Below are 54,668 nucleotides of genomic sequence, written 5' to 3' on the forward strand. Positions count from 1 at the left end.
TGCTCGAGCTGAGCGGAGCGGTGAGGTCGACGATCTCGACCGTGCCGCCCGCGATCGCCTTGCCGAGCTCGTCCAACAACGACATGCCTGCCTCCCGGTGCCGTGTGCGTCCGTCGACCGGAACCCTATGCCTTGACAGGTCCTCGCCGTGAGGTGTTGTCTTAATGTCGTAAGACAATAGGAGGGTGGGCAGGTGATCGAGTTCGTCCTCGACGGCCGTTCCCGGGTGGCCACGTACATGCAGCTCGTCGTCCAGGTGAAGCAGGCGCTGCGCGTCGGCCTGCTGCGGCCCGGCGACCAGCTGCCGAAGGTGCGGGACGTGGCCGAGGCGCTGGCGATCAACCCGAACACCGTGCTGAAGGCCTACCGCGAGCTGGTGCTGGAGGGGCTGGCCGAAGGCCGCCCGGGGGTGGGCACGTTCGTCACCGGCAGCCTGGCCGGGCCCTCGCTGGGCCACCAGGCGCAGCTGCGCGACGAACTGGTGGCCTGGCTGGCGCGCGCCGAATCCGCGGGGATGTCGCCCGACGACATCGCCGCCCTGATCGAGACCACGATCCGCGGCACCCGGGTGCCGCACGACCTGTCGTAGGGAGTCCGGAATGGAACTGGCGGTGGAAGCCCGGGCGCTCGGCAAGCGCTACGGGCGCACCTGGGCGTTGCGCGGCTGCGCGCTGGAGGTGCCTGCCGGGCGGATCGCCGCGCTGGTCGGCCCGAACGGCGCGGGCAAGACGACGCTGCTGCACCTCGCCGTCGGCCTGCTGAAACCCGACGAGGGACAGGTGCGCGTCTTCGGGCGGGAGCCGCGGTCGGCGCTCGCGGACATCGGGTTCGTCGCCCAGGACACCCCGCTCTACCGCGACTTCACCGCGGCCGAGCTGGTCACCATGGGCGCCAAGCTGAACCGCCGCCGCTGGGACACCGCGCTGGCCCGCGAGCGGCTCGCCGCGCTCGGCGTCCCGCCGGACAAGCCGGTCGGCGAGCTGTCCGGCGGCCAGCGCGCCCAGGTCGCCCTGGCGCTCGCGCTGGCCAAGCGGCCACGGCTGCTGCTGCTCGACGAGCCCATCGCCAGCCTCGACCCGCTCGCCCGCCGCGAGTTCATGCAGACGCTGATGGGTGCCGTCGCCGAGAGCGGGACGACCGTCCTGCTGTCCTCGCACCTGCTCGCCGACCTCGAACGCAGCTGCGACCACGTGATCGTCCTGCAGCGGTCCCGCGTCCGGCTGGCCGGCGCGGTCGACGAGCTGATCGAGGGCCACCGCACGCTCGTCGGGCCGCGCGCCGGGAGCGAGTCCATCGCCGGGGTCGACGAGGTGGTCCGGGTCAGCCACACCGAACGCCAGTCGACGCTGCTGGTCCGCCGCGGCGGCGGCCCGATCGATCCACTGTGGACCGAGCACGGAGTGACCCTGGAAGACGTGGTGCTGGGCCACCTCGCCGAAGCCGGAGCGCGCGTCCCGGCGTCCGCCTGGGAGGTGCCCGCATGATCTGGCTGGTCTGGCGGCAGCACCGCAAGCAGGCGCTGTTCACCCTCGCCGCGCTGGCCGCGCTCGCCGCGATCATGGTGCCGACGGGCCTGGCGATGCACACGAAATACGACGACGTCGGCCTCGGCCCGTGCCGGGCCGCGCTCGGCAGCGCGTCGCTGGTCACGCAGACCGAGGCGGTTTCGCGCTGCGAGAACCTCGGCCAGCAGTTCCAGCAGGAGTTCGGCGGCCTGGTGTTCGTCGCCGTCCTGTTCGTCGTCCTGCCGCTGCTGGTCGGCGTGTTCTTCGGCGCGCCGCTCGTCGCCCGCGAGGTCGAGCAGGGCACCCACCGTCTGGTGTGGACGCAGGGGGTGACCCGCCTGCAGTGGGCGCTGGCCAAGTTCGGCCTGACCGGGGCGCTGACCGCGGTGCTGGCGGTCGGGTACGCGCTGGGCGTGTCGTGGTGGTTCGAGCCGCTGGTCGGCGCGAGCGCCGGCCGGCTGAACTACCTGTCGTTCGACGTCCAGGGGATCGTCCCGGTCGCGTACACGCTCTTCGCGCTCGCGCTGGGCGTCTTCGCCGGGACGTACTGGCCGAAAGTGCTGCCCGCCATGGGGCTCGCCCTGCTCGGGTTCGCTGCGGTCCGCGTCGCGATCGAGGTGCTGGCCCGGCCGCGGTACCTGCCCGCGCAGAGCCTCACGTTCACCCCGGGCGGAGGGCAGACGCCGAACCCGGCGGCGGGCAACTGGGTGCTGGACCTCGGCGTCCGCAACGCCGCCGGCGAGCTGGTGCTGCCGAACGCCCAGCTCGGCCCGTGCCCCTCCGGCGGTTGCTTCGACGCCGTGGCCGGCCCCGGGGCCCGCAACTGGGTCCAGTACCAGCCAGGGGACCGGTTCTGGCTCTTCCAGGGCATCGAAAGCGGGATCTTCGTGCTCCTGGCGGCGGCGCTGGTGTTCTTCGCCCTCCGCCGGCTGCGCTCGATCGCCTGACACGGCTTACCGGGCGCCGGCGCGGGTTCGTGAGTTTTCCACGGCGGCGGCGGGTCCGGCGGCCGATCGGGTGATCTGCCGGGTCAAGCGGGCGAACCCGGCCCGGAGTGCCGGTGCCGGGTCGTAAGGTCGCACCCGGTGAGGGAGCACAACGGTTCTGCCGAGGGGCACGCGGGGGATCCGGAGCCGTGGCGAGTGTGCTTGGTGGACTCGTCGGGCCGGGCACTGGGCGCCGGGATGCTGCTGGGCGAATCCACGGTCCTCACCTGCGCGCACGTGGTGCAGGCCGCGGGGGAGGAAGCGCTTTCGGGCGCGCACCTGCACGTGCGGTTCGTCGGCTTGGACGGCATGCCGGAGACCCTCGCCTCCGTGCGGCCCGGCTGCTGGGTGCCGCCGTCGGACGACGGCCGGGGCGACATCGCCCTGCTCGACCTCGCCGAAGCGTTCGCCCACGTGCCCGGTGCGCCGCTGGTGCGCCTCGGTGCCGTCCGCGACCGGGTGGTCCACACCTACGGCTTCCCGGCTCCGCACCGCTACGGCGTTTGGGTCAACAACGCCGAATTGGCCGGCCCGGCGGGCGCGGGCGGGGAGTGGATCCAGCTCAATTCGCCGCTGCCCGGCGAGCGGGTGCGGCGCGGGTTCAGCGGCGCCGGCGTGATCGACAAGGCGACCGGCGCGGTGCTCGGCATGGTCGTCACCGAATACACCGACGAACGGGCCGGGCTCGCCTACCTCATCCCGGTCGAGGTGATCGTCCGGCACGTGCCGGACGTCGGCCGGTGGGTGGGCGAGCCGCCGCGGCCGTCGGCCGGCCCGCTGATCGTCGTGATCGGCGACCGCGACTCGGCCGTCCGGGAGGGTTTCCTGGCGCAGGTGCGGCGCGAGCGCCGGGGGTCACGGCGCACCGCCGAGCGGCTCGCCGCGATCGTCGACGCGACCGGCAAGACCGCCGGCGAAGTGGCCGAGCACGTCAGCGCCGGCATCAGCAGCGGGGAGGTCGTCACCGTGCTGGAGACCAATCCGGAGGACGTCGCCGTGGCGGTGACCGGCGTCGAAGACGCGCGGGCGCCGGAGGAAGTGCTCACCGACGTGGTGCGGCCGCTGGTGGACAAGGGCGCCACCGTCCTGGTCCAGTTCAGCGGCCCCGACTCGCCGGGCGTGCGGCTGGCCCGGCGCTGGGAGGCCGAGCGGAACGCGCGGCGCCTCGACCGGCTCGCGCTGCTGGTCGACATGGTGGAGCACGAGGAGGACCGCACGCGGGAGCGGGCCGCCCGGCTCGGTTCGCGCACGGCGGTGCCCGCCGGCTCCGCCGACCTGCGGCTGCGGCTGGGCGCGCTGCGCTCGGCGGGCGAGCGGATCGAACCGGGCCGCGTGCGACGGGCACTGGCGGCGACCGAACGGGACGCCGAAGCGGCCCGGTGGGCGCTGGTGCGGCGGTACGCCGAGCTCGACGCGCTGGCCGCCCGGCACGACGAGCTGCTCGGACGGCTGCGCGGCTACAACGCCAAAGCGACCGACGCGGGCCTGATGGAGGACGAAGAGCTGGCCGGGCTGTACCGCCCGGCGATGGCGGCGCTGACCCACCGGCCGGATGAGCCGGAGGTGGCGGCGGGGTTGGTTGAGCGGTACGTGCGTGGGGTTCGTCGCCGGTTGGAGGGTGTGTGACGACGGGAGTGGTGTGCGGCCGTCTGGCGATGGCGGTGTTGATCGACCGGCGGGATGAGCCGGAGGTGGCGGCGGGATTGGTTGAGCGGTACGTGCGTGGGGTTCGTCGCCGGTTGGAGGGTGTGTGACGACGGGGGCGGTGTGGTGCCACGGGCGGCCGGTCGGGCCGATCGGGTTCTGCGAGGTGTGCGGCCGCCGCCGGGTGGCCGCCGCGGCGCCGGTCGCACCCCCCGAAAGCACCCGGCGCAGTGTCGAGCTCTGGAGCGGCGAGGCGGACTTCCAGTCGCTGCCCGCCATCGAGGTGCCGGACCCGGAGAAGCTCGTCCTGGCCGACCCGGACTACCCCGAGCAGCACCGGTTCTGCGGCCACTGCGGGGAACCCGTCGGCCGGGCCTACGCCGGCGAACCGGCGTTCGCCGAAGGGTACTGCGAGAACTGCGGCGAGCGCTTTTCCTTCCTGCCCAAGCTGCACCGCGGTGAGCGGGTCGGCGACCGCTACGACGTCCTCGGCTGCTTCGCCCGCGGCGGGCTCGGCTGGGTGTACCTCGCCGCCGACACCGCGCTCGCCGGCCAGCACGTCGCCCTCAAGGGCGTGATCAACAGCGGCAACGCCGTGCTGCGGGCGATGGCGCGGGTCGAGCGCGATGTGCTCGTCCGGCTCGACCACCCGAACATCGTGCGCGTCAGCGACTTCGTCGAGCACGTGCCGCCCGGTGGCGGCGAACCGGACACCTACCTGGTGATGGAGTACGTCGGCGGGCGGTCGCTGCGTGACCTGCTCAAGGAAGGGCCGCCGCCGCGGGTCGAGCACGTGATCGTCTACGGGCGGGCGATCCTCGGCGCGCTCGACTACCTGCACGGCGAAGGCCTGCTCTACTGCGACATGAAGCCGGAAAACGTGATCCACGGCGACAAGCGCGTCAAGGTGATCGACCTCGGGGCGGCGCGCCCGATCGAGGGCGCGACCGGGCCGAGCGTCGGCACCGAAGGGTTCCAGGCCCCGGCGCACGAGCTGGCCCGGTACGGCCTGACCGTGCGCTCGGACCTGCACACGGTCGGCCGGACGCTGCAGGTGCTGCTCGAAGCCGCGGGCGAAGACGCCGACCCGGACCGCGTCGCCGGCGGCCTGGACTCGCTGCACCGCGTGCTCGAACGCGCGGTCGACCCGTTCGAGCGGCGGTTCGCCACGGCGGCCGAAATGGCCGAGCAGCTCGACGGGGTGCGCCGGGAAATCCTTTCGCTGCGCGACGAACGGCCGCGGCCGGCACCGTCGGCGCTGTTCGAGGACACCGCGGAACTGCTCGACGACGGCCTCGGCGCGGTACCCGGCCTCGACCACTGGGTCACCGGCGACCGCACGGCCGGGCTGGACCTCGGCCTGCCCGGGGCCGCCGACGGTGCCGGACGGCTGCCGATCCCGCGGGTGGCTCCCGACGACGCCGCGGCCGGGTTCATCGCCGCCGCGGGTGCGCCCGGGCCGCACCGCTGGCTGGACAAGCTGGCGATGTTCGGCGAGCGCTCGGTCGAGATCGCCTTCGCCCGCACGCGGGCGCTGGTCGCGCTCGGCGACGCCGGCGCCGCGGCCGCCGCCTTGGCGGACGCCGAAGAGCAGCTCGGCGCCGAGGCCGCGCGCGACTGGCGGGCGGCCTGGCACCACGGGCTGCTGGCGCTGGCCCGCGACGACGCCGAGCAGGCCACGACCGCCTTCGACCGCGTGCACCGCAGCTGGCCCGGCGAGCTCGCGCCGAAGCTGGCCCTGGGGTTCTGCGCCGAGCTGCGCGGGAAGACCGAGCAGGCGCAGCGCTGCTACCGCTCGGTCTGGCACCGCGACCACGCCCAGGTCAGCGCCGCCTTCGGCCTGGCCCGCGGCCACCTGCGGACCCACCACCGGGACGCCGCCGTCGCGCTGCTCGACGCGGTCCCGCCGATCTCGCGCCACTACGACGCCGCGCGGATCGCCGCCGTCCGCATCCGGGCCGGGCGCCTGCCGTCCGGCGCGCCGAGCCGCGACGACTTCGCCGACGCGGCCCGGCGGCTGCCCGAGCTCTACCTCGACCGGGAGGCCCAGGACCGGCTGGAGGCGCTGGTCCGCGAGGCCGCGCTGGCCGCGCTCGGCCGTGCCGATGGCCGGGACGACGGCGGGCCCGACGGCTGGGACGGCGGCGCGCTGCTCGGCGGGCGCGTCACCGAACGCGGCCTGCGGGCCCTGCTGGAGCAGTCCCTGCGGCGGCTCGCCGAGCGGGCTCGCGACCGCACCTCCCACGGCGTGCTGGTCGATCTCGCGAACTCCGTCCGGCCGAAGACGAGAAGGTGATCGGATGCCCGAACCGTCGTTCGCCCTCCAGCTGAGCCAGCGGAAGTACCTGGCCCCGGACGACGACCGGATGGACGTCGTCCTCACCGTGCGGGTGGGCGACGCCGTCGCACCCGCGGCCGGGCCGCCGCCGACCGCCGAACTGCTCCTGGTGGACTGCTCCAGCTCGATGGACTGGCCGCCGACGAAGATCGAGGCCGCGCGGCACGCCTGCCGGGCCGCCATCGGCTCGCTGCGGGACGGCGTGCTGTTCGGGGTGGTCGAGTGCACCGAGCACGCCCGGCTGGTCTACCCGGCCGAGCCGCCGCTGGCCGTGGCCGGCGAGCGGACCCGCCACGACGCCAAGGCCGCGGCGTCCGGGCTGATCGCCGGCGGTGGCACGGCGATGAGCACGTGGCTGGACCTGGCCCGTGACCTGTTCGAGCGGACCCCGGCCGCGATCCGGCACGCCGTGCTGCTCACCGACGGCAAGAACGAAACCGACCGCGCGGGCGCGCTGGAGGCCGCGCTCGACCGCTGCCGGGGGCAGTTCGCCTGTGACGCGCGGGGCATCGGCGACGACTGGGAACCGCGGGACCTGCAGCGCATCGCGTCGGTCCTGCGCGGCAGCGCCGACGCCGTCCTGGAGGACGCCGAGCTCGCCGGCGACTTCCGGCACCTGGTCGAGCGGGCGATGGGCCGGACCGTGCCGGACGTCCGGCTGCGGCTGACCACCCTGCCCTACAGCCGCTTGCGGTTCGTCAAGCAGGTCTTCCCGACCGAGGTCGAGCTGACCCCGCAGTGCCACGTCGAGGGCCACGCGATCGAGCTGCCCACCGGGGCGTGGGGCGAGGAGCAGCGCGAGTACCACCTCTGCCTCGACGTCGAGACCGCGCAGCTGACGCGCTACGAGGACCGGTTGCTGGGCACCGCCACCCTCTTCGCCGGCGCAAGCGAAGCCGTCACCGGACAGCTCGCGATCGTCGGGTACCTGACCGACGACCTGGCGCTCTCCAGCGTGCCGGACGACGACGTCGCCCGCGTCACCGGGCAGGCCGAGCTGGGCCGCGCGGTGCGGGCGGGCTGGGACGCCTTCGAGCGCGACGACCGCGCGGAGGCGGCGCGCGAATGGGGTACCGCCGTCCGGCTGGCGACCGAGCTGGGCAACGCGGAGATCCTCAAGCGCCTGGGCCGGTTGATCGACGTGCGCGAGGACGGCACGGTCGCGATCAAGGACGGCGTGCGCCCGCGCGACGGCTTCTCCCTGGTGCTCGGCTCGACGATCTCCACCTACACCGGTGCGGGAGAACCCGCCGCCGTCGCCCCGCCCGCCGCCGGTGCCCCGCGCGAGTGTGTCCGATGTGGACACAAGGCGCGGCCGACGGCGAAGCGGTGCGGGCACTGTGGTGAACCGTTCGAGACCGGAGCGCCCTCGTGACCGCGAAGAGCACCACCCGGCAGACCCTGTGGTGGCTGCGGCTCGGGCTGGTGGCCGCCAGCGTCGTGGTGCTGGGCACGGCACTGGCGACCTTCCTCGGCGTGCGGGCCAGCATCGCCGAGGTGCGCGAGCGGACCGCGCCCGCGGTGCTCGAGGTGTCGCTGGCCAAGGAGGCGATCGTCGCCGCGCACGGCGCCGCGGTGGCCGCTTTCGAGCACGAGCAAGCGAAACTGACCGGCCCGAGCGAACAGTACGAAGACGAGATCGCCCGGGCCGGCCAGCAGCTCGCGCAGGTCGCCGAGCACAACGCGGCCGGGGCGGCGGGCAGCCGGACGCTGCGGCTGATCGAAGGGCTGCTGCCGGCGTACAACGGCTTCATCGGCCACGCCGACGCCCACTTCCGGGAGGACGGCGGCGGCCCGCTCGCCGCGAGCGACCTGCTGTCGGCGTCGGACCTGCTCACCGCGCCGGAGAACGGCATCCTCGCGCGGCTCGACGCGCTCGAAGCCGCCCAGCGCGCCGCGCTCGACGACCAGCTCGACGCCGACTGGCTGGACCCCGCGATCACGCTGCTCTGGGCGCTGCCGCTGGTCGTCCTGCTCGGCACGCTGGCGTGGACCCAGCGGTTCCTCACCCGTCGGTTCCGGCGCACGGTCAACACCGCGCTGCTGGCGGCCACGGCGGCGGGCGTGCTGCTGGGCGCGGGAACGGCGCTGCTGCTGGGCGTCCAGGCCGACGCGCGGGCCGGCGGGACCGCGCTGGAACGGACCGTGGCCACGCGGTCCGCCGCCACCACGGCCGCCGCCGGCCGGGCCCAGTGGACGCTCGCCCGCGTCCTGGCCGCCCAGTGCGGGCCGGGCGGAGCGGCCGCCTGCGGCGACACGGTGGCCGCGTTCGCCGCCGCGACGGCCACCCCGCCCGCCGCACCGGCCGGGCCGCCGGGTGCGGTCGACGAGGTGGCGCTGCTGGGGCCGGGGCTCACCGAACCGGGCTGGACCGGGGTGCTCGGGTACGGGATCCCGGTGCTGGCCGCCGGGATCGGCGTCCTGGTGGTGGGCGGCCTGCAACCCCGCCTCGACGAATACCGGTTCCGCGCGGGGAGGCAGCCGTCGTGAAGCGCTGTGCGGGCTGGGTGCTGGCGGTCGTCCTCCTGCTGTCCGGGTGTTCGGCCGGCAGCGGCGCGGAGGAGGTGACCGTGCTGGGGCCGTGGACCGGCGACGAGCAGGCGGCGTTCCAGCGGGTGCTCGACGGCTTCGTCCGGGCGACCGGGATCCCCGTGCGCTACCAGGGCACCCGCGCCCAGAACCAGGTGCTGCGCGGGGACCTCCAGCAGGGCACCCCGCCCGACATCGCGGTGCTGTCGAACCCGGCCGAACTCGCCGGGTACGCGCGCTCCGGCGAGGTCAAACCGCTCGACGCCGTCCTCGGGACGGAGGCCACCGCGGCCTACAGCACGCAGTGGCGCAGGCTGCAGCAACTCGGCGGCGACGCCGTCCTCGCGGTCGTGGTGAAGGCCGACCTGAAGAGCGTCGTCTGGTACACGCCCAAGACGTTCGCCGGGCCGATACCGTCCACTTGGGACGAACTCGTGGCGGCGTCGCAACGGCTTTCCGCGGCCGGGCAACGGCCGTGGTGCCTCGGCATGGGTGCCCCGCCGAACTCGGGGTTCCCCGGCACCGACTGGCTGGAGGACATCCTGCTGCACCGCGCCGGGCCACGGGTGTACAGCAGCTGGGCCGCGGGCCGGCTGGCCTGGACCGACGCGGCGGTGGTGGACGCGTGGACCAGCTGGGGCACGCTGGTGCTGGCCCCCGGCGCGGTCCGCGGCGGCAGCACGGCGGCGCTGCTCACGTCGTTCTCCGACGCCGGCCGGGCCATGTTCACCGACCCGCCCGGCTGCGCGCTGGAGCACCTCGGCTCGTTCGCGATCGGCGGGTACACCGCGATCCGCCGGGCGGCCGGTCCGCCGGTCCCCGACCGGGACTTCCGGTTCTTCCCGTTCCCCGGTTCGGGTGGCGCCGGCCCGGCCGAGGTGTCGGCGGACCTCGCCGGGATGTTCCGCGACACCCCGGCCGCGCGGCGGCTGATGGCCTACCTGGCCGGGGCGGAGGGCCAGCGCATCTGGCCCTCCGGCGGGACGACGTTCTCGGTGCACCAGCGCCTCGTCGGCCAGGACGTCTACCGCAGCGACGTGACCCGGCGGATCGCCGCGACCCTGGCCGGCCGCGGTGACCTGTGCTTCGACGCCTCGGACCTGATGCCGTCGGCGATGACCAGCGCCTTCTACCAGGCGGTGCTGGAGTACCTCGCCCGTCCCGACCGGCTGCCCGCCCTGCTCCGGCAGCTGGAGCAGGTCCGCCTGGGCATCGCGCGGGAGCAGTGGCTCGACCTGCCGTGCTGACGGCGGGCCCCTACCAGTGAAGGAGATCCGGTGCAGGAGTTCGTGCGGTTCCCGCTGGCCGGCGGCGGTTCGGTGGTCGTCGAGGTCGAAGGCGAACCGGGCCTGGAACAGGCCTCGGCGCCATCGGGCGTGCTGCGCAAGGCGACCACGACCTTCGAGCACGCGCTGCGCGAGGTCCGCGAAGCCGCGGCCGCCGCGCTGACGCAGTTCCGCGACCTGGGGCCGGACGAGGTCGAGCTCAAGTTCGGCGTCAAGCTCGACGCCCAGGCCGGGGCGGTGATCGCACGCACCGGGCTGCAGGGCCAGTTCGAGGTCAAGCTCAAGTGGGTGCGGGACGGGGCCGTGCCCACCGAAGCGGCGCCGTCGGAGGAACCGGAGGAGTGAGGGCTACGGCTTGCGGCCGACGACCCCGGCGACGCACCGGGCCGAATCGCTGAGCGGCGTGAGCCGGGGGCCGTCCGGCCACCACTCGTCGCAGACCGCCAGGCCCGGCTGCGACGTCGCGTTCGGCTGGACGAGTTCGAGGCCGTCCAGCATCGCTTCGATCTCCGCGCGGGTGCGGAAGCGGCCGGCACCGAGCGGGCCGGAGACCAGGATCTGCTCGATGCGCTTGGCGATCGCGGTCAATTCCGGCACCTCGGGGTCGAAGAAGTGCGACAGCACCACGTACGAGCCCGACGGCAGCGCATCGATGTACGCGCGCATGATGTCGTAGACGCCGTCGCCCTCGCAGTGGTGCATCGTGCCCACCTGCAGCAGCGCGACCGGCTCGGAGAAGTCGATGTGCGCGAGGACTTCCTTGTCGCCCAGCACTTCCTGCGGTTTGAAGATGTCCGCCTCGACCATGTGCGTGAAGTCGTTCTCGACGAGCAGGGCCCGGCCGTGGGCGAGGACGACCGGGTCGTTGTCGACGTAGACGACCGTGTGGTCCTTGTCGATGCGCTGCACGATCTGGTGGGTGTTCTCGGCCGTCGGCAGCCCGGACCCGCAGTCGAGGTACTGGCGGATCCCGGTCTGGTTGGCCAGCATCCGCAAGGCGCGGTTGTGGAAGCCGCGGTTGCCGCGCGCGATGTCCACCGCTTCCGGGACCGCCGTGCGGATCTTGTCCATCACCACGCGGTCGACTTCGTAGAAGTTGCTGCCGCCGAGGAAACCGTCGTAGATCCGCGCGATGCTCGGCCGGTCGGGGTCGACCCCCACCGGCGTCTGGCTCGGGGACAGCACGGACGGCGCGTCGGACATGGCGACCTCGCAGGACCTTCGGCGGGCGGCGTTGGGCCACCCAGAGTAGTAGGTCGCGTCCGCGCGGTGAAGACGAGGTCGTCTCCCGCTACCCCGAGCCCCGAAGCCGCTGGCCGGGGATGTCGGCGGCACGCTCGGCGCGTTCCCGGCGCAGCCGCTCGAGGTGCTGGTCGATCCGCCGGTCGAGGTCGCGGGCGGCCTCGGACAGGTCCGTCAGGTCGCCACGGGACCCGGGGTGCCCGACGGCGGTCCACGTGTCCCGTTCGTCTCCTGCCCCGTCCACTCCCGCCACCTCCCGGATCGGCTCTGGCTGCCTGCTCTTGGCGTTACTGCCCCATCGGGCGGTGGGCAAAACACCGTCCGGCGCGAGTCGACGCACGCCGGACGGCGGACCCGCGGCAAAACCCCTGGTCACAATTTTGACCAGGTGGTAGAAATTGAGGAGCCGCGGCGGACGGCCGCCACGGGGAAGTGGAGCAGCCGGTGATGAGCGTGCCTTCCGTCCAGCTGTATTCGGTCCGCGACGGTTTCGCGGCCGATCCCGCCGACACCCTGCGGCGGCTCGCCGCGATCGGCTTCACCCAGGTCGAGCCGTACGGCGTGCTCGAGAACGTCGAGGCGCTGCGGGCCGGGCTGCCCGCCAACGGCCTGACCGCCCCGACCGCGCACGCGCAGCTGATCGGTGCCGATCAGCAGGCCGTCTTCGCCGCCGCGGCCGAGCTGGGCATCGGCCTGGTGATCGACCCGTACGTCCCGGCCGAACGGTGGCAGGAGGCGGCCGACGTCGCGGCGACGGCGGAGGCGCTCAACGCCGCCGCGAAGCTCGCGGCCGAGCACGGCGTCCGCGTCGGCTACCACAACCACTGGTGGGAACTGCAGTCCCGGCTCGACGGCCGCAGCGCCTTGGAGGTGTTCGCCGACCGGCTCGACCCGGCGGTCGAGCTGGAGGTCGACACGTACTGGGCCACCGCGGGCGGTGAGGACGCCCCCGCCCTGCTGCGGCGGCTGGGCGACCGGGTGCGGGCCATCCACGTCAAGGACGGCGGGCTCGCCACCGACGCCACCGGCCAGGTCCCGGCCGGGCAGGGCCGGGTGCCGGTCGCCGAGGTGCTGGCCGCCGCGCCGGACGCGCTGCGCGTGGTGGAGTTCGACGCTTTCGCCGGTGACCTCTTCGAGGCCATCGCCGCCAGCTTCGCCTTCCTGACCGGCGCGGACCGGTGACCGGCGGCCCGGTCGGTGTCGGGATCATCGGCACCGGCGTCATCAGCGGCACCTACCTCGAGAACCTCACCGCCTTCCCGGACGTCCGCGTGGTGCGGGTCGCCGACCTCGACACCGCCCGCGCGGCGGCCCGCGCGGCCGAGTACGGCGTACCGCGCTCGGGCACCGTCGCCGAGCTGCTGGACGACCCGGACGTCGAGCTCGTCGTCAACCTGACAGTCCCGGTCGCGCACGTCGAGGTCGGGCTGGCCGCGCTCGACGCGGGCAAGCACGTCTGGACGGAGAAGCCCCTGGCGCTGGACCGCCAGACCGGCCGCAAGCTCCTCGATCGCGCCCGGGAGAAGAACCTGCGCGTGGCGAGCGCACCCGACACCGTCCTCGGCGCCGCGCTCCAGACCGCGCGCCACGTCGTCGACGCGGGCCGGATCGGCCGTCCGCTCACCGCGCTGGCGCTGTTCCAGGTGCCGGGCCCGGAGCTGTGGCACCCCGCGCCGGAGTTCTACTTCCAGCCCGGCGGCGGCCCGCTGCTCGACATGGGCCCGTACTACCTGACGGCGCTGGTGCACCTGCTCGGCCCGGTCCGGCGCGTCACGGGCGCCGGCGGCCGGGCGCGCGACACGCGGGTCGTCGGGTCCGGGCCGCGGGCGGGGACGGAGTTCCCCGTGTCGGTGCCGACGACGGTCACCGCGCTCGTCGAGTTCGAAAGCGCTTCCGCCCAGCTGGTGCTGAGCTTCGACTCGGCGCTCAAGCGGGCCGGCGTGGTCGAGCTGACCGGCACGCTCGGGACGGCCGTGCTGCCGGACCCCAACCGGTTCGACGAGCCGACCCGGTTGCACCTGCTCGACCGGGACGAGCCGGAAGAACTGGCGCCGCAGGGGCACGCTGCTTCGCGCGGCACCGGCGCGCTGGAGCTGGCGCGGGCGATCCGGGCGGGTGTGCCCGAACGCGCGTCCGGCGAGCTGGCCTTCCACGTGCTCGACGCGATGCTGGCCATCGAGGAATCCATGACCCGCGGGCACAGCGTCGAAGTCGCGAGCACGGTCGAGGTGCCGCCGCTGCTGCCGCCGGGGTGGGACCCGTACGCGAAGACCCTCTAGAGCGGGACGGTGAGCAGGTTCTGCACGTAGAAGCGCAGCGAGCCGACCAGGTCGACGTCGCCGGGCACGGTCAGCCACTGCACCTGCAGGCCGTCCATCAGCGCGATGAACGTCAGGGCCGCCATCGCGGGGTCGACGCCGTCCCGGAGTTCGCCGCGGGCCGCGAGCGCGGTGAAGGACTCGTGCACGCCGTCGCGCGCGGCGCGGTAGTGGCGCAGGAAGTACTCGTGCGCCGGGTGGTCCGGGGCGACCGCTTCGGCGGCGAGCCGGGAGTAGAGGTCGACGATCCCGGGGTGGCGGACGTTGTGCTCGGCGAGCGCGACGAAGTGGCGAAGGAACTCGAGCCCGGGCGGCACGGTGAGCTGCTCGCGCTCGGAGTCCTCGGCGTCCCGGCGTTCGAGGACGGCGGCGAGCAGCGCTTCCTTCGTCGGGAAGTAGTAGAGGAGGCCGGCGTGCGAAATCCCGACGCGCTTGGCGATCTCCCGCAGCGACGAGCTGTGGTAACCGAGTTCGCCGTACGCCGCGGCCGCCGCCGTGATGATGTCTTCGCGGCGGATCCGGCCCTTCAGGTAGCCCCCGGTCACGGGGTCGCGGTGGTGTCGGCGGCGTGCACGGCCCCATCATGCCGCAGCGGTGGTTCGCACATGTGGCGTGAGCGAACGAACAAATCGGTTGTGCGAACGCGCCCGGATTGCGAACATCGCGGGGTGAAGAGCGCCGACCGGCAACGGGTCATCGTGGAGCGGTTGCGCGACGCCGACCTGGTGGGCGTCGCCGAGCTCGCCGAAGCGACCGGTGCGTCCGAGATGACCGTCCGCCGCGATCTCGACCAGCTGGCGTCCCGCGGCCTGCTGCGGCGGGTGCACGGCGGCGCGGTCCCGGCGTCGCCGTCGGGGGTCGAACCGCCGTTCGCGGCCCGCGCGACGACCGCGGTCGCGGCCAAGCGGGCCATCGCCGCGGCGGCGGCCGAGCTGATCCGCGACGGCGAGACGATCGTGCTCGACAGCGGCACGACGGCGCTCGAGCTGGCCCGGCTGCTGCGCGGGCGCCCGATCACCGTGATGCCGCTGTCGCTGCACGCGGCCCGCGAACTGGCGGAGGTCCCCGGCGTCCGGCTGCTGCTGCCCGGCGGCGAAGCCCGGCCGGGGGAGCAGGCCCTGGTCGGCCCGCTGACCCTGGCGTCACTGCGGGCGCTGCGGTTCGACGTCGCCGTGCTGAGCCCCTGCGCGTTCGGTCTCGATTCCGGGTTCACCGCCTTCGACCTGGGCGACGCCGAGGTCAAGCGGGCCGCGCTCGACGTCGCGGCCCGGGCGGTCGTGCTCGCCGACGGCGCCAAGTGGGGCCGCGCCGCGCTCGCCTGCATCTGCCCCGCCGACCGCGTCGACGTGGTCGTCACCGACCCCGGCGCACCCGAAGACCAGCGTGCCGCGCTGACCGAGCGCGGCGTGCTCGTGCACGTCGCCGTCCCCGTGGAGAACCGATGACCGTCCTGCCCCGCCCGCGCGCCGCCCGGTTCGCGACCTTCATGTTCTTCGGCCTCAACGGGTTCGCGATGGGCATGTGGGTGGTGCACATCCCGAACGTCGAGCGGGCGACGGGCATCTCGCACAGCACCCTGGGCGCGCTGCTGCTGGTGCTCGGCGGCGCCGCGTTCGCCGGCATGCAGGTGGCGGGCCCGCTCGTCGACCGGCTCGGGCACCGGCGGCTGGTGCCCGCCGCCGGCGTGCTGCTCGGCCTCGCCGTGTGCGCGCCCGGGTTCGCGACCTCGTGGTGGACGCTGGGCCTGGCGCTGATCCTCTTCGGCTTCGGCAACGGCGCCATCGACGTCGGGATGAACTCCCACGCGGTCGTGGTCGAACGGGCCTACCCGCGCCCGATCATGGCGGCGTTCCACGCGATGTGGTCGATCGGCGGCGCCATCGCCGCGGTCATCGGCGCGGCGACGCTCGGGGCGGGGGTGCCCACCGGTGTCACGCTCACCGGCACCGGCCTGGTGTGCGTGCTGCTGTCCGCGGTGGCCGCGCGGTTCCTGATGGAGCCGGCCGCGGCGCCGTCCGCCGAGGTGCCGGCCACCGCTTCTCCGGCCGGGCCGGAACCGGCGGTGCGCCGCCGGAGCCCGGGCCGCGCGGTCTGGCTGCTCGGCCTGCTGGCGCTGGCGCTGATGCTTTCGGAGGGCGTCGCGAACGACTGGGCCGCGCTGCACATGGAAAAGGTGCTCGGCACCTCGGCTTCGACGGCGGCGCTCGCGTACGGCGCGTTCGCGGTGGCGATGACGACCGGCCGGTTCCTCACCGACCGCGTCGCGGCCTGGGCGGGCCCGGCGGCGATCGTCCGGTACGGCGCGACGCTGGCCGCGGTGGGCCTGACCACGGCCGCGGCGGCCCCCTGGGTGCCGGTGTCGCTGGCGGGCTGGGCGTTGTTCGGGCTGGGCCTCTCCGGCGGCGTTCCGCAGCTGTTCACGGCGGCGGGCAACCTGGACACGCGGGCGTCGGGCGCGTTGATGGCCCGGGTGGTCGGCCTCGGGTACGTCGGTCTGCTGGCCGGACCGGCGCTCATCGGCGGGCTGACGCGGTGGCTGCCGCTGAACGTGACGTTCGCGGTGCCCGTGGTGCTGTGCGTGCTCGCGGCCGTGTTCGCCGGGGTGCTGAACCGGGAACCGGAGCCGGTGGAGCAGCCGGTCGGCTGATCAGTGGTGGTGGGCCACGGTTTCGTGCGCCCGGTCCGCCCCGGTGGCGGGTTCGGTGTGGACCACCACCGCGGTCAGCCGCGGGATCGTGTGCTGCAGCCGGTGTTCCACCTCGTGGGCCAGGGTGTGGGCGGCTTCGACGGTGAGGTCCGCCGCCACCGTCACGGCCAGCTCGGCCCGCAGGTGGTGGCCGATCCAGCGCATCCGCAGGTCCCGGGTGCCCAGCACGCCTCCGACGGCCCGTGCCGTCCGCTCGGCCAGCTCGACCGACGCCGGGTCGACCGCGTCGAGCAGCCGCCGGAAGACCTCCTTCGCCGTGTCGCGCAGGACGAACAGGATCGCGACCGTGATCCCGAGCCCGACGAGCGGATCCGCCGCGGGGAAGCCGAAGAAGACACCCGTGGCGCCCGCGACGACCGCCAGTGACGTGAAGCCGTCGGTGCGGGCGTGCAGCCCGTCGGCGACCAGCGCGGCCGAGCCGATCTCGCGGCCGACGCGGATCCGGTAGCGCGCAACGAGTTCGTTGCCGGCGAAGCCGATCACCCCGGCCGCGGCGACCACCCACGGGTGCGCGACGGGCTGCGGGTCGACCAGCCGCACCACCGATTCCCAGCCGGCGACCGCCGCCGAAGCCGCGACGACGAGCACGACGACCACCCCGGCGAGGTCTTCGGCCCGGCCGAGCCCGTAGGTGTAGCGGCGGGTCGCGGCGCGGCGGCCGAGCAGGAAGGCGATGCCGAGCGGGACGGCGGTGAGCGCGTCGGCGAAGTTGTGGATGGTGTCACCCAGCAGCGCGACCGACCCGGTGACCAGCACGAGCCCCAGCTGCGCGACGGCGGTCACCGACAGCGCGGCGAAGGACCCCACGAGCGCGCGCACGCCACGCCTGCTGGTCTCGAGGGCGTGGTCGACGCGGTCGGCGCTGTCGTGGCTGTGCGGCCGCCACCGCGAGTGGCGGTGTCCGTGTCCGTGTCCGGTCATGGGGTGAGTCTATCTGCGCAAGCATGCAGATACGCAAGTAGTAAGGTCATGACCATGCACACGTCGCTGCCGGAGTTCGACATGCCCACGGAAGAGCAGGTCCACCTGGCCGCGGAGTCGTTCCGCCTGCTGGCCGACCCGACCCGCATCAAGGTGCTCTGGGCGCTGCTGCAGGGCGAGTCCTCGGTGGCCTGCCTGGCCGAACTGGCCGGCGCGGCTCCGACGGCGGTCAGCCAGCACCTGGCGAAGCTGCGCCTGGCGGGCCTGGTGAAGGGCCGCCGCGAAGGCACGTTCGTGTACTACTCGGCGGCCGACAGCCACGTCCACGGGCTGCTGGCCCAGGCGCTGCACCACGCGGACCACGTGGACCGCGACATCCCGTCGGGCGACCACGCCCACGTTCCACGGTCAAGCTGATCACCGCCGGAACGCGACGGTGAGCCGGGCGGCCAGTTCCTCGGCGACATCCTGTCGCGAGCGGCGGAGCTCGTCGACGAGGAAGGCCTCTTCGGGGGCGACCCTGAGCCGCTCAGGAGGGTTGAGGGGCAGCGACGCGCTGTTCGCGGTGACTTCGGAGAGGTTGCCGAGCCGCGTCAGGCTCACCGGTTCCAACGCGATCGCCGGCGCGAAGCTGTCCGGGGCGGGAAGGCTGATCCGCAGGAGCAGGTCCAGCCGCTCGGTGAGCTTCGAGGTCAGGTCGGCGCGGTCGAGGATCCAGCCGATGTTCGCGCTGGGCAGCGCGAACCAGCACGTACGCTGGCCGCCGCGGAGCACCGCGAGCCCGCACTCGCCGGTACGCCAGTCCGTCGACACCGCCCACGCAGCATCGGCCGAAGAGCCCACGGAGATGGCCTGGGACTGCGAGAAGAGCCCGTCGGCCCGGGCCGACGCTGCCAGTTCGTCGCCGATCCGTTCCAGCTGGAGCATCCGGTAGCGCGTGAACGGTGAGGCGGGGATGAGGTGCACTTCGACCACCGGCCCCTGCGGCCGGAAGCCCGGTGGCAGCAATTCCGAGCGCCAGCTGACCGGAATACCGTCCGGGACGGCGATCCGGGCAGGCGCAGCACCGGACCGCGGCGGCAGGACCACACGGGGCCCGAGCGGCGGCGGGACGTCCCGCGGCTGCCGGGTCAGCACCCGCAGCAGCGACTCCGCCGCCTCCGGGGTGTTGGCCCGGACCTCGTACCGGTCCGCCGCGTTGGGCTGGAGGAACTTCGGGATCTCCTCCTTCCCGTGGCCGGCCAGGAGAACGGGCAGGATCTTCGCCGTCCACGTTGCGCGGTCGCCCTGGAGCAGGTCGCGCAGCAGGGCCGCTTCCGACTGGCCGCCCAGGTTCAGGTCGTCGGGACCGTTCCCGTCGCCCATCCGCCGGTAGCCTTCGGACGCGATCACCAGGACGTAGTCGGACTCGGTGATGCGTGCGGTCATCCAGGCCTGCCAGTCCCGCCGCCGGTCGGTCGCCCAGCGGTCGAGCACCACGTCGATACCGTGGCGCACCAGGAAATCGGCGAAGGTCAGCACGGCTTCGCGGTGCTGCTCGCTGTCGTGCGTGTAGGACACGAAGACCTTCGGGTGGTCCCCGGGCTCGTGGCTGTCGTACCGGTTCTCTTGCGCCATCGGAAAAGCCCTCGTCGTCGGCGGGAAACAGGACAATTCTTGGACAGTTGCCGCATTCGGTGCTGCCCCGTTCGCGATCATGAGAGGGTACTGGCCGCGGTGATCTTGCCGGGTACGGGTGGGGAAAGGGCAGGCGGTGGTGACGGAAGCGGGGACAGCCGTCCGCTCGCCGCGCATCTTCGTGTCCTACGCCGGCGATTCGCCGGAACACGAACGCGCGGTGCGCGAGTTCGCGACCTTCCTGCGCACGCAGGCGGGCGTCGACGCGCAGCTGGACGTCTGGTACGCGGATCGGCGGCGGGACTGGACTTCCTGGGCGATCGAGCAGCTCCGGCAGGCCGAGTTCGTGCTGGCCATCGCGTCTCCGCAGTACAAGCGCATCCTGGACGGCCACACGCATTCGGCGGCCGTCCCCGCGAAAGTGCTCGAGGCCGCGATGATCCGCGACAACCTCGTCCGCGCTCTGCCCGGGGAAACGCGCCGGATATTGCCGGTCGTGCTCCCCGGGCACGACGCCGGTGAAATCCCGGACTGCCTGTGCGGGCATTCGACGACCCATTACCCGGTCGCGGAATTCACCCTCGACGGCGTCCGCGAACTGCTGGCGGCGCTGGCGGGCACACCGCTCTACGAACTTCCGCCGCTGGCGGTCTTCGTCCCACCGGAACCGGCCGTCGCCCCGGTGATCGCGGGCGAGCCGCGCGCCGGAAGCCCGACGGCGTCCACCCTGACCGGGGGAGCCGAGGTCGAAATCGGGCGGCACCGGTACCTCGTCCACGCCGACACGCTCGAAGTCCGGCCGGACCAGGGCGGCGCCGCACCGGTGCGCCAGGCGCGGGCGTTGCGGTTGGGTGAGCCGCGCGAATACGTCTGGCTGCGGCAGGTCGAGCTGCGGCCGGGCCCGCCGGCCGCGGAAGCGGAGTTCCTGGCCCGTGAACACCACCTGCTCGGCGAGCTCCGCGGCACGGCTCCCGGCTTCCCGCCGCCCCGCGAGTTGGTCCGCGAAGGAGCCGTGGTGACGGCCGTGAGCGGCTGGCCCGCCTCGCGTTCGCCCGGTGGCCCGTGCGGCACCTTGGCCGAGTTCGTCCCGCACATCGGCGAGCCGATCGACGCCTGGCGAGCCCGCACGACGTTGTCGGAGCTGGCCGGGTTGTGCCGCACCTTGGCCGCCCTGCACGCGCGAGGCTTCACCCACCGCGCGCTGTCCCCGGCCGGGCTCATCCGCCGGGACGACGGCCGGGTCGTGCTGCGGGACCTCGGCCTGGCCGGGACGCCGTACCGGCCCGGCGAGGGGCCGTCGCCCTACCAAGCCGCCGAGCAGCGGCTGCGCAGCCGGGGCCGGCCCGGCCCGTGGACCGACGTCCACCAGCTCGCGGCCGTGGCCTACCACCTCGTCACCGGATTTCCGCCGGACCCGGCGATCCCGCTGCCGGTCCGCAGCGCCGCCGTCGGGCTTCCGCAGCGCGCCGCCGACGCCATCGACGCCGCGCTCGCCGCCGACCCGGCCCGGCGCCCCGGACTGCGTGCGCTCGGCGAGGCGTTCCGGACCACCGGCGATCGTCACCAGTGAGAGAAGGAGAAGCCGGTTTGCTCCAGGTCGTCCCCTTGCCGCACGGGCTCGTCCTCGTCCCGGGGAAGCCGGTCGACGCGCGGCTGCAGCGGCAGCGCCGGGACCACCCCGGGCTGCCCGCCGGCGTCGGCCAGGTGGCGGCCGACCTGGCCGCGCGGCACGAGGGCGTGCCGGCCACGCTGGGCGCGCCGCGGCGGCCGGGCGACGACTGGAGCCTGCTGCTGCACTCCCACACCTACGTGGTGCGGCTCTTCGCGACGAAGTACGGCGACGCCTACACGATCGCCGCGATCGACCCGATCCGGCTCGAAGACCACGACCGGCTCGCCCGTGGCTGCCTGCTCCTGCGCACGACCTGGCTCGTCGTGCCCCAGCACCGGGACATCCCGAAGGGTGCGTCCGCGCACTGGGACCGCATCCGCCGGGAATGGGCCGCCGTGGGCGGAAACCGGGACGGCGGTCATCCGGCGCCTCCCGAAGTCCCCGCGCACACCGAGTTCCTCGACCGGCTGGACCAGCTGATCGACACCGACCAGCGGCTGGCCGCGACCCGGTCGCAGGCGGCGCCGGCCTACCCCTACCGGGCCGTGGAACCGGTGGGGGAACGGCGGTACACCGGTTCGCCGGTCTACGACTTCCGCGTCGTCGGCGGGCGGCTGCCGGAGCGGGACAAGTTCGTGCAGCTGCGGGGCGAACCGGAGCAACGCGGTCAGGTGATCCGGACCCGCGGCGATGCGGTGACGGTCCGCTTCGACCAGCCGATCAGCTGGGAACGGCTCGCCCAGCAGGGCGAACTGGAGCTCACCGCCAGTGACGTCGTCTTCGCGAAGCAACGCGAGGCCGTCGCGCTCCTGCGGGCCGGCCGGACGCGCAACCGGTCCGTGCTGCGCGTGCTGGCCGAGCACCGGGTGCGCGCGTACCGGCCGGTTCCGGAGACGCCGGGGGAGGACCTCGACGAGGACCAGGCGGCCGCGTTCCGCAGCGCGCTCGGCGTGCCCGATCTGCTGGTGGTCCTCGGGCCGCCGGGCACGGGCAAGACCCGGACCATCAGCCAGATCGCGCGGGCGTGCGCACTGGCCCCGGAGCGGGGGCCGGTGCTCGTCGCGTCGCACACGAACCGGGCCGTGGACAACGTCCTGGCCAAGCTGACGGCGGACGTCGTGGCCATCCGGGTGGGCAACGAAGGCCGGATCGATGCGTCGGGCCGGCCGTTCCTGCTGGAACGCCGGGCCGCCGACCTGCGCGGCGAGGTGCTGGGGACCACCGCGGCGGCGCGCGCGAAGTACGAGCGGTTGCCGGCGGCCGAGCGGTGGGCGGGGGAACTGGGCCGCCGGATCGGTGCCCTCGGCACCGCGCTGGGCGCGGCACAAGCCGCCCGGGGCGGTCTGGCGGACGCACGACGGCATTTCGGCGGCCCGGCTCAGGAGCAGTTCGATGCCGCCGTCGCCGCGTTGTCCGGTCAAGAGGCGAAGATCGGCAAGCGGCGGGCCAAGGTGGACCGGCTCGCGCAGCGCGACCGGCAGGCGCGCCCGTGGCCGTGGTTCGCCGGGCTCGGAAGGGCACTGGCTCGACGGCGGGCGCGCCTGCTGGCCGCCCGCGGTGCCGAACTGGCGGAGCTCGGGAAGGGCGCCGACTGGCTTCGCGAAGCCGTGCGTGCGGCCGACCACGCGCTCGATCTGGCCACCGGACACGTGCCCGCCGTGCACGCCGCCCGGCACTCCCTGCACGAGGCCACTCGCCGGACAGAAGAGCGCCGGGCGGAAGCGATGGCCGCCGCGCACGCGGTCCGGGTCACGCTCGGCCCGGTGGACGTCCTGCCGGAACTGCGCGACGAGAGTGCCGAAGCGACCGTGCTGACGCTGGGCCGCCTGTACACGTGGCTCGGCCCGCGCCTGGCGCTGCTGCGCGCCCGGGCGAAGCTGCTCGACGAGTGGCACGAAGAGGCCTCGGGTGCGGTCGAGCAGCTCTACCCCGAGCTGATCCGCTACGCCGACGTGATCGGGGCGACCTGCATCGGCTCGGCGTCGCGCTCGGAGATCGCCGAAGTGGAATTCGACCTGGCCATCGTCGACGAAGCCGGGCAGATCGGCGTCGGCAACCTGCTGGTGCCCCTCGTCCGCGCCGAGCGGACGGTGCTGGTCGGCGACCACCAGCAGCTGCCGCCGTTCGTCGACGACGAGCTCGAAGCCTGGGCCGCCGGAAGCGGTGACCCCGCGCTCCGGGACCTGCTCACGAAGAGCGCGCTCGAGGTGCTCGTGGGCCGCCTGCCGGACAGCCACGTCGTGCGGCTGCGCCGGCAGCGCCGGATGCCGAAGGTCATCGCCGACTTCATTTCGGAAACGTTCTACGACGGGACGCTCACGACGATGGTGGAGCGAGACCATCACGACCCGATCTTCGCCGGCCCGCTGGCCTTCGTCGACACCTCCGGCCTCGCCGAAGCGCAGCGCGCCGAAACCCCGGCCCGTGACTGGGATCCGCGGTTGCCGGGCGGGTCGGTCAACCACGCGGAGGCCCGCCTGCTGGCCGAGCTCGCCGCGTTCTACCACCGCCGTCACGAGGAGTGGGCGCTGATCGTGCCGTACGCCGCGCAGGTGAAACTGGTCAAGGAGCTGCTGCGCGCGGAAATAGCGGACCAGGACACGATCGACACGAACGTGGGGACCGTGGACTCGTTCCAGGGCGGCGAACGGGACGTGATCCTCTACGGGTTCACCCGCAGCAACCGGGCGAACAACGTCGGTTTCCTGCGTGAGCTGCGCCGGGCGAACGTCGCGTTCACCCGCGCGAAGCAGCAGCTGGTGCTGACCGGCGACCTCGCCATGCTCCGGCTGGCCCGTGACGCGGACTTCCGCGAGCTGGCCCGGGCGCTGGGCCGGCACGTCGCCGCGGCCGGGGACGTGCGGCCCTACGCGGAGATCCGCCGCGTGCTCGACGACCTGCGGGACGTTTCGTGAGCGGGCGCAGGAAACTCATGCGCTACCCGGAGGAACGGGCACTCGAGGACGCCGCCTTCGGCCAGGGCCTGACGCCGTTGCACGTGTTCGCCGTCCTGCTGCCGGTCTGGCAGGTCGAAGTGCGGGCGACGACGACCGACGGCCGGCCGTACGAGCTGATCGACCGATACCTCGAGCGCGGGATCGCCGAGGCCGGCCTGGGCACCACGGCCGAACTGGCCGCGTTCTTCGCGCTGGACCACGCCCTCGTCGACCGGGCGCTGCGCGTGCTGCACCGGATCGGCCACCTCGAGGTGCGCGACGGGCGGCTCGCGCTGACCGAGCTCGGCCTGCGGTCGCAGCGGGACCGGGTGTGTTACGTCGTCCGGCGCGAGGACCGGCGGAAGCTGTACTTCGACGGGTTCCGGTCGGCTCCGCTCAGCCGTCCGTACTACGACGCCGACGTGGTCACCTTCCTGACCGTCGGCGAAATCCCGGCCGCCACGGCGAACGAGAAGTACCGCACCTACCGGATGCTCCACACCAGCCACGGTTTCCGGACCGGCGCGCCGGCGGAACTGGCCGGGCGCGCGGACCGCGACCACTACAACCTGCCCGTGCGGATCGACCGGCCCGAGATCCTCGACCGGCCGGAGTGCGTCTACCTGCCGGTGTTCGTCGTGCGCGCGGCGGAGACGAGCGGCCGGCTCCGGCACCTGGTCTACAGCCAGGCCGCCGACGTCGCGGACCCGGAGCTCGGCACCCTGTGCGAAACGACCCCGGAGATCGCCGGGGTGCTCGAGTCGGACGCGCACACCGCGGACGCGGAGGCCCGGATCACCGGGTGGCTGCGCAACCAGGGCCTCGAAGACTGCGCCCCGGTCCGCACCGCGCAGGGTGGCTGGCGGGTGGTGCTGCCGGCCGGGAGCTTCCGGCCCGACGGGCCGGTACCGCTCGCCAAGCTGGGGTCGTTCGCCGTCCTGAAGACCGATCTGGTGCACGTCTGGTGCGTGGACCGGGGCACGCGGGAACGAGCTTTCCTGGACCGGCTCGACGCTCTCCTCGGCCGCGGCCCGAACGGGCGTGAAGCCGAGCTCGAGGCCCGGGTGGCGCGGATCGTCCGGCAGTTCGGCCTGGGCGACCTCGGTCTGCCGGAAATCCGCGACCGGGCCGGGAAAGCCGGGCGCGGCAGGCTGGCCGACCGCCTCGGTCAGCTCTTGGAGGGCGGCGGAGCCGCGGGCTGAGCCGAGCTGATCGGTTCCTGCAGTTCCGTCACCCAGCCCGCGGGGTCCTCCGGACAGTCCAGGTAGGCCTCCCGCTGCGGCCCGGCCGAGCGGCAGCCGTGGTCGTCGATCCAGCGCACCACCGCCTGCCAGCTCGGCAGGACGCCGTCCAGCGCGCCGCGGTGCACGAGCGTGGCCGCGCGGGTGGGTGGCAGGTCCGCCACCGCCAAGCCGTTGAGGTCGCCGCCGCCGACCGAAGCCGGGATCGCTGCGTGCACGACGACTTCGTCCTCCGCGCGCTGCTCGTAGTAGCAGGTCAGGCGTCCGGCCGGCGTGACGTCCGCCTGCGGGAGGCGGCGGCCGAGTTCCGCGCACAGCGGGTGGACGACCGGCCCGATGGCCTCCGGCGCGAACCCCGCCGCGATCCCGGTCAGTTCCACCACGCGCATCGCGGGCAGTTCCTTGACGACGACGTCGTGGGCGGGCGGGCGGCCGTCCGCTTCGATCGTCCGCAGCCGCGCCTCGACCCGCGCCAGCCGGGCCGCGCCTTCGGCCAGTGCGGCTTCCAGTTCGGCGCGCCGCAGCGCCAGCATGCCGCGCACCTGCTCGACGCTGACCTCGTCCGCCAGCAGCGTGGCCACCTGCTCCAGCGTGAACCCGAGGTCCTTCAGCGCGACGATCCGGTTGAGCCGGGCCAGCTGGCCCGCGGTGTAGCTGCGGTAGCCGGTCGCGGGGTCGACGCGGGCCGGGCGCAGCAGCCCGAGCGCGTCGTAGTGGCGCAGCATCCGGACCGAAACCCGGCCGTGGCGGGCGAAGTCACCGATCGAGAACACGAGCCGATCCTTCCCCAGGCGGGACGAACCCGCCGACGACGTCCGCGGCGAGTTCCGCGAACGTGATCGCGGTGTCGTCCTCGTGGGCGGGCCCGGCGACCTGCAGCCCGGCCGGCAGCCCTTCGCCGGCCGGGGCGCTGACCGCCGGCAGCCCGGGCAGCGACGTCTGCGCGATCCAGAACACCTGGTCGTCGTAGCGGTGCCGGTCGTCGTGGGTGCGCGCGGTGGTGAACACCGTCGGGCCGAGGAAGACGTCGACGTCGGCGAAGTACCGGCCCCACGCGGCGGTCGCGACCGCGCGCCGCCGCTCCTGCTCGGCGGTCCCGGGCGGTGTCCGCCCCTCCTGGCTCGCGAAGAACAGTTCCACCTGGAAGCCGAACGCCGCCGCCTGGGCGACCGGGTCGACGTCCGGCGGCCAGCCCTCGCGCACCCGCACTCCGGCGCGGGCCAGCGCGTCGACGGCGTCCGACAGGGCGGCGCCGACCTCGCCGGTGACCGGGCAGGCCGGATCGTCGAGCACCACGCCGACGCGGAAGTCCTCGAGCCGGGACCGCCGTGACGGCCGCAGCGGCCCGCCGGTGACGGCCAGTGCGAGGCGCAGGTCGGCCGCCGACCGGGCCAGCGGACCGGCCGCCGAAGGGAATTCCCGGGCGAGCGCCACGGGCGGTCCGGGCGGCTGGAACCCGCGCAGCGGCACGGTGCCCGGCGTCGGCTTGAGGCCGTAGACCCCGCAGTAGGCGGCCGGGATCCGGATCGACCCGGCCAGGTCGGAGCCGTACTCGAGGTAGGTCAAGCCGGCGGCGAGCGCGGCCGCGGCACCACCGCTCGAGCCGCCGGGCGTCCGGGTGTGCTCCCTCGGGTTGAGCGTCCGCCCGTGGAGCGGGTTCTCGGTCCGGCCGAAGTCGGCGAGCAGGTGGTGCACGTTCGACTTGCCCACGATGATCGCCCCGGCGGCCCGCAGCCGGGCGACGACGTCCGCGTCCTCGTCCGCGACGCAGTCGGCGAACGCCGGTTCGCCCCAGGTCGTGGGCAGGCCTTGCACGGCGAAGGCGTCCTTGACCGTCATCGGGACGCCGTGCAGCGGCCCGACGTCGTCGCCGCGCGCCACGGCCCGGTCGGCATCCGAAGCGGCCTGCAGCGCGGAGCCGCGGCAGGTCGCGACGACGGCGTTGACGGTGGAGGCGTCGATGCGGGCGAAGAGCTGTTCGGTCAGGTCGCGGGACGCGAGTGTGCCGCGGCGGATCCCGGCGGCCACCTCGGTCGCGGTGCGGAACGGTGTCATGGGTCCGGGGTAGCGGCTGACACGGTGTCAGGGTCAAGGCGTTTCCCGGGACCCCCGGCCGGGGTAGCTCACGAGGTGATCGCCGCCCGGCCCGCGGGCGGCGCAGCGCGGCGGAGGGAAGACCGATGTCGACCGCACCCCCGGCACCGCCCGGACCGATCCAGCCCCAGCCCGTCGTCCCGGCGGACCCCAATCCCGGGCAGCCGCTCCCGGACCCCGGCGTGCCCGTCCCTGATCCCGGCGTGCCCGTCCCGGATCCGCTGCCCCCGGAGCCGAAGCCCGGCCCCGAGCGCGAGTCGCTTTGAGGCTCAGAACATATGAGTTCCGTATGACTTCGTGTACCGTCGGGGTATGACAACAGCGCAGAGCTACCGCCGGATGGTCAACGCCGGCAACAAGATCGTCGTGGGGCTGCAGCGCCTCGGCGTCGCCTTCGGCCCGATGCAGCTGCTCACCGTGCCCGGACGGCGCACCGGCGTCCCGCGGACGTTCCCCATCGCGGTCATGGCCCTCGACGGCGAGCACTACATCTTCCAGGCCTATCCGAAGGCGGCCTGGGTGGTGAACGTCCGGGCCGCGGGGGAGGTGACGCTGACCCGCGGCCGCCGTTCCTCGGTCGTGCGGCTGGCCGAGCTGCCGGTGGAGGCGCGGCGGCCCGTCCTGCGGCGGCTCGTCGAGACGAGCCCGGCGAGCGTGGGGAAGCGGTTCGTGACGACCGGCCTGGCGGACGCGCCGACGCCGGACGCCGTCGCGGCCGCCGCGGACCGCATCGCGGTCTTCCGCGTCGAACGGGTCTGAGGTCGAGCGCGCCCGAGCCGGCGGCCGGGCGATGACCGGGCGCGCTTGGCCCCGCTTCGCTCGGGTCAGGCGTCGATCTGCCTGCGGTCGCCGGCGCCGTCGATCTCGATGCGGCGCGGCTTCGCCTTCTCGACGATCGGGATGCGGACGGTCAGCACCCCGGCGTCGTAGCTCGCGGTGATGTGCTCGGTGTCCAGGGTGTCGCCGAGGAACAGCTGGCGGGAGAACACGCCGAGGCGCCGCTCGGAGACGTGCATCTTGACGTCGTCGCCGGTCGGCAGGGGCCGTCGTTCGGCCTTGACCGTGAGGACGTTGCGCTCGACGTCCAGCTCGACGGCGCCGGGATCGACACCGGGCAGGTCGAAGCACACCACGAACTCGTCGCCGGCGCGGTAGGCGTCCATCGGCATCGCGGCCGGCTTCGACCAGGTGCCAGCGCCGAAGACCTGCTGGGCGAACCGGTCGAGGTCGCGGAACGGGTCGGTGCGCATCAACATGGGGATCCACCTCCTGGACTTGACAGCTCTGGTGTCAACACGCGGGTCTGTTCTAGCATGTCGTCAAAACGATGACAAGAACTGGGTCGTCGAAAGGATGACGTCATGGAGGGAATCGACCCCGCCGGCGCGCTGCGCCGGATCCAGGAGGTGGTCGCGGCCGCCCGGGCCGGTGCGGGGGACCAGGACCGGCTGCTGGCGGCGTTGTCCGGCCTGCGGCAGCTGCGGGAGGAACTCGCGAGCTGGGAACCGGAGCTGATCGCGGCGGCCAGGGCGGCGGGCACCAGCTGGGTCGCGCTCGCGCCCGCACTGGGCGTCGCGAGCCGCCAGGCCGCGGAACGGCGGTACCTGCGGCTGCAGCCGTCGCACCCGGGGGCGAAAACGGGCGAGGCGCGGGTCGACGCGGAACGCGACCGGCGCGCGGGCGACCGGGCCGTCGCCGACTGGGCCCGCCGCAACTCCGCGATCCTGCGCCAGCTCGCCGGCCGGGTCAGCGCCCTCGACGGCCTCGGCCCGGCCGCGCAGGAGAGCGCCGACCGCCTCGGCGTGGCACTGGGCGACGACGACCCGGCCACGCTCCTTTCGCCGCTGGCCGCCGCGCGGCCGCACCTGACCGGCGCGCACGCCGGGCTCGCCGAACAGCTCGGCGAGATCTCCGCCCACACCGACCAGCTGCGCCGCGACGCGGCCGGAAACCGCCGTTCCCGCGACTGAACGGGTTTGCCCGGCGGCGCGCCGGGCACCCCTCGCGGAAGCGACGGAAGGACGGTGCCGCATGACCGCCGAACCCCCGGATCCGGACCCCCGCCGGACCCCGGACCTGGAGCCGGGCGGTGGCGTGCCCCCGGGCAGCACGCCACCCGACTCCGCGCAGACGTCGGGGCTGTCGCACCCGCAGCCGATGCCGTCCAAGGCGATGCCGGTGCTCTGGCTGATCCTCACCGGCGTGCTCGTGCTGATGGTGGCGGCACTGGTCCTTTCGCTGGCCGTCGGCTGGTTGAGTGTCTGAAATCGTCTCGGAGCGGGTACCTGCTGCCCATGGACGACACCCCTGACCGGACGGAGACCCGGGCGGAACTGCTGCCCGAAGAGCAGGCCGTGGAGAGCGCGGACCCCGAGGCCCAGGCCCGCGAGGTCCTGCGCGACTCCGACCGCCGCACCGAGCACCCGGAAGCGACGCTGGGCCGCCGGCGTCCGGAAGACACGGTTTAGCCGCCGCGGAAGTTCTCGTGCGTGGCCGGGTGACCCGGCCGTGCCTTCGCGTCCTCGTCTTCCAGCGGTCCATCCGGCCCGTCCGGCTCGTTGCGGCGGGGCGGGTCGTCGACCGGGTTCCCGCTCGAGTCCACCTCACCCGTCTCGTCGTGGGGCTGCGACATCGGTCCTCCATAAGATTGTTGGTGTTCAGGACGGGTTGTTCTGGATGCCCAGGGCGATGGGGTGTGGCTGATCGGTCCTTGCCCTCTTGTGGTGGCTTCTGAGGAGTGGCCGCCCTGTCGTTCTGGACGCCCTGGCCGCTGATTGAGATCTGCGCTTGGTCGCTGTTTATGGAGATGCCGGCGGGTCGTCCACGGGGTTGACGTGCACGAACAGGGAGGACCGGCTGGATGGCCGTGGGGAAGGTGTGGGTCGGGATCGATGTCGGCAAGGGCTTTCATCACGCCTGCGCGGTGGACGCGGCCGGGAAGGTCGTGTTCTCGCGGAAGGTGGCCAACGGCCAAGCCGCGATCGAGCAGCTGATCGCCCACACCACCGCGAAAGCCGCGGAGGTGGTGTGGGCGGTGGACATGACCTCCGGCGCGGCGAGCCTGTTGATCACGTTGCTGCTGGCCACGGGCCAGCCGGTGGTGTCGGTGCCGGGCCGGTTGGTCAACCGGATGGCCGGTGCGTTCGCCGGTGAAGGCAAAACCGACGCGCGTGACGCCCGCACCATCGCCGAAACCGCCCGGATGCGCAGCGATCTGACCCCGATCACCAGCCCCGAGGAGGTCGTGGCCGACCTGCAGGTGCTCACCGCGCGCCGGGAGGATCTGATGGCCGACTGGGTGCGCGGGGTCAACCGGATCCGCGAGCTGTTCGCGAGTATTTTTCCCGCGCTGGAGCGGGCGTTCGACTACTCCACGCGTTCCGCGCTGATCCTGCTCACCGGGTTCCAAACCCCGGACGGCATCCGCGCTGCCGAAGCACCCGGACTGTCGGCCTACCTGGCCGAACACGGTGCCTGGGCCAAGGGAATCCCGTCCATCGTGGACAAAGCCCTCGCGGCCGCCGGTGAGCAAACCGTTGCCCTGCCGGGTGAAGCGGTGACCGCGCCGTTGATCGCGCGGCTGGCCCGGCAGCTGCTCGACTTGGACCGGGAGATCAAGGACCTCGGCAAGCAGATCGCCGACCGGTTCGCTGAGCACCCGGACGCCGGGCACATCACCAGCCTCGACGGGTTCGGTCCCATCCTCGGGGCCCAGCTGCTGGCCGGCACCGGCGGCGACCTGCAAACGGCGTTCCGCAGCTCCGCGCACCTGGCCGCCTACGCCGGTCTCGCCCCGGTGCCCCGCGACTCGGGACGGGTACGCGGCAACCTGCACCGCCCGCAGCGCTACCACCGCGGGCTGCGCCGGGTGTTCTACCTGGCCGCCCTGTCGGCGATCAAACGCCCCAACAGCCCATCCCGCACCTTCTACCTGCGCAAACGCAGCGAAGGGAAACGCCACACCCAGGCCTTGATCGCCCTGGCCCGCCGTCTGGTGGACGTCATCTGGGCGCTGCTGCGCGACGGCCGCGAGTTTCATCCCTCACCGCCGGTCACGGCCGCAACCGCTGCTTGACACGGTCATTGAGACTCCTCCGGTAGCCGTTCCCCCGTGGCTACCCGGCCGACACCGGCGTCAACCGCTCCTCCGAACGCGTGTCGCCGCGCAGCAGCAGGACCGCGACCAGGCCGAGCGCGGCCACGACGGCGAAGAAGTAGAAGCCCCACGGGTAGGCGACCCCGGCGGTGACCAGAGCGCCGGTGACGAACGGGCCGAGGATCGAGCCGAGCCGCCCGACCGCCGACGTCAGGCCGAGTGCCGTGCCGCGGGCCGACGCCGGGAACGCGTGCGCCACGTAGCCGTAGATCAGCACCTGCGCGGAGAACACGAACACGCCGGTCAGCAGCACGACCGCGTTGAGCAGCACCGCGTTCCCGATCTTCAGGCTCAGCGCCGCCAGCAGGACCGCCCCGGCGCCGAACCAGATCCGCGCGATGACCCGGATGCCGAACCGGTCGGCGATCGTGCCCGCCAGCACCAGGCCCAGCACCGCGCCGATGTTGAGCACCAGCAGCAGTGTGATCGACGTCGAGATCGGGTAGCCCGCGGTGCGCATCAGCTGCGGCAGCCAGGTGTTGAGCCCGTAGACCAGCAGCAGTCCCATGAAGGACCCCGTCCACACCGCGATGCTGATCCGCCGGAACCGGGCGCCCAGCAGGTCCTTGAGCCCGACGCGCTCGGCCGTTCCGCGGGCTTCGAGGTAGGCCGCGGACTCCGGCAGCTTCCACCACATCAGCGGCACGGCGAGCAGGCCGACGATCCCGCCGCCGTAGAACAGCAGGTGCCAGTCCTCCTTGGCGTACAGCGCGAGGATCGACGTGAGCACCGCGCCGACGTGGTAGCCGGTCATGGTGAACGTGCTCGCGCTGGCCCGCCGCCGGGACGGCAGGTTCTCCGACATCACCGTGAGCGCCACCGGCATGCACGCACCGAGGCCGAGCCCGGCGACGAACCGGAAGATCCCGAACGTCGCCACGTTCGGCGCGAGCGGCGTCAGCAGGGTGAACAGCGAGAACAGCAGGACCGAGCCGATGAGCATCACGCGGCGGCCGAACCGGTCGGTGAGCGGGCCCAGGCCGGCCGCGCCGACGGCCACGCCGATCAGCGACACCGTCGCGACCAGCGTCGCGCCGGCCGCGGTGAAGCCGAGGTAGCCGCTCTTGAGCAGGGTGGGGATGGTCGCGCCGAGCGCGACCAGGTCGTAGCCCTCGAGCAGGACCGTCAGCCAGCAGAGGACTGCTGTCCACGCGCCACGGGCGGGAGACGTCGTCATTGTCGTGCTCCTCGATTCAGGGGATCAGAAGGGGTAGTTCGCGATTTCCGCGCGGACGGTCAGCCACTGCGTCTCGGTGAAGGCCTCGATGTTGGCCTTCGCCCCGCCGAAGCGGGAGCCGTTGCCGGAGTCGCCGACGCCGCCGAAGGGCGCGGTCGGCTCGTCGCCGACGGTCTGCTCGTTGATGTGCACCTTGCCCGACCGGACCTCCTCGGCCAGCTTCATCGCCGTGCCGACGTCGCCGAGGATGCCGACCGACAGGCCGTACTCCGAGTCGTTGACCAGCCGGGCGGCCTCGTCGAGGTCGCGGTAGGCGCGCACCGGCGCCACCGGGCCGAAGATCTCCTCGCGCCAGGCCGGGCTGCGGTCGTCGAGTCCGAAGAGGACGGTCGGCGGGTAGAACGGCGCGTCGGGCTTGCCGCCCGCCAGCACCTGCGCGCCCGCGGCGACGCTGCGGTCGACGACGTCGGTGACGTGCGCGAGCTGGCGGTCGTCGATGATCGGGCCGAGCGCGACGTCGCCGTCGGCCGGGTTGCCCACCGGCAACCGGCGCGCCTTCTCCGCCAGCGCCTCGACGTACTCGTCCACCTGGGACTCGTGGACGAGGTGGCGGCCGGTCGTCATGCAGATCTGGCCCTGGTGCAGGAAGGAGCCGAACGCGCCCGCCGAGGCCGCCTTGGCGACGTCGGCGCCCGGCAGCACGACGAGCGCGTTGTTGCCGCCGAGCTCCAGGTGCACGCGCTTGAGCGAGCGCGCGGCGGCCTCGCCGACCTTCCGCCCGGCCGCGGTGGAGCCGGTGAACGACACGACCGACACCTCCGGCGCGTCGACCACCGCGGCGCCGACGGCCGCGTCCCCGGGCAGCAGGTGCAGCAGGCCTTCGGGCAGCCCGGCCTCCTCGAAGACGCGCAGGATGCTCACGCCGCCGCACACCGCGGTCCGCAGGTCCGGCTTGAGCAGCACGGCGTTGCCGAGCGCGAGCGCCGGGGCGACCGAGCGGATGGCCAGGATGAGCGGGAAGTTGAACGGCGAAATCACCGAAACCACGCCGGCCGGCACCCGCCGGGCCAGCGACCAGCGGGGTTCGCCGGTGCTCAGCACCTCGCCGAGCGGGTGCGTCGGCAGGGCCGCGGCTTCGAAGCAGATGCCGGCCGCCATCTCCGTCTCGATCCCGGCCTTGGGCCGCGTCGAGCCGGCTTCGCGGACGATCCAGTCCTGCACCTCGGCGGCGTGCGCCTCCCACAGCTCGCCGGCGCGGCGCAGCACGGCGGCGCGCTCGGCGGGCTTGCGCCGGGCCCAGTCGCGCTGGGCCCGCGCGGCGGCCGTGGCGGCGTCCGTGACGTCGCCCGGTGTCGCGACGCCGACGTGGCCCAGGGTGGCCCCGGTCGCCGGTTCGACGACCGCGTGGGTGCCGCCGGTGCCGCCGTGGAATTCGTGCTCGAGCAGGGACATGATCACTCCGGTGTGGTCGGTTCGGTGTCGACCTGGAGCAGCCGGGGGCCGTCCGGGGTCGCCTTGAGCTGGGTGCGCAGGTCGTCTTCGTCGGTGACCGTGGTGGCCTCGACGCCGTACCCGGCCGCGATGGCCGTGAAGTCGAGGCCGGGGATCTCCGTGCCCGGCACGTCCGGCGTCCCGAGCAGCTCGCCGAACCACCGCAGAGCGCCGTAGACGCCGTTGCGCAGGATCACGAACGTGACCGGCACGCGGTACTGCGCGGCGGTCCACAACGCCGTGATGCCGTAGTTGGCCGAGCCGTCGCCGATGACGCCGACGACCGGGCGGTCCGGGCTGCCCATGGCCACGCCGACCGCGGCGGGCAGGCCGAAGCCGAGCCCGCCGGCGGCCGGGAAGAAGTACGAGCCTTCGCGGCGCAGGTCCATCTGCCGCCACCAGGCCGAGTTCGTCGACGTCGACTCGACGACGTAGCGGGTGTCGCCGGGCTGGGTGTCGCGCAAGGCGGCGAAGACCTGCTCCGGGTGCAGCGCTTTGGCGCCGGTCTTCGGCTCCGGCGTCTCGCCGTAGCCCGTCCGGGCGGCGCGGGCGGGCACCTTGGCCAGCAGCGCCTCGATCACCGGTGCGGGGTCGGCCACCAGCGCCTCGCCCATCGGCGCGCGGGCGGCGGCGCCGAAGTCGTCGGTGACCTGGACCAGCCGGGTGCCTTCGGGCAGGTACGCGCCGGGGACGTGCTGGTGGTAGCGGAAAACCGGCGCGCCGAGCACCAGCACGAGGTCGTGCCCGGTCAGCGCGGCCGACACGGGCGCGATGCCGGCGGGCAGCACGCCGCGGAACAGCCGGTGCCGGTTGGGGAAGGGCAGCCGGTGCGGCGACGGCGCCACCCACGTCGGCAGCCCGAGGTGCTCGGCCAGGGCGACGGCCCGGTCGAAGAGCCCGGTGGCGTCGATGTCGCCGCCGAGGACCAGCGCCGGGTTCTTCGCCGCGGCGACGCTCGCGGCGAGGTCGTCGAGCTGGGTTTCGCTGGGCGAGAGCCCGCGCTGGACGTCCCGGTCGAGCGCAGGGCTCGCGGGCAGCTCGGCGGCCCAGTCGTCGTAGGGCACGGACAGGTAGCTCGGCCGCCGGTGCAGCTCGGCCTCGAACACCGCCTGCGCGAGCGACCGGGGCACGTCCTCGGCGCAGCTCGGCTCGCCCGACCAGGCGACCAGCGGGCGCATCAGCTGCGTCGCGTCGACGTTGGCGAGCATCGCCTCCAGCCCGATCGCCGTCCGGACCTGCTGGCCGGCGGTGAGCACCAGGGGAGAGCGCGAGTAGACGGCGTTGGTGAGCGCGCCCATCGCGTTGCCGGAGCCGGCGGCGGCGTGCAGGTTGACCAGCACCGGGCGGCCGGTCGCCTGGGCGTAGCCGTCGGCCATCCCGACGACGGCGCCTTCGTGCAGGCCCAGGACGTAGCGGAAGTGTTCCGGCAGTTCGGCGAGGAACGGCAGCTCGTTGGAGCCGGGGTTGCCGAAGATGGTCGTCAGGCCTCGGCGGTCCAGGAACTCGTGGGCGAGCCGGCGGGCGGTGGGCATCGATGTCCTCCTCGAAGTTGGCCTGACCCTATGGACCTGCGCGTCTGTGTTCCAATAAATGTTGGCTCGTGGCTTCATAGATGGGATCGATAATGCAGGACTTCGACCTGAACCTGGTGCGCACGTTCGTGCTGCTGTACGAGACCCGCAGCGTGACCGCCACGGCCGAGTCGATGCACGTCACGCAGCCGACGATCAGCTACAGCCTGCAGAAGCTGCGGCGCCGCTTCTCCGACGAGCTGTTCCGCCGCACCGGCGGCGGCCTGGTGCCGACGACGACCGCCCGCGCGCTCTACGAGCCGCTGCACAGCGCGCTGTCGGAGATCGAGACGGCGGTCAGCGGGGCGAAGTCGTTCTCGCCGTCGACGGCACGGGCGGCGTTCACGCTGTGCCTGTCCGACCTGGGGGAGATCTCGCTGCTGCCGCGCCTGATGGCGGCGCTGCCGGGGAGTGCTCCCGGGGTGACGCTGACGGTCCGGCCGCTGGACGTCGAGCGCGCGGCCGACCAGCTCGGCCGCGGCGACATCGACGCGTTCATCGCGTCCTCGCTCATCAGTTCCCAGCGCGTCGCCCGGCTCCCGCTGTTCTCCGAGGGCTACGTGGGCATGGTGGCTTCCGACCACCCGCGGCTGGCCTCGGCGGTCACGTTCGACGAGCTGGCGGCGGAACGCCACGTGACGGTGTTCGGCCCGACCGGCCACGACGGCCCCCGCCGCGCGCTGCAGGCGCACGGCCTGCTCGCCCGCGTGGTGCTCGAGGTGACGCGCTTCGCGGCGCTGCCGTACCTGGTGCAGGACGGCGAGCTGGTGGCGATGGTGCCGCGGCTGGTGGCGCAGATGTTCGCGGCCCAGCACCGCGTCCGGCTGTTCGAGCTGCCGCTGGAGGTCGAGCCGGCCCAGGTGTCGGTGTACACGCGGCACACGCACGCCCGCAGCCCGGCCCAGCACTGGCTGGTGGGCTTCATGCAGTCGGTGCTCGGCTAGCCGGCCGTGCAGCTCGCACCGTTGAGGGTGAACCCGGCGGGCGAGGGGTTGCCGTGGTCGAAGGCGCCGTTGAAGCCGATGTCGACGGTGGCGCCAGGAGCGAGGGTGAGGTTGTAGGAAACCGCTTTCATGGTGACCCGTGAGCCGCTCTGGGAGTAGTCGCCGTTCCAGCTGTGGGTGACCCGCTGCCCGGCGGTGAAGGTCCAGTTGACGGTCCAAGGCGAGAGCGTCCGGGTGCCGGTGTTGGTGACGGAGACCCCGGCGGTGAACCCGTTGGGCCACTGATCGGTGACGGCGTAGCGAACGGTGCAGGCGGCGACCACCGCAGGCGGAGGGGGAGGAGCGGCCTGCGTGGTGCTGCCGGCGGTGGTCTTGGGCGCGGCGGCGGAGGAGGTCTGCCGCAGCACGGTGGGAACCGGAGCAGGCGCGGCGGTGGTGGCGCTGGTCCGCGGAGTGGTGGTGGCGGGAGCGAGTGGCCCGGGTCCCACGGCGGCCTGCCGCCCGGGCGAGCTTTCGGAGGTGACGGCGATGACAACCAGGCTCCCGACGACAACGGCGGCCCCACAGAGGGCAGAGACCCACCGAATCCGCCGCCCAGCCCGCTGCTGCCCGGCGGCGGCCGCCCGCGCCCGCTGCTCGAGCCGTTCCCGGTACCCATCCCCGGTATCGGCGTCCCGCACCCGCGTGCCGGGGAGGTGGCCCCCGAGAGCCCGCGGCATGGCCCCGGTTTCCCGCAGCAGCTCATCAACGGAGACCTCATCATCAGGCCGCCACCCGGTGCGCGCCATACCGAACCTCCAGGTCCCGAGGGGCGCCGGAACGCGCTGGCTTGCCCGGCGAATCCTAGGAACGGAAGGCTTGGTTGTAAACCGGCGTTTTGCAGGTCGCTTGCGGGGTTCGGGGTCCTGGATCGATGCAGGAGGGGTGGAACCGGTCGATCTTGCCAGAGGTCTGCCGGCGGTGGATCGACACCCCCCTGAAGGCGGGGTCGGGGTGGCCGTATACTCTTTCTTCAGCAGGTCCGAGTGGCGGAATGGCAGACGCGCTAGCTTGAGGTGCTAGTGCCCTTAACGGGCGTGGGGGTTCAAGTCCCCCCTCGGACACACGCACTATCTGCACCCGGGCTGGTCGTCGAGTAGACGGCCAGCTCTTTTGGTTCGTAGCGTAGCTCTAGGTTCAGGGCGCGGTACAGGCGACTCAGGCCAGCCGTGGTTGCGTCGGCCAGTGTCCCGCAGACGTCGCCGAGGGCATCGATCCTCGCGTAGATCTCCGCATGACTTACCGTCGAGTCTGCTGGCACGCTCTCGATCTGGGCTTTCGCGGCCGCTCGTTCTGCCTGTGCCTGGTTCATCGGTTCGACGAGCGCTTCGGGCTCGATGCCGGCCGCGATGGCGGCCTGATACCGCTGAAGCCTCGCCTCTGCGTCCGCCAGTCGGTTCCGCGCCGCTTCGAGCGGACCACCGCCGGCCTTGCTCCCGTCCGATCCGAGTAGCGCGGCCGCCGTTCGGTCGCGGTTGTCCGGGTGGAACAGCTCGTGAAGCCATCCGTTGAGCGCCTCGACGACCACACCTTCGCGCAGGTTCACCGTCTTCGGGTGCTCCGCCAGCTGCAGCGAGCCCGGCGCCATAGTCCGCGAGGTGCAGCGGTAGTAGGCGCCTTTCCGGATCGTGGCTCCTTGCATCTTCCGGCCACAGACTCCGCATCGGATCAGTCCGCGCAGCAGATATGACCGTGCGGTGTTTCGGGCGCCTCGCTCGGCCTTGCGTGCCGTCTTCAATCCGCCTGCCGACTTCGACCGGCGCAATAGCTGCGCCTGCGTGAAGGTTTCCACGGACACGATCGCCGGGTGTGCCTGCTCGCGCGACCGGACGATCCGGTCGGGAGTCGCGCGCTTGAACCGCACCACGTGGCCCGCGGCGACGTCTTCCGGGTCGAGCAACGTCTCATGTTTCGTCCAACGCCCGAAGATCGCGTAGCCGGTGTATCGCGGGTTGTCCAGGATCGCCCGCACCGAACTGCCTTGCCAGCCGTCCGCGAGCCGGTGCCGGTTCTGGTCCGGCCGATGGGCGGAGGGGCAGGGAATGCCGTCGCGGTTGAGCAGGTTGGCGATCGCTCGATCGCCGTTGCCGTCGAGGTACTCGGCGAAGATCCGGCGGACCACGTCCGCCGTCGTCTCGTCGAGCGCCAGCACCCGCAGCTTGAACCCTTCCGCGGCTTTCCGTGGGTTCGGGTGCGGACCGCTGTCGACGACGACGTAGCCGTACGGCGCCCGGCCGCCCTGGTGTCGTCCTTCGTTGATCACCTGCGCGTCCATTGCCGCTCGGACGCGAGCCTGAACGTGCTGACGCTCGGACTCGCTCATCCCGCCGAGCACGCTCATGAGCATCTTGTGAGACGGGTTCCGCGGGTCGTACTTCCCGCCCAGTTCCGGCACCCACAGATCAACCCCGTAGGCGGCGAACTTCGGCGCGATAAGCGAGAACTGGTTGCCGAACCAACACCGCGTGCCCTCGCCGACGACGATCCCATCCCATCCGCGTCGCGGATTCTTCAGCTCGGCGAGCAGCCGCGCGCCCTCGGTTCGTCGTTCCCACGGGACAGACCGTGACTGCCCGACGTCGAAGAACTCCGCAACGATCTGCCCGCCGAGCGGCTCGACGAACTTGCGAGCGTTCCCGAACTGCCAGCCGCGCGAGGTCTCCGGGTCCTGGTTGTCCTCGGTCGAGCACCGGCCGTAGCCCGCCAGGTTCCCGATTCCGTCGTCTGTCACGTCGGCGACCTCAAGTCCCAGGATGTCATCCAGCGTTGCCCACGGATCGCTGATGATTTCAGCTGCCACGGTTCACCTCCTCCGCCGGAACGTCGAGCACCGGCACCTCAGTAACCTCGATCAGAACGGCCAGCAGTGCACGCGCTACCGCAGGCGTCAGCTCAGGCAATCCCGCAGGTAGGATAACCCGGATTTGCGGATCTTCGGAACGGTCGGTGCTCATCGCTGACCGTTCTCGTCTGCTGTGCTGGCGCCCGTGGTCGCTCGGCTGATCGCGCTCCTGATTTCAGCCGTCCGATACCCGCGGACCTGCCGCGTCTCGCCGTCTTCGCCAGTCACGCGGTCCCGTGTCGGCCGGCATCCCACCTCGGCCATCTGCTGCGTGAATGTCCGGGAGTCGACCTCCAGGACGTCCAGCAACTCGGCTGTCGGCACAAAGTCCCTACCGTCCGGTCCGAGATCGTCCCCCAAGTACTCGACGAGCGACGCGAGCACCTCGGGCAGTTCGCCAGGCGACTCAACTGCGTGACCTGCACCGATTGCCTTGACCGCGGCCGCGTGGTCGAGCACCGGCAAGGTGTCCTGCCCGGCCGCGTGCCCGGTGAGCGTCCCGGCCGCCTCGCGCAGCGTCCGGCCCTGCTCGCAGATGGTCCGCCAGTCCTCGTTCGGCATGTAGTACGTCCGAACCGTCATGGCCAGCACATCGGCGCCGGCTGACGTGTCGCCGTCCGGCCGGAGAATGCCCACGCCTCTGTGCGAGGGCAACAGCCGACTGGAGTCGAACCCGCGCGTGTTCATCTGCTCGCCAAGCACGATGTTCGAGTCGCGCCAGTCCATCACCTGCAGCGCGAACCGCGAGCCGAGCACCGCCCGCAGCCCGGAAGGGATCGTCTTCGAGTCCGGCCGCTGCGTGGCGAGAACGAGCACGATCCCGGCGGCCGGTCCCTTCTTCGCCAGCCACGTCAGCAGCTCGCCGACGTACTCGCCCGCGGTGAGCTTCTTCCCTTGCACGTCAACGGGCGTGCGGTCCTCCAGCGGAACCTGAACCTCGTCGATGAAGATGGCCGTGATGGGCATGTTCAGGGCCTTATCGCGGGACATCTCCGGCGTGACCTTCGATTCCGGGCACGTGAGGTCGTCGAGGTCGCGCATCCGCCGAAACCGCGTCTGAACTTCGCCGACCAGTTCAATCAGCCAGTCCACGAGCGCCAGAACGTGTTCGGGTTCGTCGCCGGACATGAACCTGTGCGCCACCAGCCCGGCCGCGTCCCAGTCCTTCCCAGCCTTGAAGTCCGCCACGTACAGCCGCACCCATGCGTCCAGGATGAGCCCGGCAGCCGCGAGCCGGGCGGCGAAGGTCTTGCCCTGCCGGGGGATGGCGCCGACCAGCAGGGACGTCCACACCAGCGGCAGGTCAATCCGCCGGTCCCGCGCATCCCGTCCGAAGGGGATCGGCCGCCACGCGTCCCACTGCGCCACGCCGAGCAGCGGCGTCCGCAACGGCGGCGACGCGTACGGGTCCTCATCCGCCACCCACATCGACACCCGCCCGGCGTGCCCACCGTTCCCGCGGACCCGTTCGACGATCAACTGGACCTCATCGACGGCAAGCGCCGACGCGAGCGCATCCCGGTTCTTCACGACGTCCGCCGCCTTGCGCGTGGCCGGAAGGTCGACGGTGACCGCCCAGCCGTCGCCGACGCGCGTCGCGCGCTCGACGAGCCGCAGCACCTCGTCCTTGCCGATCAGCTTCGCGTCCCGGAACGCGTCCACCAGTACCTGGGGATCCATCGTCCAGGTCAGTGTCCGCGGCCCGGCGAGCGCCGGCTTTCGGCCGGGACTGCCGTCCTTCTTGCGCCCGAGGATCGCAAGCGCCAAGGAGGCGGCGGCCCCGCCGATCCACAGAGGATCGGTGCCGTACACCAGGTCAACGACGGCCACCCCGACGATCGCGACGACCAGGACGGCACCGGTCACCTTCCAGCGGAACAGGGTCAGCGCCCGAATCTCCGTGAACTTGTCGGCCAGCTTCTCCGACTCCTCGGCAGCCGTCCGGTAGTCCCGGACGGTGACCCACCCACGCCACCACCGCACCCCGACGACCAGCCCGCGAACAACTGCGCCGACGTACCGCCACGGCGACTTCACCAGGCTGACGACGGCGTCTTTGCCAGCCTGGACGGCCTGAGGCTTGCTCTTCAGCCACAACGGCACCCGCGGCGAGTGCCGCCACCACCGGACGAAACGGTTCGTCTTCGGCTCGCGCCGACGCGGTTGAGGCAACGTGTCGTCGATCAGCTCGCCGTCGAACACGGGATCGGCCTTGATCGGCAATGAGTCAGCCATTGCCCACCTCCGACCGCAGCGCCCGCGCCAGCCGGGGCGACAAGCCACGCGAGCAGCCGGTAGCCCGCCGCACCCACGCCGGCGTGATCTCGACGTCCGGCGTCCAGGTCTCCCGAGCAATAGCGAGGTAATCGGCGAACAGCACCCGTCGCCCGGTCTCCTGCTGGACGGGACGCCGTTCAGCCGCGACCAAGACGGCATCGGTGAGCTTGTCCCGCAGGTCGGTGATCGCCTCAACGGCGACGAACACCACGAGCGGCGGCACCGAGTGCAGCACGATCGTCGCAGCCTCCCCGGCGGCAAACGACGTCCAGGTGTTCATGACGTAGGTGGCCGCGAGCGTGAACCACTTCGCCCGCCGCACCCAGCCGCCAGTCCGGACCTGGTACCGCGCGGTGACCTGCTCGGCCCGCAGAATCGCCAGCAGAACGAGCGAGACGGTTGGGTCCAGCACCCACGCGGCCAGCCACGGCAGCGACCCCGGCCGTGTGCCAGCCGATGCGAAGCCCTGGACGTTGGTCATCGTGAACGCCAGCCCGAGCACGATCCCGGACCAGCACATCCAGTCGACCTGCCGCCGCACCCGCTCGATCCGCAGCGCGACGACGTCCGGATCGGTCTGGTAGGCGCGTACCTCCGCGGCTTCGGCCGCGTCCTGCGCAAGCCGTTGCGCCCGGTTCATCGCCGACCACCCCGCTTCGACGTGTCGACGGTGGTCACGGTCATGGCGCGAGTCAGCGCGTAGGACGCGAACAGCGCTGGCAACCCGAGCACGCCGAACAGCAGCCACGGGTTCCCCGGATGGGCGATCACGACCCACTGAACAGCGACGATCAGCCCGGCGTTGAACAGCACCCGCCCGACCAGCGACACGAGTCGCGCCCCGCTCCGAGCAGCTTCGGCGGCGGCCTTCGCCCGGCGGGAACCGGCCCGCCAGACCCAGAGCAGCACGAGCAGCACGCCGACACCGGCGAGAATCTGCGTGGGCGTCACGGTGAGTCCGTTCATCGCGCACCCCGATCGGTCCGCTCGCCGCGCCGCAGCCAGACGGGGTGCAGGGCGCGCCGATTGTCGTCGGTCATCCCGCCCCAGACGCCGACCGTGTCGAGGCCGGCCGTCCGCAACTCCAGCTCCAGGCACTCGTCCCGAACAGGGCACCCGCCGCACAGCCGCTCGGCCAGCTCGCCGTCGCTGTCAGCGTCGGGTGGCCCGTCGTCCGGCGGAGGCCACATGCAGACTCCTTCGCTGGTCACGACGTCGGTCAAGACCTCGGTCGGAACCCAGCGCAGCCGGTCCAGCCGCCAGGCGATCCCGATCAACTGCAGGTCGTCGGCGCTCATGCGGCACCTCCGGCCTGACGCGACCAGAGCAGGCGGGCCAGCTCGGTCGACGACACGCGGAGGCCAGAACGGCAGCGGGTGGCGTGCAGCTCGTGCGTGCGGATCGCCCGGCTCACCGCGGCGCGGGAGACACCGAGCAGCCAGGCCGCTTCTCGAATGGTGTGAAAGGTGATGTGCGAGTTCATGAGAAAGACCAATCTGATGATTTCAAGACTATGTTGTTGATTTCAGCTCGAAGACGGGCGCGTTTGTCCGACGCGCCGCCGACGAAGTGCTAGGCGACGTGGTGAAAGCGCGAAGAACCGCTAATCTCGGCGCTGAGGCGGAGCGCGGAGGAATACGTGACGGAGGACTGGGCGGCAGTCGCCAAGGCCATCAACATGCGCGTGAACGAACTCGGCTGGCGACAGCGCGAGCTGGCCGAGCGTTCGCACGTGTCTCAGGCGATCGTCCGCGAGCTCCAGCACCACACGGTCGAGCGCCGCCGGAGCGCGCGCACGCTCGAAGCACTGTCGACGACGCTGGGCTGGCACCCGCAGCACCTGTTGGCCGTGCTGCAAAACTGCACTCCGCCGCACCCGGACGAGCCGGCCGACGACGGCCACGAGCTGTGGTCCCGGCTGGACGCGCTGGAACAGCGCCTGGCCGAGATCACCGATCGGCTGGAGGACGTCCAGACGAGCCTTGCGACCGTGGTTGAGCACGTGAAGCCGAAGCGTTAGCGGAGGGCGATTCGGGCTGGTGAACCAGGTGATTTCCATACCTAGAATTCAAGGCCGAAACGACGTCCGATCCCATGCACAACCAGTGCAGAAGCAGTGCGCAACCACTGCATATCCGCTGCACAAGAGCGCTTCGGGGCGGCAATGAGCGGGGTAGGCGGATGGACCGGACGATCAGCGTCGGCGCTGCAATCCGCGTTGCGGCTAAGCAATGAGAAATTCGCCGAGAAGCTCGGAATCGGCGCGCGCACGGTCGCCTCCTGGCACCAGAAGCCAGACCTGCGCCCGCAGTCCGAGATGCAGCAGGTCCTCGACACCGCGTATGAACGGGCGTCCGACGCCGAGCGAGCCCGCTTCGCCGAGCTGACCGGCGACGGGCCGGCCGCCCACGCCAGGCCGGACACGAAGGAAGCCGACCGACGACTGGCCGCTGACCCCCACGTCGGCGCGGCTCTCGAATGGCTCGACCAGCACGCCTACCGGAGTCCTGGCGCAGCACGCCGCGCCGTAGCCGAGCAGGCCGCGCACGTCGACGCGCAGGAGGCGTACGCCCGGGCCACCCGCCGCGCGTGGGTCGACCAGCGCGCCGTGACCGACGCGCTCGCCGAGTACTACGGCCGGCACCACGGCGACCACGGCTTGTACGCCGGAAGCTGCGGTGACCAGGCCGTGAACACCAGCATCCTGACCTGCGCTGATTGGCTCGACCTGGCGTGCGAACTACGCCCGCCGCACGACGGGCTCACGATCGCAAGCGCCCGGCCAGACCCACGGGAAGTGCTGGACGAACACGCGACGAATGCAGCGGTCAACCGGCTGGCCGAGACGGTGGCCATGAACACGCGGCTCATGAACGCGCCGCTCTACCGATTGCTGAGCACGGACATCCGTGAACGCCACCTCGGCGGCACGTTCGGCGTCGACCACTTCGTCCACTACGCGCTGACGATGGACCTGCTCGAAGGCGAGCTGCTCGACGCGCTCGCGGCCGGCAACACGACGTCGCTGCCCCTGCGTGATCGCTACCTTCCAGACGTCGGCGCCGTCCTGGACGTCGGCGGCCGACTCTGCGCAGGCGGAGCTCTCGCCTTGACGGCCATCGCTCGGCCGGCCGACCCGTACCGCGGCGAAGCTGACTACGTGCTCTTGGTCCAGGAACGTTCCGGCCACGTACTCAACGCCACGCGCCGGCTCGCCGTCATCCCGAAGGGTTTCCACCAGCCGCTCACCGACGTCCGGCGAGAAACCCAGATCGGCGCCACCTTGCGACGCGAGATGGAAGAGGAGCTGTTCGGCCGGCCGGACGCTGACAACACGGTCGCCGACACGCTGACCGCGGACCCGATGCACCCGACCAGGCTCACGGAGCCGATGCGCTGGCTCCTCGCCGAGCCCGGCCGCCTACGGATGGAGTGCACCGGGTTCGGCCTCAACCTGGTCAGCGGCAACTACGAGTTCGCCAGCCTCATCGTCATCGACGACGAAGAATTCTGGACACGCTACGGCGGAGTGGTCGAAGCAAACTGGGAATCCGCGACTCTTCGTCAGTATTCGACTACTGATGCGGAACTCGTCACCGAGTTGTTAGGTGATGTAGCGTGGAGCAACGAAGGACTGTTCGCCATGGCGCAAGGACTTCGACGCCTTGCGGAAATCGGCGGAGAGCGCGTGAAACTGCCCGCGATCGAATGGGAGATAGGCCAGTGAGCGACGGTTGGACCGCCGGCAACGCCAACGAAGACGCGGCCGACACGCGCGGCTGGTTGGTCGGTCACTTCATCGACCCGTCGCAGGGCGTCCGAGCCTCCAGGGACGTCGAAGTCAAGTGGGCCAACCATCCTGCAGGGGACAAGCGCCCCGAGTGGACCTCCGACGACCAGCGAACGACGCTGGTGATGCTGATCTCCGGCGAGTTCCGCGTAGAGGTCACCGGCGGTGGCAAGATTATGACGCGCCAGGGTGACTACGTGATGTGGGGACCGGGCATCGACCATTCTTGGGAAGCGTTGGCGGATTCGGTCGTCCTGACCGTTCGCTGGCCCTCAGCAACCTAATTCGACGGCGGGAATCTTCATTCGATCGCCGCCGATCTCGGCGAGTCGACGTAATCCCTGCAGAAACGCGAACAGTCCTTCGTTGCTCCAGTTTTCGTCGCCGATCAGTTCGGTGACCAAGTCACCGTCGAGCGTCGAATACTGCTGCAGGCCGGCAGCCTCCCAGTTCGCCTCAACGTCGCCACCGAACCGCGGCCAGAACTCCTCGTCCTCGATGACGACCAGGCTGGCGAACTCGTAGTTCCCGCTGACCAGGTTGAGCCCGAACCCGGTGCACTCCATCCGCAGCCGGCCGGGCTGCTCGGTCAGCCACCGCATCGGAGCGGACAGCCTGGTCGGATGCATGGGATCGGCGACCCTGAGGTCTCCGGCGGACCGGTCGACGTCCGTCCTGCCGAACAGCTCCTCCTCAAGCTCACGGCGTAGGGTGACGCCGATCCGGGCGTCCGCTCGCCGGTCCGCGAGCGGTCCATGAAAGCTCTTCGGGATCACCGACAGACGGTTGGCCGTGTTCACGACCTGCGCGGACCGCTTCTGAACCAGCAGCACGAAGTCGGCATCACCGCGGAACGGGCCCGCCGGACGTGCGATCGCGGTCAACGCCAGCACGCCACCCGCGCAGAGGCGGCCGGGCAGGTCGAGCACCGCGGACACGTCGGGCAGTTGGCGGTCCCGGAGCGGCATGGGCCCTGGACGCGTGGCGCGACCGCTCGCCAAGTACTCGATCAACTCACGTTCCAGCAGGTCGACGCCCAGTGCGTACTCGACGAACGACGCGATCCCGACCTTCGCGCGTAGTGCTCCAGGCTGCGGGTCGACCTCGAGCAGTCGGTACAGGGGAACGTCAGCGATCCGGATGCCGGACGCTGCTGCGTCCGCGAGACGCTGCACCGCAGCTCGCTCGTCAACCGCCGCCAGCGGCGGCCGCGTGCCGCCGCCCTCGAAGGTGGTCTGCTCGCCCGCGGCCGTCAGCGAACAGGCGAGATCCAGCCACGCCGGCCGCGTAAGGACGCTGGTGTTCACCTCCATCCGACCGCACCGTGCCGCATATGGCCGGTGGTCGCTGGTCGGATGTGCGTAGTAGTCAGCCAGGGCATCCGCGATGACGCTTCGCGGCGGATTCGGTCGGTCCCGAGTTGAGGTGGCTGCGCTCGCGTGCACCTGTTCACGGGCTCGCCCCAGCGGCCACCCGGCGTGCCGATCGAGCCACATGAACACCGGCTCGAACGAGTCATCCGGGCTGACCTCCCGCGTGACAGCGCTCGGATCGATCAAGGCCTGCAACTCGTCTCGCGAACGACCGAGCACGCTCGCGAGCTTCGGCCAGAGGTAGGGGAGTGGCACGTAGTCGCCGGCTTCCCAGCGGGCAACGGTCGACCGGTCGACGTGCAGCACGTCCGCCAGACCCTCTTGGGTGAAGCCGGCGACCTTGCGAGCTGAGATCAGCCCATCGCGACGTCGCCCTATGGGCATGACCAACCTCCAATCCTGCGTGACCAGATCAATGTAGCAGTAGTAACTGCAGCTCAGACCGGCTAGTGCACCATGCGCGCCACACAACTGCCGCACTGCTGCGCTGGTCGCGGAATCTGGTTCCGGTTTGACTGATTTCATCAGTCGCGAGGCCGAAGGGAGGGGACGTGACAGGCATTAGCTGCAGGTCGCTGCACGCAGGGCTCTACATCAGCTGGTACCGGTGCGTGCTTGACGGCCTGACGCACGCGGTCACGGACGAGGAGTTCCTGCGCGGCCTCCGCCTCCAACAGGGTCGGTACCGCTCGCTTTGCGGCCACGAGGTGCTGATTCACTCCTGCCTGGCACCGGCCGACCGTTCATGTCCGGCGTGTCGTGAACTCGTGAACGCCTCCGCACGCGTCGCGGTGAGGCGACGATGACGCCGATTTCGCCCCCGTCGTCGCGTACGGACCTCGACGCACTGTTGCTCCAGCCGGTCCGCCTGTTCATCGCCTGCCTGCTGGCCGACACCAGCTGGCGTTCGCAACTAGCCGTCCAGCAGGCTTTGGGGCTCCCCACGCCTGACCTGGACCTGCACATCGAGTTCTTGCGCGCGGCCGGCTACCTCCAGTGCCGTGCCGAACCCCGCGAACTCCGCCTGACCCCGCTGGGTCTGAACCGGCTGCAGGAGCATATCGGCGCGCTGAAGTCGGTCGCGGCAACAGCCGGCGCTCTGGTCGCCGAGATGAGAGCTGCGCTCCCCGCCGAGAGCCCGCCCTGACAGCAGGCCACCCAACCGCCGTCCTCAATCCGCAGCCACGTGCGCGTTCACGCCACCAACAGCCCTCAGCAAGGATCCGAAGATGCCCAAGCCGACCATCCGTCCGCCCGCGACTGTTGCCGTCAGCAGCAGCCTGCGCGACGCCCGCAAGCGCCGCGGAATCGGCCTGCGGAGGCTCGCCGAGAAGATCGGTGTTCATCCTGCAACGCTCTCGGCCTGGGAACTGGGCATCAAAGTCGCGCCGGCGACGGCCGTGGCGTGGATCCTCGGATACCTCCGGGTCGAGTCGGCAGAGTACGACCGGGTGATGGCGCTCGCCCCGTGCGCCGGTGACGCGAACCTGGTCGACCAGTCTGACCCGCAGCTAGGGCACCTGCTGTGGACGTACGAACAACTGTCAACCCGGGTCGTGGAGTGGGCACCGTTGTGCATTCCGGATCTTCTCCAGACGCGGGCGTATGCCGAACGAGGGCTCGACACGGCCGTGGTGCAGGACGACCGCAGGGACATGGACCTGCTGAGCCGCCAAGTCCGCCAGCAGGCCCTGAACGACGGGACCCGTCGCTACGTCTTCCTGATCGGTGACCAGACACTTCACGACTTGGACGACTTGCACGACGCTCAGATCGACCACCTTCGCGCGGCGTCGCAGCTCGAACACGTGACTGTCCGGATCGTGCCGTCAACAGAGACAGCGCTGAGGTCGATCGGCGCCTTCACGCTCTTCGAGGACCGCTCCGGCCCGATCGCCGTGGTGCTCAGGCACCACCACTGCAACACCTACGTGACCGACCGGACGATGCTGAGCCGCTACCACGGCACGGCAAAGGCCCTACTGCGGCGCGCGTCCGATGAGCCGGTGAGCCCGTCCGCGTTGAGGGCGCCCGCATTGATTCGAGCGACGCGGTGACGGCGGCAATCTACATCGACCCGCTTACGATCCTCCCGGTGATCGAAGGCGAGTGGCATCGAACCGACTTGACGAAGATCCCAGCACCCGGGCAGGTCATCACGATGCTCTGCGGAGCCTCCGGCGCCGCCATGTTCGAGCTATCCGACGAGCGCCGACGACGTCAGATTCCCCGACAGTGCGAAAGTTGCGACGCCATCTTTCGACGTGAGCAGGGGATCACACCCCGGCAAGATCGGATCGGTCGTCCTTGAGCCACCGCACACTGCGGGAGACGTTCGGCGCTGACGAAGGTCGCCTCTTCGATGCCGGGCGTGACAGGTGGCCTGTCCCGGGGTCAAATCAGGCGCCGCGTAGCCCGTATGTGACGGCTATGACGGGGTTTATCTGAACTCGTCACAGGCGTCACAAGTAACGTCTTCGCAGGTCAACCCTCCTTTGTAGCTGTCGCGGCGGGTGTGACGGTTAGACGGCGAGGAGAACGGTGCTGTGACAGCCAGATACGTGACACGGTTCCGTCGAGCGCTGTGCGGATTTCGAGATAGCGGACCGTTACCGCGTACTGGCTAGCGACTCGATCTTGCTTGGGTATCTCGCCCGTGACCGTCGCCGACGTTGGAAAGCTCGTACGGCGCGAGCGTCGCTCATAGCGGCTGGCGAGTCGTGGCGCACGCGTCAGGACGTACTCGTGGGCTCGCTCCTCGACGGGGACTTTGCACCTCGAAGATGTGGAAGCCTCGCGCTGACCGCTTGTGCGTGTCGGTCACCGTAATGCCATCATCGGTGAGACAATCCTGAAATGCCCGTTTGGTTACAGATTGTCTTGCCCGTCTTCACTGCCGTGTTAGGTTTCGGCCTCGGGCGGCTTAGCAAGGCTCTAGACCGGCGTCAGGAGCGCAAGGATGAACAGGCACTTCAGGCGAAGGCTGAGGAAGCACGGAAGCCGCGCTTCGTAGTTGAACACGTTCGTGGCGAGCTGTACCGACTTGTTAACGTAGGCGAGCGTGACGCATCCGGCGTCTACTTCGACGATAAAGATGAGTCCTTCACCCAGATCGGCGGCCGACCCGAGCGAATCCAGTTAGGGGTCAGGGCTGCTCACGAGTTCAACATCTGCGTAACTGATCAATTCCAGATGCCAAGCCGTGTTTTGATCATCTGCGATCAGTTTGATGAGCCTGAACCGGCTTCCATCCCGTTGTAGATGTATAAGCTAGGTAAGGCGCCGACCGTGGTGAATTATTGCCGGTAGGATCACTCGGCATGATCGATCGGGCAGGACGAACCGATGTCAGTGTGAACAAAAACAATTAGAAAAACATCTCCACTGGCGTTTCGTGCTATTCTCCGTTGATAACGAAGGAAAAGGAAGGTTGCAGTGGGGTTTGATACTTACCTTGAGATCGACGGCCGGATTGCTTTGATGTGGCGTAAGAGGGTTAGCGAGCTCCCGAGATTACTGTTTCAGCATGACCAATACTCGGTATCGACGGATCCAACAGATGATTCTGAAATTGCGATAAGTGTTGCTTATCAATCCTCGATTAAAAATGTTCTTGAAAACCTCGACGCTGCCGGACTGGGTTGGTGTGCCACTATCTCTGCTTACGCCGAGATTCGGATGGATCATTATGCGGAAGCAATATTCTTAGGCATGAGTGACGCCGGAGAAGAATCGACTGAAGATTTGGTGCGCCGCTTTGAGACTTTCCGCGCCGTATCACCCGAGGGGGACCTCGTTGCACTGGGAACACTGCTGGCGCGCCAATGGTGCGACGAGCAAACTGACGAAGTCATAATTTTCAAGGACATCACATATGATGGGGATCCGCCCAATGCCGCTAGCTTCTTCTTTGAGATCATTGACGCTGCGCGCCAGGACGGGGAAATCGACAGCTTCGCGGCAGCAAGGGCCGCAATTTCCATTGTCGTGTTATTCCGAGATGCTCCTTTGCTTGCGTGGCCGATATTGGTCTGCACTCTCCTGCGGCATCTGTCGACCGATGGGGAGGTTGTGTATGTCTTGACGGAGGATGCTGCGGAGGAGGGTGTCACCTCATTGGAGGAAGGTCATCAATATATTTCGAAGTACTGGGAGTCTGCTTCGTCCGCGCTCGCCACAACTGCGCAGACATTGGGGCGGCTGTTTAGTGTACTTGCTTCGTTCGACAATAAATTGAGCCAACCATTTTGGTTCGCGCGCGCCGCTGACCTGTATGGACGAATGGTAGCTCTTGTTGGTGATAGTGACAGCACAAAGAAGGCCCGCGGCGACATTCTTGAGCAGCTCATTGATGCTCTTGTGAGGACAGAGGAGCCTGAGTTGCGTGTCGTTGAAAAGAACTTCCGTACTCGTGAAGAAGAAATCGATCTTGTGCTAAGCAATGGGTTATCCGATCCATTCTGGATAACCCAAAATAGCCCCTTAATCATGGTGGAGTGTAAGAACTGGAAGAAAAAGCCAGGAGTTCAAGAGCTGCGAGTCATGGAGTCGAAGATTAAAGATCGAGGAGCGATATGCAAGATTGGGATCTTTGTCTCATTCTCAGGTTTCGCGAAAACCTTCCTCAATAGATTGAAGTCATTTCAAGGAAGTGGCGGGATGATCTTTGCGGTTGATGGAGATGATCTTTGGGAGATAATAAATGGGAAAACAAAGTTGACAGACTGGCTGCGAGGCAAAGGTCTCTTGCGCGCATTTGGGAAGTAGACGCGCCGGAGAGTGAGCCCGACAGGCCTGTTTGGTTGTCGACAATCTCATATTCTGGCCGATCCGCAACTGACGCGAGCGTCGACCAGCGATTAGCTTATGTGCGGAAGAAGTGATGGTGTCTTCGACGGAGCGATGCCCGTGAGACCCGCTACATGATTGCGCGGCCAAGCTGAAGGCCGACCTGCGCAACAGGCGGTCGGGGGTCTATCGATCTTGCACGGCTCGGTCGAGGCGCTCTATGAACTCGCGACAGGTTGCGGCCACTTTCGCCAAGCTCTCGGCTGATAGCACGATCTTGTTGTCGTTGACCGTGATACCTGCGTCCTTGAGTTTGGCCTTCACGCCTTCCTTGTTCTTCAGTTGACGCCTCGTTAGGCTTCCCAGGCCGTGAGCTACAGCGTTGCGAGCTTCAGCGAGTCGTTCGACCGCGTTCCAGTTCTCGTTGACTCCGAGCCACGCCTTGTAAGACTTCTTCTGCTCCAGCCACGTACTCGTGGCACGGATCACTGCCTCATCGGCAATTTTAGCAGCGACGTCACTTGCAGTCGCAACTGTGCGATCAATTTCGCGGGAAAGCATGTCGGCTGCGAAGGCCTCGGTAATTGACAGCATTCTGACCAATGTCGCTTGACACATATCTTGCACCGGGTCATCGTCCGGCAAGATTCCCAATCTTGAACGCGTTCGGGCTTGCAAAGCCGCCACGGCGACCTGGTGCACGCCAAGAGTTCGAAATAGGAGGGAAGATGCTGCCTCAGCGTGCACTGAAGGGACTCTTGGAGTTACTTTTTTATTCATTGCCTGGCCAGCGCGGTGAGCATAAGCCGGTCTAATTCGTCGTCGGCGACGGATTCCGCTGCGCTGCGATCGAGGCCGATTAGCCCCCAGAATGCCAGTCGCCGCCATTCTGGACTAACTCGGTCAATAGCCTCGGCGACCGCATCTGGATCTTCACGGCCGATTCGGCCTAGAGCGGCTGCAGCGGTCGCTGCAAGGCCATCGTGAGGTCCTTTCACGCAGTTGACCAGCCAAGTCTCATAGTCATGTGTTCGCCTAGCTCGTCGAATCGCGCCAGCAATGTCTGCAAGCCACATGCCCTGCCATGGACTAAGAATGTCGCTCGAAACGATCTCATCAAGCTTCTCGCGGATCGCGACTCGCGCATGGCTGCCAGTCTGCGCATACGCGTCGATATAGGTCGCAATGTGCGGCGTCAGAGCTGGCTCCAGGCGAAGAAGTTGCGAAAGTGCTTCGAGGGGGCCGTCGTCGGCTGCGGCACCGAGGGTTGGCAGGGCGCGGCCAACAAGCGACTGCGTAATAGCAGCATCCTGCCCCGCTTGCACGTCATCGGACTCGTCCTCGTCAAGCCATAACTCCCAGGCTCGCTGCGCCGCCAATATTCGCGCAGGATCAGAAGCCTCGGGAACTTCATCCGCATCGGTGCCGATTACTTCATCCTCATCGACGCTGCTGTCAAGCGGCAAGGCTCCAAGCTGCAACGGCTCCCCGGCACCATCGCCAGCATCGGAGTAGTTATCGCTAAAGAACCCCAAGCTATCAGCTGACGAAGCGGACTTTTCGTCGCCAAAAAGACGTCGCTCCGCGTCAGTGAATGAAGTCAAAGATTTCCGATACTTGGAAGCGCGGTAGGTGTATGTCTTGCGTTCATTCAAAACTAATCCAAGTGAACGCACTTCTGTCGCGCACGCCTCAAGTGCTGCTCGTGCGCGTCCGAGTGAATCACTTGTGATTCGAAAATCGTCTGAATATGTGAAGGCGGGGTGTCCTTGTCGAATTAGTCGCCTGCGAGCCGGATCTATGTAGGTGTCACCCAGCACATCGCTCGACGGGTGCACTTGCGGGAGGCCAACACGGCGTGCGAGGATTGCCTGCAGGAGGTCTATCAGCGCGTCGGCGGCGATCTCTTCGCCAGTTTGATTGATAAGTTCCGCGCGAAGCAACTCGTGATCGACGAACTCGTAGTATGAGGTCACGTCTGTCTTGCTGATGTACCGGGCCGTCGGGACCTCCAGTGGCGCTTGTCGGAAGTCTTCGGCGGGAATCCTGCTTCGCAACGACGCCGGCAGCGACTCGCTGATCAGCGTGACGAGCGCCCGGTATAGGACTCTGTCAGCGAGGCTCATGACGTGCAATGGTCGCACCCCGCGCCACCCCTTGTCGGCGAATACCACGCTAGCGGTATTTCCAGACGGACCGCGGCGCAGTTGAGGCCGTAGCCACGACTCGACGGCCGACGGGTCCGTCGCGAGTGCCGCATAGTCCCATCGTCGAGGCAGAAGGCGATTGCGTGAAGACAGCTCGCGGGTAACCGCGTCAGTCAAGTCCAAGCGACGGAAGAGCGTGGATTCTATCTGCACGTACAGACCCCCTGCTGCGACGTCATAGGTACAAGCTCTGTAAGCCACTGATCCTACAGGTGGAGCCGACGGGAGAGGTTGACGGCCAGCTGGCGGATCGAGCTTACGCGAGGCTGGCCCCGCTCTCTCCGAAGTAGCTTCAGGCGTGTAGTTAGCAAGTAAGACCGTTTGCGGCCTTGCCCACGCGACGGTAAATCTCATGCACTGAATCATCGTGGTCAACGAGCACGCAAGCGGCAAGGGTTGCTCTGTGCCGGCCGACCATAAACGCCATTGCTTCGCCGAGTTCGTATGGTTCAGGACAAGTGTTACTGAGCCAGGTGACGTAGCTCGGCGGTTTCTGGTCGAGAATCAGGAGTGTCGGGTAGCCCGCATCGTGGGCTCGCTTCAGTTGCTTGGTCAACTTCAGCGGGACGGCGCGTGAGAATCGGAAGCCCTCCATCATGAACGGGTCGTAAAACTGAAGGCGTACAGGTTCGACGTCAAAGTCGGGGCTGTCAGGTTGCCAGTAGATACCCACTTCGGGGTCGTACCACTCTTTGTCCGGGCGGACAAGTGCCATCACTGCTCGGTCGTACACGTTGCGCACATAGCCGTTGAGCATCCGGCGCCACTCGTTCCGAGACACTCCTGGCAACCGGACGTACGCACGGCAACTCACGCTGGCGTGGTGGCCTGTCCGTGTTGCGAGCTCGTTGAGCGGTGGTAGCAGGATCTCACGCAGCTGGTTCATTGCAGCAGGCAGCCTTGGGTCGAACTTTCGCGAGGCAAGGCACACGTCCGCCGCCCAGGCGGCGTCGTAGCCATCCTCGACGACTCGTATCACGGCGTCGACCGTCAAGTCGCGCGCTCGGCCTGCACGATCGGGCCTGTCTTCAATGGTG

56 protein-coding genes and 1 tRNA gene (2 of these 57 cut by a window edge) are annotated in these 54,668 nt (G+C 70.6%); 32 read left to right on the top strand and 25 right to left on the bottom strand.

The features are described from left to right. Nucleotides 1-85 carry the 5' end (the start) of a cyclase family protein gene (locus tag ACLJPY_RS41490; RefSeq protein ID WP_410596453.1) on the bottom strand. It extends 689 nt beyond the left edge of the window, so the window shows 85 of its 774 coding nt (coding positions 1-85); the start codon lies at nt 83-85; the stop codon falls past the left edge of the window. A 108-nt stretch (nt 86-193) separates the two neighbouring features. Here ACLJPY_RS41490 and ACLJPY_RS41495 point away from each other — a divergent pair, with 108 nt between their 5' ends. The 9 genes from ACLJPY_RS41495 to ACLJPY_RS41535 all read left to right on the top strand — a co-directional run bounded on the left by ACLJPY_RS41495 (nt 194) and on the right by ACLJPY_RS41535 (nt 10,633). Then, nucleotides 194-589 (top strand): GntR family transcriptional regulator, encoded by a 396-nt coding sequence (locus ACLJPY_RS41495; protein ID WP_410596454.1) that lies wholly within the window; start codon nt 194-196, stop codon nt 587-589. A gap of 10 nt (nt 590-599) precedes the next feature. Further along, nucleotides 600-1,484 (top strand): ABC transporter ATP-binding protein, encoded by an 885-nt coding sequence (locus ACLJPY_RS41500; protein WP_410596455.1) that lies wholly within the window; start codon nt 600-602, stop codon nt 1,482-1,484. Next, nucleotides 1,481-2,452: a transporter gene (locus ACLJPY_RS41505; RefSeq protein ID WP_410596456.1), complete on the top strand. Its 972-nt coding sequence runs from the start codon at nt 1,481-1,483 to the stop codon at nt 2,450-2,452. The genes ACLJPY_RS41500 and ACLJPY_RS41505 overlap by 4 nt, the downstream gene beginning before the upstream one ends. A 138-nt stretch (nt 2,453-2,590) precedes the next feature. Continuing rightward, nucleotides 2,591-4,117 (top strand): trypsin-like peptidase domain-containing protein, encoded by a 1,527-nt coding sequence (locus tag ACLJPY_RS41510; RefSeq protein ID WP_410596457.1) that lies wholly within the window; start codon nt 2,591-2,593, stop codon nt 4,115-4,117. Nucleotides 4,118-4,241: 124 nt separating this feature from the next. Further along, nucleotides 4,242-6,431: a tetratricopeptide repeat protein gene (locus ACLJPY_RS41515; protein WP_410596458.1), complete on the top strand. Its 2,190-nt coding sequence runs from the start codon at nt 4,242-4,244 to the stop codon at nt 6,429-6,431. A gap of 4 nt (nt 6,432-6,435) precedes the next feature. Next, the gene (locus ACLJPY_RS41520; RefSeq protein ID WP_410596459.1) at nt 6,436-7,848 is read left to right on the top strand and encodes a VWA domain-containing protein; all 1,413 of its coding nucleotides are present in this window, start codon (nt 6,436-6,438) and stop codon (nt 7,846-7,848) included. Then, the gene (locus tag ACLJPY_RS41525; RefSeq protein ID WP_410596460.1) at nt 7,845-8,963 is read left to right on the top strand and encodes a hypothetical protein; all 1,119 of its coding nucleotides are present in this window, start codon (nt 7,845-7,847) and stop codon (nt 8,961-8,963) included. The genes ACLJPY_RS41520 and ACLJPY_RS41525 overlap by 4 nt, the downstream gene beginning before the upstream one ends. After that, nucleotides 8,960-10,249: an ABC transporter substrate-binding protein gene (locus tag ACLJPY_RS41530; protein WP_410596461.1), complete on the top strand. Its 1,290-nt coding sequence runs from the start codon at nt 8,960-8,962 to the stop codon at nt 10,247-10,249. Before ACLJPY_RS41525 ends, ACLJPY_RS41530 begins: the two co-directional genes overlap by 4 nt. Before the next feature lie 30 nt (nt 10,250-10,279). Next, a complete protein-coding gene (locus tag ACLJPY_RS41535) occupies nt 10,280-10,633 on the top strand; it encodes a CU044_2847 family protein (protein WP_410596462.1) in 354 nt (117 codons plus the stop codon). A 3-nt stretch (nt 10,634-10,636) separates the two neighbouring features. Here ACLJPY_RS41535 and ACLJPY_RS41540 read toward each other — a convergent pair whose 3' ends face one another. Both ACLJPY_RS41540 and ACLJPY_RS41545 read right to left on the bottom strand, forming a co-directional pair. Next, entirely contained in the window at nt 10,637-11,491 is an 855-nt protein-coding gene (locus ACLJPY_RS41540; protein ID WP_410596463.1) for an SAM-dependent methyltransferase, read from the bottom strand. Nucleotides 11,492-11,579: 88 nt separating this feature from the next. Next, complete coding sequence (locus tag ACLJPY_RS41545; RefSeq protein WP_410596464.1) at nt 11,580-11,774, bottom strand: hypothetical protein; 195 nt, start codon at nt 11,772-11,774, stop codon at nt 11,580-11,582. 203 nt (nt 11,775-11,977) lie between these two features. On the opposite strand from ACLJPY_RS41545, the gene ACLJPY_RS41550 reads away from it, so the two are divergent. Both ACLJPY_RS41550 and ACLJPY_RS41555 read left to right on the top strand, forming a co-directional pair. Next, nucleotides 11,978-12,712 (top strand): sugar phosphate isomerase/epimerase family protein, encoded by a 735-nt coding sequence (locus ACLJPY_RS41550; protein WP_410596465.1) that lies wholly within the window; start codon nt 11,978-11,980, stop codon nt 12,710-12,712. Further along, nucleotides 12,709-13,809, top strand: coding sequence for a Gfo/Idh/MocA family protein (locus ACLJPY_RS41555; RefSeq protein WP_410596466.1), 1,101 nt, complete (start codon nt 12,709-12,711; stop codon nt 13,807-13,809). The genes ACLJPY_RS41550 and ACLJPY_RS41555 overlap by 4 nt, the downstream gene beginning before the upstream one ends. On the opposite strand, the gene ACLJPY_RS41560 is transcribed toward ACLJPY_RS41555, so the two are convergent. Continuing rightward, the gene (locus ACLJPY_RS41560; RefSeq protein WP_410596467.1) at nt 13,806-14,393 is read right to left on the bottom strand and encodes a TetR/AcrR family transcriptional regulator; all 588 of its coding nucleotides are present in this window, start codon (nt 14,391-14,393) and stop codon (nt 13,806-13,808) included. The genes ACLJPY_RS41555 and ACLJPY_RS41560 overlap by 4 nt on opposite strands. Nucleotides 14,394-14,516: 123 nt before the next feature. Here ACLJPY_RS41560 and ACLJPY_RS41565 point away from each other — a divergent pair, with 123 nt between their 5' ends. Together ACLJPY_RS41565 and ACLJPY_RS41570 are read left to right on the top strand one after the other, a co-directional pair. Beyond that, nucleotides 14,517-15,293: a DeoR/GlpR family DNA-binding transcription regulator gene (locus ACLJPY_RS41565; RefSeq protein WP_410596468.1), complete on the top strand. Its 777-nt coding sequence runs from the start codon at nt 14,517-14,519 to the stop codon at nt 15,291-15,293. After that, a complete protein-coding gene (locus tag ACLJPY_RS41570; RefSeq protein WP_410596469.1) occupies nt 15,290-16,495 on the top strand; it encodes an MFS transporter in 1,206 nt (401 codons plus the stop codon). Before ACLJPY_RS41565 ends, ACLJPY_RS41570 begins: the two co-directional genes overlap by 4 nt. Here the strand turns inward: ACLJPY_RS41570 and ACLJPY_RS41575 are convergent, their stop codons facing one another. Continuing rightward, nucleotides 16,496-17,476 (bottom strand): cation diffusion facilitator family transporter, encoded by a 981-nt coding sequence (locus tag ACLJPY_RS41575; RefSeq protein WP_410596470.1) that lies wholly within the window; start codon nt 17,474-17,476, stop codon nt 16,496-16,498. Between the two features lie 54 nt (nt 17,477-17,530). Between ACLJPY_RS41575 and ACLJPY_RS41580 the strand changes: the two genes are divergently transcribed. After that, a complete protein-coding gene (locus ACLJPY_RS41580) occupies nt 17,531-17,893 on the top strand; it encodes an ArsR/SmtB family transcription factor (RefSeq protein ID WP_410596542.1) in 363 nt (120 codons plus the stop codon). Here ACLJPY_RS41580 and ACLJPY_RS41585 read toward each other — a convergent pair whose 3' ends face one another. Continuing rightward, nucleotides 17,894-19,093, bottom strand: coding sequence for an SEFIR domain-containing protein (locus ACLJPY_RS41585; protein ID WP_410596471.1), 1,200 nt, complete (start codon nt 19,091-19,093; stop codon nt 17,894-17,896). It abuts the gene before it with no gap. A 136-nt stretch (nt 19,094-19,229) separates the two neighbouring features. Here ACLJPY_RS41585 and ACLJPY_RS41590 point away from each other — a divergent pair, with 136 nt between their 5' ends. The 3 genes from ACLJPY_RS41590 to ACLJPY_RS41600 are packed head-to-tail and all read left to right on the top strand — an operon-like array spanning nt 19,230 to nt 24,843. Then, the gene (locus tag ACLJPY_RS41590) at nt 19,230-20,663 is read left to right on the top strand and encodes an SEFIR domain-containing protein (protein ID WP_410596472.1); all 1,434 of its coding nucleotides are present in this window, start codon (nt 19,230-19,232) and stop codon (nt 20,661-20,663) included. Nucleotides 20,664-20,680: 17 nt separating this feature from the next. Next, nucleotides 20,681-23,620, top strand: a complete 2,940-nt coding sequence (locus tag ACLJPY_RS41595; RefSeq protein WP_410596473.1) for a DEAD/DEAH box helicase — start codon at nt 20,681-20,683, stop codon at nt 23,618-23,620. Between the two features lie 17 nt (nt 23,621-23,637). Continuing rightward, nucleotides 23,638-24,843, top strand: a complete 1,206-nt coding sequence (locus tag ACLJPY_RS41600) for a hypothetical protein (RefSeq protein WP_410596474.1) — start codon at nt 23,638-23,640, stop codon at nt 24,841-24,843. Here the strand turns inward: ACLJPY_RS41600 and ACLJPY_RS41605 are convergent. Further along, nucleotides 24,810-25,655, bottom strand: coding sequence for a MerR family transcriptional regulator (locus ACLJPY_RS41605; protein ID WP_410596475.1), 846 nt, complete (start codon nt 25,653-25,655; stop codon nt 24,810-24,812). The two genes, ACLJPY_RS41600 and ACLJPY_RS41605, sit on opposite strands and share 34 nt — an antisense overlap. Beyond that, nucleotides 25,639-26,937, bottom strand: coding sequence for an amidase family protein (locus ACLJPY_RS41610; protein WP_410596476.1), 1,299 nt, complete (start codon nt 26,935-26,937; stop codon nt 25,639-25,641). The genes ACLJPY_RS41605 and ACLJPY_RS41610 overlap by 17 nt, the downstream gene beginning before the upstream one ends. 125 nt (nt 26,938-27,062) lie before the next feature. On the opposite strand from ACLJPY_RS41610, the gene ACLJPY_RS41615 reads away from it, so the two are divergent. Together ACLJPY_RS41615 and ACLJPY_RS41620 are read left to right on the top strand one after the other, a co-directional pair. Continuing rightward, a complete protein-coding gene (locus tag ACLJPY_RS41615) occupies nt 27,063-27,242 on the top strand; it encodes a hypothetical protein (protein WP_410596477.1) in 180 nt (59 codons plus the stop codon). A 46-nt stretch (nt 27,243-27,288) separates the two neighbouring features. Next, on the top strand, nt 27,289-27,735 hold the full coding sequence (locus ACLJPY_RS41620; RefSeq protein WP_410596478.1) for a nitroreductase family deazaflavin-dependent oxidoreductase: 447 nt from the start codon (nt 27,289-27,291) through the stop codon (nt 27,733-27,735). A gap of 65 nt (nt 27,736-27,800) precedes the next feature. On the opposite strand, the gene ACLJPY_RS41625 is transcribed toward ACLJPY_RS41620, so the two are convergent. Further along, the gene (locus ACLJPY_RS41625; RefSeq protein WP_410596479.1) at nt 27,801-28,232 is read right to left on the bottom strand and encodes an Hsp20/alpha crystallin family protein; all 432 of its coding nucleotides are present in this window, start codon (nt 28,230-28,232) and stop codon (nt 27,801-27,803) included. 105 nt (nt 28,233-28,337) lie between these two features. On the opposite strand from ACLJPY_RS41625, the gene ACLJPY_RS41630 reads away from it, so the two are divergent. From ACLJPY_RS41630 to ACLJPY_RS41640, 3 genes are all read left to right on the top strand, one after another. Further along, complete coding sequence (locus ACLJPY_RS41630) at nt 28,338-28,946, top strand: HSP18 transcriptional regulator (protein ID WP_410596480.1); 609 nt, start codon at nt 28,338-28,340, stop codon at nt 28,944-28,946. A 61-nt stretch (nt 28,947-29,007) separates the two neighbouring features. Continuing rightward, nucleotides 29,008-29,241 carry a DUF6480 family protein gene (locus ACLJPY_RS41635; protein ID WP_410596481.1) on the top strand — a complete coding sequence of 78 codons (234 nt, stop codon included), beginning with the start codon at nt 29,008-29,010 and terminating at the stop codon, nt 29,239-29,241. Between the two features lie 29 nt (nt 29,242-29,270). Then, complete coding sequence (locus tag ACLJPY_RS41640; RefSeq protein WP_308670572.1) at nt 29,271-29,444, top strand: hypothetical protein; 174 nt, start codon at nt 29,271-29,273, stop codon at nt 29,442-29,444. Here the strand turns inward: ACLJPY_RS41640 and ACLJPY_RS41645 are convergent. Then, nucleotides 29,441-29,608: a hypothetical protein gene (locus ACLJPY_RS41645; protein WP_410596482.1), complete on the bottom strand. Its 168-nt coding sequence runs from the start codon at nt 29,606-29,608 to the stop codon at nt 29,441-29,443. The two genes, ACLJPY_RS41640 and ACLJPY_RS41645, sit on opposite strands and share 4 nt — an antisense overlap. A 228-nt stretch (nt 29,609-29,836) precedes the next feature. Here ACLJPY_RS41645 and ACLJPY_RS41650 point away from each other — a divergent pair, with 228 nt between their 5' ends. Next, nucleotides 29,837-31,051, top strand: coding sequence for an IS110 family transposase (locus ACLJPY_RS41650; protein ID WP_410596483.1), 1,215 nt, complete (start codon nt 29,837-29,839; stop codon nt 31,049-31,051). A 40-nt stretch (nt 31,052-31,091) separates the two neighbouring features. Here ACLJPY_RS41650 and ACLJPY_RS41655 read toward each other — a convergent pair whose 3' ends face one another. From ACLJPY_RS41655 to mdlC, 3 genes are read right to left on the bottom strand one after another with little or no spacing between them, the layout of a single operon-like run. After that, the gene (locus ACLJPY_RS41655) at nt 31,092-32,309 is read right to left on the bottom strand and encodes an MFS transporter (RefSeq protein WP_410596484.1); all 1,218 of its coding nucleotides are present in this window, start codon (nt 32,307-32,309) and stop codon (nt 31,092-31,094) included. 24 nt (nt 32,310-32,333) lie between these two features. Continuing rightward, on the bottom strand, nt 32,334-33,761 hold the full coding sequence (locus ACLJPY_RS41660; protein WP_410596485.1) for a benzaldehyde dehydrogenase: 1,428 nt from the start codon (nt 33,759-33,761) through the stop codon (nt 32,334-32,336). Nucleotides 33,762-33,763: 2 nt separating this feature from the next. Further along, nucleotides 33,764-35,332 (bottom strand): benzoylformate decarboxylase, encoded by a 1,569-nt coding sequence (mdlC, locus tag ACLJPY_RS41665; protein WP_410596486.1) that lies wholly within the window; start codon nt 35,330-35,332, stop codon nt 33,764-33,766. Between the two features lie 92 nt (nt 35,333-35,424). On the opposite strand from mdlC, the gene ACLJPY_RS41670 reads away from it, so the two are divergent. Beyond that, the gene (locus tag ACLJPY_RS41670) at nt 35,425-36,315 is read left to right on the top strand and encodes a LysR family transcriptional regulator (protein ID WP_410596487.1); all 891 of its coding nucleotides are present in this window, start codon (nt 35,425-35,427) and stop codon (nt 36,313-36,315) included. Here the strand turns inward: ACLJPY_RS41670 and ACLJPY_RS41675 are convergent. Continuing rightward, nucleotides 36,312-36,722, bottom strand: coding sequence for a cellulose-binding domain-containing protein (locus ACLJPY_RS41675; protein ID WP_410596488.1), 411 nt, complete (start codon nt 36,720-36,722; stop codon nt 36,312-36,314). The two genes, ACLJPY_RS41670 and ACLJPY_RS41675, sit on opposite strands and share 4 nt — an antisense overlap. Nucleotides 36,723-37,334: 612 nt before the next feature. Between ACLJPY_RS41675 and ACLJPY_RS41680 the strand changes: the two genes are divergently transcribed. Then, nucleotides 37,335-37,418, top strand: a tRNA-Leu gene (locus ACLJPY_RS41680). Here the strand turns inward: ACLJPY_RS41680 and ACLJPY_RS41685 are convergent. The 7 genes from ACLJPY_RS41685 to ACLJPY_RS41715 are packed head-to-tail and all read right to left on the bottom strand — an operon-like array spanning nt 37,400 to nt 42,956. Next, entirely contained in the window at nt 37,400-39,154 is a 1,755-nt protein-coding gene (locus ACLJPY_RS41685) for a recombinase family protein (RefSeq protein WP_410596489.1), read from the bottom strand. The genes ACLJPY_RS41680 and ACLJPY_RS41685 overlap by 19 nt on opposite strands. Continuing rightward, nucleotides 39,144-39,308 (bottom strand): hypothetical protein, encoded by a 165-nt coding sequence (locus tag ACLJPY_RS41690; RefSeq protein WP_410596490.1) that lies wholly within the window; start codon nt 39,306-39,308, stop codon nt 39,144-39,146. Before ACLJPY_RS41690 ends, ACLJPY_RS41685 begins: the two co-directional genes overlap by 11 nt. After that, on the bottom strand, nt 39,305-41,431 hold the full coding sequence (locus tag ACLJPY_RS41695) for a cell division protein FtsK (protein WP_410596543.1): 2,127 nt from the start codon (nt 41,429-41,431) through the stop codon (nt 39,305-39,307). The genes ACLJPY_RS41690 and ACLJPY_RS41695 overlap by 4 nt, the downstream gene beginning before the upstream one ends. Next, a complete protein-coding gene (locus tag ACLJPY_RS41700) occupies nt 41,424-42,113 on the bottom strand; it encodes a hypothetical protein (RefSeq protein WP_410596491.1) in 690 nt (229 codons plus the stop codon). The genes ACLJPY_RS41695 and ACLJPY_RS41700 overlap by 8 nt, the downstream gene beginning before the upstream one ends. Continuing rightward, complete coding sequence (locus ACLJPY_RS41705; RefSeq protein ID WP_410596492.1) at nt 42,110-42,439, bottom strand: hypothetical protein; 330 nt, start codon at nt 42,437-42,439, stop codon at nt 42,110-42,112. Before ACLJPY_RS41705 ends, ACLJPY_RS41700 begins: the two co-directional genes overlap by 4 nt. After that, nucleotides 42,436-42,771 (bottom strand): WhiB family transcriptional regulator, encoded by a 336-nt coding sequence (locus tag ACLJPY_RS41710; protein WP_410596493.1) that lies wholly within the window; start codon nt 42,769-42,771, stop codon nt 42,436-42,438. The genes ACLJPY_RS41705 and ACLJPY_RS41710 overlap by 4 nt, the downstream gene beginning before the upstream one ends. After that, nucleotides 42,768-42,956, bottom strand: a complete 189-nt coding sequence (locus ACLJPY_RS41715; protein WP_410596494.1) for a helix-turn-helix domain-containing protein — start codon at nt 42,954-42,956, stop codon at nt 42,768-42,770. Before ACLJPY_RS41715 ends, ACLJPY_RS41710 begins: the two co-directional genes overlap by 4 nt. A gap of 156 nt (nt 42,957-43,112) precedes the next feature. Here ACLJPY_RS41715 and ACLJPY_RS41720 point away from each other — a divergent pair, with 156 nt between their 5' ends. From ACLJPY_RS41720 to ACLJPY_RS41730, 3 genes are all read left to right on the top strand, one after another. Then, complete coding sequence (locus ACLJPY_RS41720; RefSeq protein ID WP_410596495.1) at nt 43,113-43,493, top strand: helix-turn-helix domain-containing protein; 381 nt, start codon at nt 43,113-43,115, stop codon at nt 43,491-43,493. A gap of 144 nt (nt 43,494-43,637) precedes the next feature. Beyond that, nucleotides 43,638-45,200 carry a transcriptional regulator gene (locus tag ACLJPY_RS41725; RefSeq protein WP_410596544.1) on the top strand — a complete coding sequence of 521 codons (1,563 nt, stop codon included), beginning with the start codon at nt 43,638-43,640 and terminating at the stop codon, nt 45,198-45,200. Further along, nucleotides 45,182-45,547 carry a signal peptidase I gene (locus tag ACLJPY_RS41730; protein WP_410596496.1) on the top strand — a complete coding sequence of 122 codons (366 nt, stop codon included), beginning with the start codon at nt 45,182-45,184 and terminating at the stop codon, nt 45,545-45,547. Before ACLJPY_RS41725 ends, ACLJPY_RS41730 begins: the two co-directional genes overlap by 19 nt. Here ACLJPY_RS41730 and ACLJPY_RS41735 read toward each other — a convergent pair. Continuing rightward, entirely contained in the window at nt 45,536-47,020 is a 1,485-nt protein-coding gene (locus ACLJPY_RS41735; RefSeq protein WP_410596497.1) for a helix-turn-helix transcriptional regulator, read from the bottom strand. The genes ACLJPY_RS41730 and ACLJPY_RS41735 overlap by 12 nt on opposite strands. Nucleotides 47,021-47,438: 418 nt before the next feature. On the opposite strand from ACLJPY_RS41735, the gene ACLJPY_RS41740 reads away from it, so the two are divergent. The 4 genes from ACLJPY_RS41740 (at nt 47,439) to ACLJPY_RS41755 (ending at nt 51,403) form a co-directional block, all read left to right on the top strand. Next, complete coding sequence (locus tag ACLJPY_RS41740) at nt 47,439-47,783, top strand: MarR family transcriptional regulator (RefSeq protein ID WP_410596498.1); 345 nt, start codon at nt 47,439-47,441, stop codon at nt 47,781-47,783. 82 nt (nt 47,784-47,865) lie between these two features. Continuing rightward, entirely contained in the window at nt 47,866-48,693 is an 828-nt protein-coding gene (locus ACLJPY_RS41745) for a Scr1 family TA system antitoxin-like transcriptional regulator (RefSeq protein WP_410596499.1), read from the top strand. A 799-nt stretch (nt 48,694-49,492) separates the two neighbouring features. Further along, nucleotides 49,493-49,897, top strand: coding sequence for a hypothetical protein (locus tag ACLJPY_RS41750; protein WP_410596500.1), 405 nt, complete (start codon nt 49,493-49,495; stop codon nt 49,895-49,897). Nucleotides 49,898-50,071: 174 nt separating this feature from the next. Then, a complete protein-coding gene (locus ACLJPY_RS41755; protein WP_410596501.1) occupies nt 50,072-51,403 on the top strand; it encodes a restriction endonuclease in 1,332 nt (443 codons plus the stop codon). 207 nt (nt 51,404-51,610) lie between these two features. Here the strand turns inward: ACLJPY_RS41755 and ACLJPY_RS41760 are convergent, their stop codons facing one another. The 3 genes from ACLJPY_RS41760 to ACLJPY_RS41770 all read right to left on the bottom strand — a co-directional run. After that, on the bottom strand, nt 51,611-52,018 hold the full coding sequence (locus tag ACLJPY_RS41760; RefSeq protein WP_410596502.1) for a hypothetical protein: 408 nt from the start codon (nt 52,016-52,018) through the stop codon (nt 51,611-51,613). Nucleotides 52,019-52,200: 182 nt separating this feature from the next. Further along, complete coding sequence (locus tag ACLJPY_RS41765; protein WP_410596545.1) at nt 52,201-53,997, bottom strand: RNA-directed DNA polymerase; 1,797 nt, start codon at nt 53,995-53,997, stop codon at nt 52,201-52,203. Next, nucleotides 53,936-54,668, bottom strand: partial view of a hypothetical protein gene (locus ACLJPY_RS41770; RefSeq protein ID WP_410596503.1) — the 3' portion only. Its footprint extends 83 nt past the window's final position; 733 of the gene's 816 nt are visible here — the last part of the coding sequence; the start codon falls outside the window, past its right edge; its stop codon occupies nt 53,936-53,938. Before ACLJPY_RS41770 ends, ACLJPY_RS41765 begins: the two co-directional genes overlap by 62 nt.

The sequence above is a fragment of the Amycolatopsis sp. lyj-23 genome (genome assembly GCF_046549135.1).
Taxonomy (GTDB): Bacteria; Actinomycetota; Actinomycetes; order Mycobacteriales; family Pseudonocardiaceae; genus Amycolatopsis.

Excerpts from the sequence above, each read along its gene's own strand:
- ACLJPY_RS41500 (WP_410596455.1), top strand. The coding sequence starts at position 600 with ATGGAACTGGCGGTGGAAGCCCGGGCGCTCGGCAAGCGCTACGGGCGC.
- ACLJPY_RS41505 (WP_410596456.1), top strand. The coding sequence starts at position 1,481 with ATGATCTGGCTGGTCTGGCGGCAGCACCGCAAGCAGGCGCTGTTCACC.
- ACLJPY_RS41520 (WP_410596459.1), top strand. The coding sequence starts at position 6,436 with ATGCCCGAACCGTCGTTCGCCCTCCAGCTGAGCCAGCGGAAGTACCTG.
- ACLJPY_RS41540 (WP_410596463.1), bottom strand. The coding sequence starts at position 11,491 with ATGTCCGACGCGCCGTCCGTGCTGTCCCCGAGCCAGACGCCGGTGGGG.
- ACLJPY_RS41550 (WP_410596465.1), top strand. The coding sequence starts at position 11,978 with ATGAGCGTGCCTTCCGTCCAGCTGTATTCGGTCCGCGACGGTTTCGCG.
- ACLJPY_RS41570 (WP_410596469.1), top strand. The coding sequence starts at position 15,290 with ATGACCGTCCTGCCCCGCCCGCGCGCCGCCCGGTTCGCGACCTTCATG.
- ACLJPY_RS41575 (WP_410596470.1), bottom strand. The coding sequence starts at position 17,476 with ATGACCGGACACGGACACGGACACCGCCACTCGCGGTGGCGGCCGCAC.
- ACLJPY_RS41580 (WP_410596542.1), top strand. The coding sequence starts at position 17,531 with ATGCACACGTCGCTGCCGGAGTTCGACATGCCCACGGAAGAGCAGGTC.
- ACLJPY_RS41585 (WP_410596471.1), bottom strand. The coding sequence starts at position 19,093 with ATGGCGCAAGAGAACCGGTACGACAGCCACGAGCCCGGGGACCACCCG.
- ACLJPY_RS41600 (WP_410596474.1), top strand. The coding sequence starts at position 23,638 with ATGCGCTACCCGGAGGAACGGGCACTCGAGGACGCCGCCTTCGGCCAG.
- ACLJPY_RS41610 (WP_410596476.1), bottom strand. The coding sequence starts at position 26,937 with ATGACACCGTTCCGCACCGCGACCGAGGTGGCCGCCGGGATCCGCCGC.
- ACLJPY_RS41615 (WP_410596477.1), top strand. The coding sequence starts at position 27,063 with ATGTCGACCGCACCCCCGGCACCGCCCGGACCGATCCAGCCCCAGCCC.
- ACLJPY_RS41620 (WP_410596478.1), top strand. The coding sequence starts at position 27,289 with ATGACAACAGCGCAGAGCTACCGCCGGATGGTCAACGCCGGCAACAAG.
- ACLJPY_RS41625 (WP_410596479.1), bottom strand. The coding sequence starts at position 28,232 with ATGTTGATGCGCACCGACCCGTTCCGCGACCTCGACCGGTTCGCCCAG.
- ACLJPY_RS41630 (WP_410596480.1), top strand. The coding sequence starts at position 28,338 with ATGGAGGGAATCGACCCCGCCGGCGCGCTGCGCCGGATCCAGGAGGTG.
- ACLJPY_RS41635 (WP_410596481.1), top strand. The coding sequence starts at position 29,008 with ATGACCGCCGAACCCCCGGATCCGGACCCCCGCCGGACCCCGGACCTG.
- ACLJPY_RS41640 (WP_308670572.1), top strand. The coding sequence starts at position 29,271 with ATGGACGACACCCCTGACCGGACGGAGACCCGGGCGGAACTGCTGCCC.
- ACLJPY_RS41645 (WP_410596482.1), bottom strand. The coding sequence starts at position 29,608 with ATGTCGCAGCCCCACGACGAGACGGGTGAGGTGGACTCGAGCGGGAAC.
- ACLJPY_RS41650 (WP_410596483.1), top strand. The coding sequence starts at position 29,837 with ATGGCCGTGGGGAAGGTGTGGGTCGGGATCGATGTCGGCAAGGGCTTT.
- ACLJPY_RS41655 (WP_410596484.1), bottom strand. The coding sequence starts at position 32,309 with ATGACGACGTCTCCCGCCCGTGGCGCGTGGACAGCAGTCCTCTGCTGG.
- ACLJPY_RS41660 (WP_410596485.1), bottom strand. The coding sequence starts at position 33,761 with ATGTCCCTGCTCGAGCACGAATTCCACGGCGGCACCGGCGGCACCCAC.
- mdlC (WP_410596486.1), bottom strand. The coding sequence starts at position 35,332 with ATGCCCACCGCCCGCCGGCTCGCCCACGAGTTCCTGGACCGCCGAGGC.
- ACLJPY_RS41670 (WP_410596487.1), top strand. The coding sequence starts at position 35,425 with ATGCAGGACTTCGACCTGAACCTGGTGCGCACGTTCGTGCTGCTGTAC.
- ACLJPY_RS41690 (WP_410596490.1), bottom strand. The coding sequence starts at position 39,308 with ATGAGCACCGACCGTTCCGAAGATCCGCAAATCCGGGTTATCCTACCT.
- ACLJPY_RS41695 (WP_410596543.1), bottom strand. The coding sequence starts at position 41,431 with ATGGCTGACTCATTGCCGATCAAGGCCGATCCCGTGTTCGACGGCGAG.
- ACLJPY_RS41700 (WP_410596491.1), bottom strand. The coding sequence starts at position 42,113 with ATGAACCGGGCGCAACGGCTTGCGCAGGACGCGGCCGAAGCCGCGGAG.
- ACLJPY_RS41705 (WP_410596492.1), bottom strand. The coding sequence starts at position 42,439 with ATGAACGGACTCACCGTGACGCCCACGCAGATTCTCGCCGGTGTCGGC.
- ACLJPY_RS41710 (WP_410596493.1), bottom strand. The coding sequence starts at position 42,771 with ATGAGCGCCGACGACCTGCAGTTGATCGGGATCGCCTGGCGGCTGGAC.
- ACLJPY_RS41715 (WP_410596494.1), bottom strand. The coding sequence starts at position 42,956 with ATGAACTCGCACATCACCTTTCACACCATTCGAGAAGCGGCCTGGCTG.
- ACLJPY_RS41725 (WP_410596544.1), top strand. The coding sequence starts at position 43,638 with ATGAGCGGGGTAGGCGGATGGACCGGACGATCAGCGTCGGCGCTGCAA.
- ACLJPY_RS41730 (WP_410596496.1), top strand. The coding sequence starts at position 45,182 with ATGGGAGATAGGCCAGTGAGCGACGGTTGGACCGCCGGCAACGCCAAC.
- ACLJPY_RS41735 (WP_410596497.1), bottom strand. The coding sequence starts at position 47,020 with ATGCCCATAGGGCGACGTCGCGATGGGCTGATCTCAGCTCGCAAGGTC.
- ACLJPY_RS41740 (WP_410596498.1), top strand. The coding sequence starts at position 47,439 with ATGACGCCGATTTCGCCCCCGTCGTCGCGTACGGACCTCGACGCACTG.
- ACLJPY_RS41745 (WP_410596499.1), top strand. The coding sequence starts at position 47,866 with ATGCCCAAGCCGACCATCCGTCCGCCCGCGACTGTTGCCGTCAGCAGC.
- ACLJPY_RS41750 (WP_410596500.1), top strand. The coding sequence starts at position 49,493 with ATGCCCGTTTGGTTACAGATTGTCTTGCCCGTCTTCACTGCCGTGTTA.
- ACLJPY_RS41760 (WP_410596502.1), bottom strand. The coding sequence starts at position 52,018 with ATGCTGTCAATTACCGAGGCCTTCGCAGCCGACATGCTTTCCCGCGAA.
- ACLJPY_RS41765 (WP_410596545.1), bottom strand. The coding sequence starts at position 53,997 with ATGATTCAGTGCATGAGATTTACCGTCGCGTGGGCAAGGCCGCAAACG.